General features: G+C 58.3%; 46 protein-coding genes and 1 tRNA gene (2 of these 47 cut by a window edge). 10 read left to right on the top strand and 37 right to left on the bottom strand.

What is annotated here, in order from left to right:
• On the top strand, window positions 1-939 hold the 3' portion of the coding sequence (locus VH599_20715; protein ID HEY7350745.1) for a S53 family peptidase. Its footprint begins 831 nt before the window's first position; 939 of the gene's 1770 nt are visible here — the last part of the coding sequence; its start codon lies off the left edge, out of view; the stop codon is at window positions 937-939.
• 120 nt (window positions 940-1059) lie between these two features.
• Here the strand turns inward: VH599_20715 and VH599_20720 are convergent, their stop codons facing one another.
• The 15 genes from VH599_20720 to VH599_20790 all read right to left on the bottom strand — a co-directional run bounded on the left by VH599_20720 (window position 1060) and on the right by VH599_20790 (window position 17734).
• Window positions 1060-1518, bottom strand: coding sequence for a response regulator (locus tag VH599_20720; protein HEY7350746.1), 459 nt, complete (start codon window positions 1516-1518; stop codon window positions 1060-1062).
• An 87-nt stretch (window positions 1519-1605) separates the two neighbouring features.
• The gene (gene treS / locus VH599_20725) at window positions 1606-3285 is read right to left on the bottom strand and encodes a maltose alpha-D-glucosyltransferase (protein ID HEY7350747.1); all 1680 of its coding nucleotides are present in this window, start codon (window positions 3283-3285) and stop codon (window positions 1606-1608) included.
• Window positions 3286-3360: 75 nt separating this feature from the next.
• On the bottom strand, window positions 3361-5013 hold the full coding sequence (locus VH599_20730) for a M28 family peptidase (protein ID HEY7350748.1): 1653 nt from the start codon (window positions 5011-5013) through the stop codon (window positions 3361-3363).
• A 266-nt stretch (window positions 5014-5279) separates the two neighbouring features.
• The gene (locus tag VH599_20735; GenBank protein HEY7350749.1) at window positions 5280-6863 is read right to left on the bottom strand and encodes a long-chain fatty acid--CoA ligase; all 1584 of its coding nucleotides are present in this window, start codon (window positions 6861-6863) and stop codon (window positions 5280-5282) included.
• A gap of 99 nt (window positions 6864-6962) precedes the next feature.
• On the bottom strand, window positions 6963-7556 hold the full coding sequence (locus tag VH599_20740; GenBank protein ID HEY7350750.1) for a nucleotidyltransferase family protein: 594 nt from the start codon (window positions 7554-7556) through the stop codon (window positions 6963-6965).
• A gap of 2 nt (window positions 7557-7558) precedes the next feature.
• Window positions 7559-8500 (bottom strand): XdhC family protein, encoded by a 942-nt coding sequence (locus VH599_20745; protein ID HEY7350751.1) that lies wholly within the window; start codon window positions 8498-8500, stop codon window positions 7559-7561.
• A gap of 11 nt (window positions 8501-8511) precedes the next feature.
• Window positions 8512-8973, bottom strand: coding sequence for a carbon monoxide dehydrogenase subunit G (locus VH599_20750; GenBank protein ID HEY7350752.1), 462 nt, complete (start codon window positions 8971-8973; stop codon window positions 8512-8514).
• A gap of 3 nt (window positions 8974-8976) precedes the next feature.
• A complete protein-coding gene (locus VH599_20755) occupies window positions 8977-11343 on the bottom strand; it encodes an aerobic carbon-monoxide dehydrogenase large subunit (protein HEY7350753.1) in 2367 nt (788 codons plus the stop codon).
• A gap of 20 nt (window positions 11344-11363) precedes the next feature.
• Window positions 11364-11858, bottom strand: coding sequence for a (2Fe-2S)-binding protein (locus tag VH599_20760; protein HEY7350754.1), 495 nt, complete (start codon window positions 11856-11858; stop codon window positions 11364-11366).
• On the bottom strand, window positions 11858-12733 hold the full coding sequence (locus tag VH599_20765; GenBank protein HEY7350755.1) for a xanthine dehydrogenase family protein subunit M: 876 nt from the start codon (window positions 12731-12733) through the stop codon (window positions 11858-11860). The genes VH599_20760 and VH599_20765 overlap by 1 nt, the downstream gene beginning before the upstream one ends.
• A 173-nt stretch (window positions 12734-12906) precedes the next feature.
• A complete protein-coding gene (locus VH599_20770) occupies window positions 12907-13560 on the bottom strand; it encodes a response regulator transcription factor (GenBank protein HEY7350756.1) in 654 nt (217 codons plus the stop codon).
• The gene (locus VH599_20775; GenBank protein HEY7350757.1) at window positions 13520-14887 is read right to left on the bottom strand and encodes a GAF domain-containing sensor histidine kinase; all 1368 of its coding nucleotides are present in this window, start codon (window positions 14885-14887) and stop codon (window positions 13520-13522) included. Before VH599_20775 ends, VH599_20770 begins: the two co-directional genes overlap by 41 nt.
• Window positions 14888-14978: 91 nt before the next feature.
• The gene (locus tag VH599_20780; GenBank protein ID HEY7350758.1) at window positions 14979-15251 is read right to left on the bottom strand and encodes a hypothetical protein; all 273 of its coding nucleotides are present in this window, start codon (window positions 15249-15251) and stop codon (window positions 14979-14981) included.
• Window positions 15252-15506: 255 nt separating this feature from the next.
• Entirely contained in the window at window positions 15507-17162 is a 1656-nt protein-coding gene (gene pgi, locus VH599_20785) for a glucose-6-phosphate isomerase (GenBank protein HEY7350759.1), read from the bottom strand.
• Between the two features lie 122 nt (window positions 17163-17284).
• Window positions 17285-17734 (bottom strand): MaoC family dehydratase, encoded by a 450-nt coding sequence (locus tag VH599_20790; protein ID HEY7350760.1) that lies wholly within the window; start codon window positions 17732-17734, stop codon window positions 17285-17287.
• A 268-nt stretch (window positions 17735-18002) separates the two neighbouring features.
• Between VH599_20790 and VH599_20795 the strand changes: the two genes are divergently transcribed.
• Window positions 18003-18434, top strand: coding sequence for a hypothetical protein (locus VH599_20795; protein HEY7350761.1), 432 nt, complete (start codon window positions 18003-18005; stop codon window positions 18432-18434).
• Between the two features lie 76 nt (window positions 18435-18510).
• On the opposite strand, the gene VH599_20800 is transcribed toward VH599_20795, so the two are convergent.
• A complete protein-coding gene (locus VH599_20800; protein HEY7350762.1) occupies window positions 18511-19008 on the bottom strand; it encodes a hypothetical protein in 498 nt (165 codons plus the stop codon).
• Window positions 19009-19300: 292 nt separating this feature from the next.
• Between VH599_20800 and VH599_20805 the strand changes: the two genes are divergently transcribed.
• The 5 genes from VH599_20805 to VH599_20825 all read left to right on the top strand — a co-directional run bounded on the left by VH599_20805 (window position 19301) and on the right by VH599_20825 (window position 24826).
• Window positions 19301-20626: a hypothetical protein gene (locus VH599_20805; GenBank protein HEY7350763.1), complete on the top strand. Its 1326-nt coding sequence runs from the start codon at window positions 19301-19303 to the stop codon at window positions 20624-20626.
• Window positions 20627-21095: 469 nt separating this feature from the next.
• On the top strand, window positions 21096-22490 hold the full coding sequence (locus tag VH599_20810; GenBank protein ID HEY7350764.1) for a serine hydrolase domain-containing protein: 1395 nt from the start codon (window positions 21096-21098) through the stop codon (window positions 22488-22490).
• A 41-nt stretch (window positions 22491-22531) separates the two neighbouring features.
• Window positions 22532-23242 (top strand): cyanophycinase, encoded by a 711-nt coding sequence (locus tag VH599_20815; GenBank protein ID HEY7350765.1) that lies wholly within the window; start codon window positions 22532-22534, stop codon window positions 23240-23242.
• Window positions 23243-23348: 106 nt separating this feature from the next.
• Window positions 23349-24410 carry a phosphotransferase family protein gene (locus tag VH599_20820; GenBank protein HEY7350766.1) on the top strand — a complete coding sequence of 354 codons (1062 nt, stop codon included), beginning with the start codon at window positions 23349-23351 and terminating at the stop codon, window positions 24408-24410.
• Between the two features lie 339 nt (window positions 24411-24749).
• Window positions 24750-24826, top strand: a tRNA-Gly gene (locus tag VH599_20825).
• Here the strand turns inward: VH599_20825 and VH599_20830 are convergent.
• The 17 genes from VH599_20830 to VH599_20910 form a co-directional block, all read right to left on the bottom strand.
• On the bottom strand, window positions 24805-25677 hold the full coding sequence (locus VH599_20830; GenBank protein HEY7350767.1) for an HD domain-containing protein: 873 nt from the start codon (window positions 25675-25677) through the stop codon (window positions 24805-24807). The two genes, VH599_20825 and VH599_20830, sit on opposite strands and share 22 nt — an antisense overlap.
• Window positions 25661-26230 (bottom strand): hypothetical protein, encoded by a 570-nt coding sequence (locus VH599_20835; protein HEY7350768.1) that lies wholly within the window; start codon window positions 26228-26230, stop codon window positions 25661-25663. Before VH599_20835 ends, VH599_20830 begins: the two co-directional genes overlap by 17 nt.
• Before the next feature lie 2 nt (window positions 26231-26232).
• On the bottom strand, window positions 26233-27108 hold the full coding sequence (locus VH599_20840; protein HEY7350769.1) for an arginase family protein: 876 nt from the start codon (window positions 27106-27108) through the stop codon (window positions 26233-26235).
• Between the two features lie 253 nt (window positions 27109-27361).
• Window positions 27362-28864 (bottom strand): amidohydrolase family protein, encoded by a 1503-nt coding sequence (locus tag VH599_20845; protein ID HEY7350770.1) that lies wholly within the window; start codon window positions 28862-28864, stop codon window positions 27362-27364.
• 74 nt (window positions 28865-28938) lie between these two features.
• On the bottom strand, window positions 28939-31008 hold the full coding sequence (locus VH599_20850) for a S9 family peptidase (GenBank protein HEY7350771.1): 2070 nt from the start codon (window positions 31006-31008) through the stop codon (window positions 28939-28941).
• Between the two features lie 44 nt (window positions 31009-31052).
• Window positions 31053-32069, bottom strand: coding sequence for an ABC transporter permease (locus VH599_20855; GenBank protein ID HEY7350772.1), 1017 nt, complete (start codon window positions 32067-32069; stop codon window positions 31053-31055).
• 18 nt (window positions 32070-32087) lie between these two features.
• Window positions 32088-33074, bottom strand: coding sequence for an ABC transporter permease (locus VH599_20860; GenBank protein HEY7350773.1), 987 nt, complete (start codon window positions 33072-33074; stop codon window positions 32088-32090).
• Window positions 33075-33170: 96 nt separating this feature from the next.
• Window positions 33171-34844, bottom strand: coding sequence for a peptide ABC transporter substrate-binding protein (locus VH599_20865; protein HEY7350774.1), 1674 nt, complete (start codon window positions 34842-34844; stop codon window positions 33171-33173).
• Between the two features lie 67 nt (window positions 34845-34911).
• Window positions 34912-36408, bottom strand: a complete 1497-nt coding sequence (locus VH599_20870; GenBank protein ID HEY7350775.1) for a serine hydrolase — start codon at window positions 36406-36408, stop codon at window positions 34912-34914.
• The gene (locus VH599_20875) at window positions 36405-37910 is read right to left on the bottom strand and encodes a serine hydrolase (GenBank protein ID HEY7350776.1); all 1506 of its coding nucleotides are present in this window, start codon (window positions 37908-37910) and stop codon (window positions 36405-36407) included. Before VH599_20875 ends, VH599_20870 begins: the two co-directional genes overlap by 4 nt.
• Window positions 37911-38078: 168 nt before the next feature.
• Window positions 38079-41165 carry a LuxR C-terminal-related transcriptional regulator gene (locus VH599_20880; GenBank protein HEY7350777.1) on the bottom strand — a complete coding sequence of 1029 codons (3087 nt, stop codon included), beginning with the start codon at window positions 41163-41165 and terminating at the stop codon, window positions 38079-38081.
• 643 nt (window positions 41166-41808) lie between these two features.
• Window positions 41809-42426 carry a DinB family protein gene (locus tag VH599_20885; GenBank protein HEY7350778.1) on the bottom strand — a complete coding sequence of 206 codons (618 nt, stop codon included), beginning with the start codon at window positions 42424-42426 and terminating at the stop codon, window positions 41809-41811.
• Window positions 42427-42550: 124 nt separating this feature from the next.
• Window positions 42551-42910: a DsrE family protein gene (locus VH599_20890; GenBank protein ID HEY7350779.1), complete on the bottom strand. Its 360-nt coding sequence runs from the start codon at window positions 42908-42910 to the stop codon at window positions 42551-42553.
• A gap of 58 nt (window positions 42911-42968) precedes the next feature.
• Window positions 42969-43211: a sulfurtransferase TusA family protein gene (locus tag VH599_20895; protein HEY7350780.1), complete on the bottom strand. Its 243-nt coding sequence runs from the start codon at window positions 43209-43211 to the stop codon at window positions 42969-42971.
• A gap of 197 nt (window positions 43212-43408) precedes the next feature.
• Window positions 43409-46798 (bottom strand): AAA family ATPase, encoded by a 3390-nt coding sequence (locus tag VH599_20900; protein HEY7350781.1) that lies wholly within the window; start codon window positions 46796-46798, stop codon window positions 43409-43411.
• A gap of 260 nt (window positions 46799-47058) precedes the next feature.
• Window positions 47059-48138: an ABC transporter permease gene (locus tag VH599_20905; protein ID HEY7350782.1), complete on the bottom strand. Its 1080-nt coding sequence runs from the start codon at window positions 48136-48138 to the stop codon at window positions 47059-47061.
• Window positions 48139-48169: 31 nt separating this feature from the next.
• Complete coding sequence (locus VH599_20910) at window positions 48170-49150, bottom strand: ABC transporter ATP-binding protein (GenBank protein ID HEY7350783.1); 981 nt, start codon at window positions 49148-49150, stop codon at window positions 48170-48172.
• A 297-nt stretch (window positions 49151-49447) separates the two neighbouring features.
• Here VH599_20910 and VH599_20915 point away from each other — a divergent pair, with 297 nt between their 5' ends.
• The 3 genes from VH599_20915 (at window position 49448) to VH599_20925 (ending at window position 52542) form a co-directional block, all read left to right on the top strand.
• Window positions 49448-50782 (top strand): sensor histidine kinase, encoded by a 1335-nt coding sequence (locus VH599_20915; protein HEY7350784.1) that lies wholly within the window; start codon window positions 49448-49450, stop codon window positions 50780-50782.
• A complete protein-coding gene (locus VH599_20920) occupies window positions 50779-51477 on the top strand; it encodes a response regulator transcription factor (protein HEY7350785.1) in 699 nt (232 codons plus the stop codon). Before VH599_20915 ends, VH599_20920 begins: the two co-directional genes overlap by 4 nt.
• Before the next feature lie 471 nt (window positions 51478-51948).
• Entirely contained in the window at window positions 51949-52542 is a 594-nt protein-coding gene (locus VH599_20925) for a hypothetical protein (protein HEY7350786.1), read from the top strand.
• A gap of 498 nt (window positions 52543-53040) precedes the next feature.
• On the opposite strand, the gene VH599_20930 is transcribed toward VH599_20925, so the two are convergent.
• The 4 genes from VH599_20930 to VH599_20945 all read right to left on the bottom strand — a co-directional run.
• A complete protein-coding gene (locus VH599_20930; GenBank protein ID HEY7350787.1) occupies window positions 53041-54366 on the bottom strand; it encodes a hypothetical protein in 1326 nt (441 codons plus the stop codon).
• Between the two features lie 53 nt (window positions 54367-54419).
• A complete protein-coding gene (locus tag VH599_20935) occupies window positions 54420-55316 on the bottom strand; it encodes a carbohydrate ABC transporter permease (protein HEY7350788.1) in 897 nt (298 codons plus the stop codon).
• A gap of 17 nt (window positions 55317-55333) precedes the next feature.
• The gene (locus VH599_20940; GenBank protein ID HEY7350789.1) at window positions 55334-56284 is read right to left on the bottom strand and encodes a sugar ABC transporter permease; all 951 of its coding nucleotides are present in this window, start codon (window positions 56282-56284) and stop codon (window positions 55334-55336) included.
• A gap of 116 nt (window positions 56285-56400) precedes the next feature.
• A protein-coding gene (locus tag VH599_20945; protein HEY7350790.1) for an ABC transporter substrate-binding protein crosses the window boundary here: on the bottom strand, window positions 56401-57671 show its 3' portion. The gene runs 91 nt beyond the window's last position; only the last 1271 of its 1362 coding nucleotides appear in the window; its start codon lies off the right edge, out of view — the gene reads right to left on this strand; its stop codon occupies window positions 56401-56403.

Here is a 57671-nt window from a genome sequence, read left to right on the forward strand (position 1 = left end):
CACGATGTCGCCAATTACGCCGCCTGCAACGACGTGAACCTGCAAGTGCGCAATGTGGATGTAGATGGTCGAGTACCGGCTGGCCCCGGAGCGGGAGAGGGGGCGCTGGACCTTGAATTGATCGCCGGACTGGCGCCCCAGGCGCAGTTGATTGACTATCAATCCCCCCAACCCGACGACAAGAGCTTTCTGGATGTCTTGAATCGGATCGCCGTAGACGATGAGGTGCAGGTAGCCAGTATCAGCTATGGCATAGGAGAGGGGCAGGTCACGCCCGCTTATATGGCCCAGTATGGGCAAACCCTGCAACTGATGGCGGTGGAGGGGATCAGCGTCTTCATTTCCAGTGGGGATTGCGCCGCCTTTACCGATGGCGTGTTTGGTCAGCTTGTGGTGAGCTTCCCAGCGAGCGCGCCCTGGGCCATTGGCGTGGGAGGCACCAGCCTGAAGGGCGGGGAGCGCGCCTGGGAAGCGGGAAGCCCGGATAAATCGAAGTGCGGGAATACGTGGGGGACTGGCGGAGGCGTCAGCCAGAATAAAAACTTCCCTCTGCCACCCTGGCAGGCGGGGCAGGGAGTCCAGAACTCGTTCTCGAACGGCAATCGCCAGGTGCCAGATGTCGCCGCCGCTGCTGATGGCATTGCCATCTATTATCAGGGGTTCTGGCTGGGAGTGGGAGGCACCAGCGCGGCAGCCCCCATCTGGGCTGCTGGGGCGCTGCTGGTCGATCAGGCGCTGCGCAAGCAAGGGAAGCCCAATCTAGGGGGGCCGCCGACCATCTACCAGCTTGCCAATCATCCAGGGAAGTTTCATCCCTTCCACGACATCAAAAACGGAACGAACCTCTATTATAAAACCGGACCAGGATGGGATTATCCCACAGGCTGGGGAACGCCGAACTTCCTTGAGATCGCCCGCGCGCTGGGAGGGCTTTCCTGAGCAGATTCGCCTGGAAGGCGGCCACCTGTAGCGCCGCCTTCCAGGCAGCCAGCCGTTGAGCCGCCTTCCAGGCGGCGCTGCAAGTCGGGGCCGCAAGCATTCATCATGCTGTGGCCCTATTCACTGCTCAGGAACGGGAGCCTCCTTCTCTTCAGCCAGCGCCTGAAAGCGGCGCTGGCGCTCCGCATGGGTGATCTGCACCGCTCGCTGGACCGCTTCGACAAGCTTGCGTGGGGTGACGGGTTTGACCAGATACTGATCAGCGCCAGACGCGAGGCCCACAAACCGATTTTTCTCCTGGGCCAGCGCCGTGAGCATGATGAGCGGCGTTTCCGCCGAATCGGGATCACCGCGCAGGGCTTTCGCCAATTGATAGCCATCTAACCCTGGCATAATAACGTCTATAATCACACAGTCTGGATGCCCCTCGAAGAACCGCTCAAGTCCCTCCACGCCGTTCCTCGCACGTATCACAGTAAACCGTCCGAGCAACTCCAGGCCATCGGTGAGTAATTGAAGAAGATTGGGGTCATCATCAACGATGAGTACCGTATAGTTCTTGCCGCCCGCAGAGGTCATGTGCTGGCCCTTTCCTTTCTCCAGCCCTGTCTGGCTGGAGGAAAGCTTGACAAGCGCCTAAAACCTACGATTGATGGGAGAAGCCCTTCAAGGAGCGCCGCCAGATACCACTGCCTGGTCCTGTAGGTGGCATCCGTCATGAGCCACCCTGAACCAATAAAATCCATGCGGGCCAAGCGAGAGAAAATATGGCTCCTCACGCACAGGAGGGAACTGTGTTTCCCCGATCAGTTCGATGAGCGACATCCCACGAAAACGCTGGAGGTCTAATTCAACCGGCTGCGAGAAGCGCGAAAGATTCGCCACAACCAGTACGGTTTGCTCGCCGTCGCTGCGCAGGTACGCCAGCACCTTCTTGTTCTCCGGGCGCAAAAACTCGATAGAGCCGCGCCCAAAGACAGGATAGCGTTTGCGGATGCGAATCATGCGCCTGGTCCAATTGAGCAGCGACGACGGGCTGCGCTGTTGGGCTTCAACATTTACAGCCTGATAGCCAAACACCGGGTCCATAATCAGTGGGCTATACAGCGCCGCTGTATCGGCGCGCGAGAAACCAGCGTTGCGATCACCGCTCCACTGCATGGGTGTGCGCACGCCATTGCGGTCGCCCAGGTAGATGTTATCCCCCATGCCCAGCTCATCGCCATAATAGATAATGGGGCTGCCGGGGAAGGTAAAGAGCAGACTGGTCATCAACTCAATTTGCCTGCGCCCATTGCCCAGCAAAGGCGCAAGGCGGCGACGAATCCCCAGGTTTATCTTCATACGAGGGTCTGTAGCGAACTCATGATACATATAGTCGCGTTCGGCGTCCGTCACCATCTCCAGCGTCAACTCATCATGATTACGTAGGAATAATCCCCACTGGCACACTGCCGGAATCCCAGGCGTCTGCTCGATAATATCAACAATAGGCAGGCGATTTTCGCTGCGCAGGCTCATAAAAAGGCGCGGCATCACCGGAAAATTAAAGGCCATATGGCATTCATCGCCGTCACCAAAATACGCCCGCACGTCCTGGGGCCACTGATTCGCCTCGCAAAGCAAGATGCTGCCCGGATGGGATTTTTCAACAGCCCGGCGCACCTCGCGCAGATAGGCATGTGTTTCAGACAGGTTTTCGCAATTGGTACCCTCGCGCTCATACAGGTAGGGTACAGCGTCCATCCGAAAACCATCCACACCCATATCCAGCCAGAAACGAATCACCCTCGTCATCGCCCGATGCACCTGGGGATTAGCATAGTTCAGGTCTGGCTGGTGGCTGAAGAAACGATGCCAATAATAGGCTCCTGCTTCCATATCCCAGGACCAGTTGGAGCGTTCCGTGTCAGTAAAGATGATGCGCGCGTCGGCATATTTCTGGTAGGTCTGGCTCCAGACGTAATAGTCACGATAGCGGGAATGCGGCGAACGGCGCGAATCCTGAAACCAGGGATGCTGGTCAGAGGTATGGTTCATGACCAGATCGGTAATGACGCGCATGCCCCGATGGTGCGCCGCTTTGAGAAAGGCGCGGAAATCAGCCAGCGTCCCATAGGAAGGGTGAATGTTGTAATAATCCGAAATGTCGTAGCCGTCATCTCGCAGCGGCGAAGGATAAAATGGCAGAACCCAGACGCAATCCACGCCCAGGTCTTGAAGGTAATCAAGCTTCTCCGTTAACCCGCGAAAATCCCCGGTCCCGTCCCCGTTACTATCGTAAAATGCTTTCACATGGAGTTCGTAGAAAACGGCATCCTTATACCACAAATCATCCGCACTCATACTCGTATCCATTTCTCTTCACTAAAGCAGCCATCCCCTTTGTTTCCGTATCCAGCTTTTCCCCAGGCGCACCCATCACGGGTTGCCTGGCCCCGGCGTCGGTATGATCACACCCGGATTGGGCGGCGCATAGCCATTCGATGGGCCAAAATCCTCAAAGCGATTATGAAACTCTGGCAAGCGCCTGCCCACCTCTACCGTTTTTGTAAGAACCATCCGCTTGCCCGCGCTGTCCTGAATTGTCAATTGCACCGTGTAGGTGCCGGGGCTGGCCCAGGAGTGCCGGGCTTGCTGGCCGCTGCCGGTTGAGCCATCGCCAAAATCCCAATGATAGCTCAGCGCGCCACCGGCTGGCGAGTAGCTTCCGGGGGCAGAAAGCGTCAAGGCTTTGCCCGGCTGGATATTGTTTGGCAGATCGCTGATCGTTCCCACCGGACCCTTTGGAGCTGGCTCCAGCCCCATCACATCCGGCTGAATCAACATCCAGAGCGTGACAACAGCGGGCAGCGCCAGCGAGAGAACCGTTCCCAGCGATTTTGCCCCGGAGCCACCTGTATATTGATTCATCAGCGCCACCCTATCCTCTGGTTGATCGAACGGATAGGACGATGGCGGCGCATTCCTATCATAATACGTGAAATTGCCCGACATCGTAATACAATTGATGCCCGCAAAAGTAAAAGGCACTTCATCACTGCCGCCCACGTTATCATCCATAAGCTGAATGGTCTGGTTATCGGCAAGCTGCGCGGGCGTGAAGATGCCCTGGGTCTGATTCGGCAGATAGGCCATCGAAGGGCGCATCGCGCGCATAATGCTGAAGGCGTTGCTGATGGCCTGCCTGGTGAAATCCTGCCAGGCCAGGAACTGGTCGTGATGTGCGCCATCGCCAAGCGTTTGCTTATACAGATCGCTTGGGCCTACCGGACTGGTCACGGTGATAAACGGCAGGAATAGCTGGTCAGCGCGGCCAAAAGCGCGGGCAGGATACGCCACGCCATTCTGCTCCTCATCAAACATCGCCACAACAGCGCCGCGATCACCAGCTATCGTCTGATTGACATAGTGAAACGACCCCAGGATGCCCTGCTCTTCGGCGTCAAATAACACAAACTTGAGCGTGCGCGCAGGCCAGCTATGGCTGCTGCGCCAGTGGTTCGCCAGCGCCTTTGCCAACCCCAGCATAATCATGCAGCCGCTGGCGTCATCATAGGCGGACTCCGTAGAGTTGGCAAAGCCGTCGTAATGGCAGCCGATCATCACTATTTGTTCTGGATGTGTCGCGCCAGCCACTGTCACCTCTACATTGACCGCCGGAACAACGGCTGGCCTTCCGTCGTACCCCTGGATGGAAAAAGGGTCTTTAGCAACTGTTGGCCCAAAGCCATCCAGTTGCTTCAGGATTTCCGCCGTCCAGGCGTTGGCAAAGTCATCATGTCCTGGCTTTTTATTCCCCTGCCCGGCCTCACGCGCCTGATACCCTATCGCCAGGCGCACAAGCTGACTATAGATATAATCGCAATCCACCGCCAGCGAAGGCGGAAACCCGGCAATCTGCTGGCTCAGCGGCGCGCAGCTTTGCCCGGTAGGGGGCAGCGGACCAGGAAGGGTAGGTGTTGTGGTTGTCTGGTTCGGCGTACTCTGCGTGCAACTGCCCAGCGCCAGACACAAACAGAACGCCAGGCCCCAACGTCGGCGTGATTTGAGCGAGGTCTTAGACAAGAACATAAGCATCCTTTTCCAAGCACATGAGACACATTGGAGGATTACGTGCGCTCTCTCAAGATATGATTATTTTTTTCAATGCTACCTGACAGCCTCAAGAATATGAACAGGAGAACACATGCAGCGCCGCCTAGAAGGGACACGCGAGCGACCAACGGGAGCGAGGACCTCTCGCTCGACGAGGCATAGCCGAGGCAAGCGGCCCTCCCCGAAGGGGCGCGGCGCTGCATGTGACCACTGCTGCGCCGTCAAAGTTTTGTGGGCGATTCTTAGCGGCTCTTCGCGCGTAGAATCTTGCGGTCAATTTTGCCGATGGGATTGCGCGGCAGCGCCGGGATGAACTCGACAAAGGACGGGGTTTTATAGTTTGCCAGATACTGCCGACTGAAATCCATCACTTCTTCGGCTGTGGCCTGTTTGCCGTCCTGCAACACGACGTAAGCCAGCACCTCTTCGCCCAGGCGCTCTGATGGCACGCCGATCACCGCGCATTCCAGCACCGCCGGATGGCGCATCAAGACCTCTTCTACATCACGCGGATAAATATTGAGGCCGCCGCGAATGATCAGGTCTTTCTTGCGTTCGACAATATAGATGTAGCCCTCTTCATCCAGCTTTGCCATATCGCCGGTGTGCAGCCAGCCGCCGCGCAGTGCCTGCGCCGTCTCATCCGGCATATTGTAATATTCTTGCATGAGATTGGGGCCGCGCACCAGCAGTTCGCCCACCTCGCCAACCGGGAGATCGTTGTCGTTATCATCCACCACGCGCACCTCCACCCCCTGCAACGGCTTGCCAACGGAGCCAGGCTTACGCACCATATCAACCGCGTGGCCGGAAACCGCCGTTGTCGCCTCGGAAAGACCGTAGCCCTCGCGGATAGGACAGTTGAAACGTTTCTCGAAGCCCTCCAGCACGCTCACCGGCAGCGGCGCCGAGCCACTGACCACAAACTCCAGGCTGCTGGTATCGTACTTCTCCGCATCGGAGAAATTGAGCATGGCGACAAACATAGCTGGCACACCGGCGAATCCAGCAACGCGATGCTTCTCAATCAGTTGAAATACCTGCTCAAGCTCGAAGCGAGCCACCATCACAGTTTTCGTGCCGCTCAGATACGCGACGTTCGAGACGGTAATGCCAAACGCATGCGCCAGGGGCAGTACCGCCAGCGACGCCCTCCCCCTGGTAATTTCCGTATCATCCCCAGCACCAGCAATGGCGTTGGAGATCAGGTTGCGATGGCTGAGCAGCACCCCCTTGGGGCGTCCTGTCGTGCCGGAGGTATAGAGAATGACCGCCCGTTCTTCCGGCTTGATCTCCACCGCTGGGAGGGTATCCGGTTGATTGGCAACCAGCGCGTCATAGCCATGTACTTGATAGTCAGCGCCATCAGAAGCAGGCGCATCGCCCTGCTGGCCCACGACAATCACATGGCGCATGGAGGTCGCCTCTTTCACCCCCTCCTGCACAATATGCAAGACCCAGGTGCTGGTGAGAATGGCTACCGCCTGGGAATTGGCGGCAATATAGGCCACCTCCGGCGGCTTCAGCAGGGGCAGAACCGGAATAGTGATCGCGCCGATGCGCGCCAGTGCCTGATAGCCGATCAGCACCTGCGGGTTATTCTGCATCATCACCATCACCCGATCCCCCTTCTTCACCCCCAGGCCCATCAAGGCATGGGCCAGTTTATTCGCCTCGCGGTCCACCTCCAGGTTGGTATACTCGCATTCACTGCCAGGGAACTCATAGACCAGCGAGATATATTCGCCAAAACGCTCACGGTTATAGCGGGCCAGGTCAGCCAGGGTTTCAGGAAGAGGGGGAATGTCCGTGTTTGCGCTGCTCATGCGGTCCTCCATGTAGGAAGCTTGAGGAAAGTTGAGGTGGTCGTATCAGAATGCTACCATTGATGACCTTGTGGCGCAAGAGGGAGGCGCGCCAGGTTTCTATTCGCTGTCGGCCAATTTGGTGTAATCTGCCCAGGTATCCACGTCGCCGGGCAGCGGGCGGCCCATCTCAACAGAGCGCACCCAGTCAGGGCGCTGATCGACCAGTTTCCAGGCAGCTTTGTCGCCATGCAGCGCCGCCAGATCAGGGAAAAGCTGGCGATCAAACAGGAGGGGATGCCCAGGCGCGCCCTGATACGAGGCGATGACGATACGCCCCCGTTCAGCGCGCCAGGCAGCGGCCACGCGCCCGATAGCCTCAACGTCAACGCCTGGCTGGTCGCTGAGCAAGATCATCACACCCTCAGCCCGCTGGTCGGCTGCTGCCAAACCTGCCCGATAAGAAGCGGCGCAGCCCTCGCTGAACTCGGTGTTCAGCACAGGCCGCGCGCGCCCCAGGGTCACACTCGCCAGAACGGTATCGCTGGCGTGGCCCAGGATGACCAGCACTTCATCAAGCGCCGGGCTGGCTTCGGCTTGAGCAATCGTCCAGCTCAGCAGCGTCGTCCCGCGATAGGACAAAAGCTGTTTGGGCTGGCCCAAACGTTTCGAGGAACCCGCCGCCAGCACCAGCGCGGTCAGAAAGCTATCCATCCCTACGACGCCTCGAACTTCGCCTGGCAGCCAGCGCAGCAGAAATAGTACATCTGCCCGTTGCGCTCGGTCTTGTAGGTTGCCGTAGCGATGTCCACCGTCATGCCGCAGATCGGGTCTATGGCTTCGGCGCGCGGAGCGGGAAGCTCATCCTGGGAGAGTCCTATTCGTTGGCGGCGAATATCCAGCAGCGCAGCCATGACGCTAAAAGCGATCTCCCCTGGCTGGAGCGCCCTGCCGGGCAGCCCTTGAGGTCGTTTCAGCCTCAATAGCTGCTCGGCAGAGACGCCTTGCTCCTCTAAGAACGCCTGGATGGCGGCCATGCGTTTCTTACTGGCAACCAGGCCAACATAGCTGGCCGGACTCTCCAGCGCGGCCTGGATGGCTGCCTCGTCGTAGGCGCCAAATGTCGCCACAACCACATAATTCCGGGCTGTTAGCTGCGGCTTGAGCGCCTCCAGGCTTTCCACGAGGCGATCAACCCCAGGGAAAGCCTGCATATCGGCATCAGGATCGCACGCCCAAACCTCAAAGTCGAGGAGGCTCCCCAGGCGGGCCAGCGTCCGGGCCACCGGAGAAGAGCCAACAACGACCAGTTCGACTTTGGGCAGAAAAGGCTCAACAAAGATTTGCAGTTCCCCCTGCCCTGCGCAGGTCATCGTCACCGGAATGATCCCCGATTTGCGCGTGACATCCAGTTCGGCGTCCGGGCCTAATACCACCAGTCGCGGCAAGCCATCTGCCAGAGCGGCCAGGCTCTGGCGAACTACGGTGGGCTGCGCGCAATGGCCGCCCACCCAGCCCTCGATCTTCGCATCCGACGTAATAATCGCTCGCGCGCCCGGTGTGCCTGAAGTTGGTTGATTGGCGGCTACCACCGTCGCCAGCGCGAATGGACGGCGCTCGGCGCGCAGCCTCTGGACTTCATCAAGGATGTCACGCATTGGTCTTACCCTCAAGAGCTTGCCGTGGACGCAGGGGTTTCCACCTTCTGGCGCACGCAATCAAAGAACCTGGCCGTCAGCTTCCGCGCAGTACCCTCCATCAAGCGAGCGCCTACGCTGGCTATCGTCCCGCTGACGTTGACATCCGCATGCCAATCCATGTGGGTGGCGTCCTCGGATTCAGCGGTCAGGTCCATAGCCCCTGTCAAATCCACCGCGCTGCCAGCGGCGACACCGTGACCCTTCACCACCGCATGCTCTGGCTCACGAAGCTCGGTGAGCGTCACATCCAGAGTGAAGGTAGCTTTCACCGCGCCGATCCCCACGCCGACCTTTGGCTTGAAGTGGTCTGGCGCCAGCACTTCCATGGACTGAAAGCCTGGAGCGCAGTTTGCCACCTGATGGGGATCGGTGAAGAACGCATAAATGGCCTTGATGGGCGCGTTGATTGATAGTTGACCCTCAAAGTGCATCGGCTATACCTCCGCCAGTCCATGCTCTTCAAGAATCTTATGGACTTTCCAGGGGGTGATTGGGATGTCCAGGTGCGTTACCCCCAGGTGGCTCAGCGCATCCACGACGGCGTTAGCAATCGCGGGCGGCGCGCCCACGGTGGCCGACTCGCCTACGCCCTTGGCCCCAAACGGATGATGGGGCGACGGCGTGCAGGTCTTGTCGGTCTCCCAGGCGGGCGTCTCCATTGACGTTGGCAGCAGATAATCCATGAACGTACCCTGCTGGATGTTGCCGTTCTCGTCGTAGGTAATGGCCTCTAACAGAGCCGGGGCCATACCCATCGTCAGGCCGCCGTGAATCTGCCCCTCAACAATCATCGGGTTGATGATGTTGCCGCAGTCGTCCACCGCCAGGAAGCGCCGAATCTTGACTTCGCCCGTTCCGCGATCAATATCCACAATACAGATGTACGCGCCGAAGGGGAAGGTCAGATTGGGCGGATCATAGTAATCAACCGCCTCCAGGCCAGCTTCCATCCCCTGCGGGTGGTTGGTGTAGGCGGCGAACGCCACGTCGGCCATCGTCTTGGAGCGTGTTGGAGCGCCTTTCACCTGGAACTGATAGTTGCCCCACTCGATGTCATCCGGGCTGGCCTCCAACAGATGCGCGGCGATAGCCTTAGCCTTCTCACGAATCTTGCGCGCAGCCATCGCAGTAGCGGCTCCGGCGGTAGGTGTGCTGCGGCTGGCGTAGGTACCCAGGCCATAGGGAGCCGTGTCGGTATCGCCGTGTTCGACGACGATATTATCAACGGGCAACCCTAACTCTTCGGCCACAATTTGAGCAAAGGTTGTCTCGTGGCCCTGTCCCTGGCTCTGAACGCCAATGCGAACGATAGCGGAGCCGGTGGGATGAACACGGATTTCAGCACTGTCGAACATCTTGATGCCCAGGATGTCGAAGGTATTCGATGGCCCAGCGCCGACAATTTCCGTGAAGGTGCAGATGCCGATGCCCATCAACTCGCCCCTGGCGCGCTTCTCGGCCTGCTCGCGGCGCAGGTCCGCATAGCCAATCTTCTCCATCGCCAGCTTGAGCGCCCCCGCATAGTTCCCGCTGTCATATTCCCAGCCGGTGGGGGACTTGTAGGGGAACTTCTCAGGAGGAATGAAGTTTTTCATGCGCAGCGCCGCCGGGTCCACCTTCAACTCCTGCGCCATCCTATCCACGATGCGCTCGATGGCATGCACCGCTTCGGTGACACGGAACGAGCAGCGATAGGCTACGCCACCTGGCGGCTTATTCGTGTAGACCCCATCTACCTCGACGTGCGCCGCCTCCATCGCATACGAGCCGGTACACACGTTAAACAGCCCGGCGGGGAACTTGGACGGGTTGGCCGCCGCATCAGCCGACCCATGATCGGCCAGCGTCTTGACACGCAGCGCCGTGATGGTGCCGTCACGCTTGCCAGCCAGTTCCACATCCATATGATAATCGCGGGCAAAGCTATCCGCTTGCAGATTCTCGGAGCGATCTTCGATCCACTTCACCGGATGGCCCGTCAGCACCGAAGCCGCCGTAGCGATCACGTAGCCTGGATACACCGGCACTTTGCCGCCAAAGCCGCCGCCAATGTCGGGCGAGATGATGCGAATCTTATGCTCAGGAATCTGGCCCACTGCCGAGGCAGCCGTCACCAGCGAGAACACGGTGCGGATGGCATGCGGCGCCTGGGTCGTCATCCAGACGGTCAGCTTGCCGCTCACCCTATCAAACGAGGCCACGCAGCCGCACGTCTCGATGGAGGAGACGTGGATGCGCGGGAGATACATATGCTCTTTGACGACCACCTCGGCCTCGTTGAAGAGTTGATCGGTGCGCGCCTTGTCGCCGCTCTCCCAATGCCAGATATGGTTGGTATTTTTGTCAGCGTGGTCCGGGCGAACCAGCGGCGAAGACGGGTCCAGGGCTTTGTAGGGGTCCACTACCGGCGGCAGCGGCTCGTAGTCCACTTCGACCAGCGCCACCCCATCGGCGGCAATATACCGCTCGGTGGCGATGACCGCCGCCACTTCCTGCGCCTGATAGACCACGCGATCTATCGGCAGCACCATCTGCGTATCGCTCATCAGCGTTGGCATCCAGGCCAGCTTATACGCATCCAGGTCTTTGCCGGTAATGACCGCCAGCACGCCAGGCAGCGCCAGCGCCTTGCTGGCGTCAATGCTCGTTATCTTTGCGTGGGCATAGGGGCTGCGCACGATGTCCATATAAAGCATGCCAGGCAGCTTGAGATCATCAACATAATTGCCCTTGCCGCGAATGAACCGGGGGTCTTCTTTGCGTTTGACGCTACGCCCGTAGCCTCCTACGTCAGTTGCCATTGCGTTTATACCTCCGCTTGCTATGCCGTTGGCGCGCCTGTCGCTGCGGGTTCGCGCATCTTCTTGCCAGCCGAATCAATTGCTTTGACGATGTTGACATAGCCGGTGCAGCGGCAGAGATTGCCCGAAATAGCCCGGCGTATCTCAGCTTCCGAGGGGTTGGGATTCTGCTCCAACAGCGCCTTGCCAACCAGCATCATGCCTGGAGTGCAGAAGCCGCACTGCAAGCCATGCTCCTCGAAAAAGCCTTGCTGGATGGGATGCAACTGGCCGTTTTGTTCCAAACCCTCCACCGTCTGAATCTCGGCCCCATTGACCTGAACCGCCAGCAAGGTGCAGGATTTGGCCGGAGTCCCATTGATCAACACGGTGCAGGCGCCGCAGCTTGTGGTATCACAGCCGATATGCGTACCCGTCAGGTTGGCAACTTCACGAATGAAATGGACCAGCAGCAGGCGCGGCTCAACTTCCGCCTGATGCGCTTCGCCATTGATCGTTAGTGTGACGTGGGTCATCAATTTGCTCCTCCCGTAGCACGCTGGGCCGCCTTGCGCAGCGCCCGCGCGGTGAGCGCCCGGACCACAGCCCGCTTGTACTCGGCAGGGCCGCGCAAGTCCGATGTCGGTTCGGCGGCGTCTCCCGCAAGTCGCGCGGCCTCGCGGATGGTCTGGTCGTCCAGACGCTTGCCGATCAAAAATTGTTGAGCAGCGCCCGCCCGCAGCGACCTGGGGCCGACATTGGTAAGCGCCAGTCCGGCTTGCGCGCAGACATCCCCATTCATCGTGACCTGCGCAGCCACAGCGGCAACAGCGTAATCACCCACTTTGCGCTCAAACTTCACATAGGCCGAGCCGCTGTGTGGGGCTGGCTGCGGGACATGAATCTCTACCAGCACTTCATCGGGGGCCAGGCTCGTCTCGAACGTATCCACCAGAAAATCATCAACTGAAATGCGGCGCTGGCCTCTGGGGCCGATTGCCACCATCTGCGCGCGCAGGGCCAGCATCATTGCCGGGTGATCGTTCGCCGGGTCAGCATGGGCGAGGTTGCCGCCAAGGGTGGCAAAGTTGCGCACCACTGGGTCGGCCACCACCTCACTTGCCTCGACAATGCCCGGATAACGCTGTCGGACCAGCGGTGAATGCTCCAGGGTGGCCTCACGCACCATAGCCCCAATGACCAGAGCGCCGTCGCGTTCTTCCAGAGTGGTCAGGCCAGGCACCTTTTGCAGATCGATCAGGTGGTTGGGGGAAGCCAGGCGCAGCTTCATCAATGGGATGAGACTCTGGCCTCCGGCCATCAGCTTGCTTTCTGCCCCATGTTGTTGCAGCAGGCTGAGAGCCTCAGACATGCTTGTAGGAGCATAATACTGAAACGGGGGTGGGATCACGGGTTGTCACCTCCTTTGGTGTAGAGCGTCGAACCAACACACAACCATAACCGGATGCGACGATTTGGGCTTCTTTGCCTGGGGATATGCTTACACTAGCATACGCGAATACGATACAGAAAGGGACATCTGGCTCAGATTTTGAGCCGATGGGCGCACGCGCACGCGCCAGATTAGACGAGTCCGCGTCGTACCGCTTCGGCGGCAGCCTGGGCGCGGGTCATCACCCCCAGTTGATCGAAGATATGCTGAACCTTGCGCTTGATGCTGGCTTTGCTCCAGCCGAGTTCTCTGGCGATCTCTTCATTGCTGGCCCCCGCCGCCACGCGCTGAAGCACCTGAATATCCTGATCGCTCAGACCGATTTCCTGCTGAATGTGCTGGTAGCGGACCTGGGCAAACTGGCGCAGCATCCGCTCCAGGAGTTCCGGGCTGATCAGCCGCTCCCCGCGATGAACGGCCCGAATGGTCCAGACCAGCGTTTCATCAGAGACGCTTTTCAGCAGGTATGCCTGCGCCTCGGCCTGCAACGCGCCTATCAGATACTCGTCGTCGTCATAGCTGGTAAGAATAATGATGCGAATCTGCGGGTACTCTCGATGAATCTGGCGAGCCATCTCAATGCCCGTAATGCCCGGCAGCCGAATATCGAGCAGCACGATGTCGGGCGTATCCTGCTTCAGTGCAGCGAACGCTTGCTGCGCGTGGCCTGCTTCCGCGATGATCTGCAAATCGGCGTGGTTGGAGAGCAAACTGCGCAGCCCCTGGCGAACGACTGGATGATCGTCAACGATGAGGATGCGAATCGGCTGCCTGGATGTGTCCATTCTGATGGTCCTTATTGAGAGATACAACGGCCTGATAATGATGGCTCAGTGGAACATCCAGCAGCACCCTGGTCCCTCCCTGCGGCACAGCCTCAATAGTAAGAGCGCCTCCCAGGTTTTGCGCGCGCTCGTTCATGCCCACCAGGCCAAGGTGCCCCTCGCGCCGGGCCATGACCAGGGACAGATCAAAGCCCTGCCCATCATCCCCAACCTCCAGGTGAATGCTTTCCGGCAAAAAGGTCAGATGGACCCAGGTTTTTGTCGCCTGCGCGTGGGCAGCAGCGTTCTGAAGGGCTTCTTGCATGACCCGATAAAGACCAATCTCTGTCTCAGGGTCCAGGCGGCGCGGCTGGCCTATAATCTGCGCCTGGCAGGGTAATCCGGTAAACACTTGATAACGTTCCGCATAGCGCAGAATGGCCGGAGGCAGGCCCAGCGCGTCAAGCGTGGGAGGGCGTAAATCAAGGATAATGCGTTTAATCTCGCCATCCACCTGCCCCAACACAGCCCGCACGCGCCGCAACGCCGATTCAACTCGCGCGGGATTACCGCTTGCCAGCCGTTCTCGCGCCGATTTTACCTCCAGAATAGCCCCGATGATAAGCTGGTTCACCCCATCGTGCATATTGTGGGCGATGCGGGCGCGCTCGCGCTCCTGAATCGTCACCGTCTGCGCCAGCAAGAGCCGGAGTTGATGGGCCTGCTGCGCCAGCGCCTCGTGGGCCTGGGCCAACTGCTCCGTTCGCTCGGTAACTTTCTGCTCCAGATCGGCTTTGGCCGCCTTGAGTTCTTCGTAAAGCTGCGCGTTGCGAATAGCGATGGCAACCTGCGCGGCATAGGTCATCAGTAGTTGTTCATGCTCGTCAGTATAGGCGTCCGGGCGATTGGCAACGCCAATCATCCCCATTGGCGTACCCTGCACCCGCAGAGGAACGCCCAGGAACGCCTGGACTGGTGGATGCCCTTTAGGCTGGCCGATGCGCGCGGGATCAGCCATTGCGTCGGAGCTGCGCACAGGCCGATTCTCCAGCACAGCGCGCGCAAAGATGCTTGGGCGCAGTGGGATCAGGTGGAAGCGTTCATAGAAACGCTCGCTGGCCTGGAACCCCTGAATGGCAACGACATCCATCGCCCTGCCATCGGCAGTATTGAGTCCGATAAAGCCAAACTGCGAGTCAGTCAGTTCCAGGCAATAGCGCAGCGCCGTATCGAGAACTTGCTGGAGGTCGTGCAGTTCGGCAATCTCCAGCGCCAGTTGATACAGCGCCTGTAATTGTTCGCGGCGCTCTTCGGCTTGCAGATACAGGATTTCTGAGGAGATAGGCATCAGCGCCTCCTTCCATCCCAGGTAGTCATCATTCTACCACAGGGAAGAGAGAGGCAGAGTCGCGCCTATCCGCTGACCGCATGGAACACCGCTAGCGAAAGAGATAGGCAGGGTCGTCGGCGGGAACGACTTCAGGCGGAATTGACTCAACAGGCTGGCAGATAAAGCGATCCTGCTGCGGGTGATAGGTCACGCCAATGACAGCTACCCCTCCCAATTCTCCCCTGTAGTGCCCCCCCAGCCGGACGGTGATATGATATTCTGTTGGACTCTCCTCTTCCACTTTCATCGCCCAGACACCTACACCGCTGCTATCGAGACAGTAATCAACAGCAGCATCTTCAAACTCGCGCACTGTGGGCATACATCCCCGCCTTTCTTCGTGAACCCTTTCGAGAGCAAACAGCACAGGCGTTCTTTATTACCGAAATGGGGCTGCGTCTCTCTGCTCAGCAGGCAATCTAGATAGCCAGGCGTCTGTATGGACGCCTGATAGTACATAGATGTGCCGCAATTTGCATGCCAGACTATCTCGTACCAGACCCTGCTGCATACCTGCGGGTGCTATTTGCAGCGCCGCCTTCCGGGCGGCTAAGCGGCAAGCTGCCCGGAAGTTCTCCTACCCCTGTGATCCGCGCAGCTTGCGATACCTGTGGATGAGCGCGTTGGTCGAACTATCGTGCTTCAGTTCTGGCTCATGGGCGCTTGAAAGCTCTGGAATGATGCGCTGGGCCAGTACTTTTCCAAGCTCGACGCCCCACTGGTCGAACGAATTGATATGCCAGATGGTTCCCTGTGTGAAGACCTTGTGTTCATAGAGCGCGATGAGCTTGCCGAGCGTTTCGGGCGTTAGCCGCTCAGCCAGAATGGTATTGGTCGGGCGATTACCCTCAAACGTGCGATGCGGCACCTGGAAGTCTGGCACGCCATCAGCCTTCACTTCCTCGGCGGTTTTGCCGAAAGCCAGCGCCTCGGTCTGCGCAAAGAGATTCGCCATCAGCAGATCATGGTGATTGCCCAACGGGTTCAAGGTCTGGCAGAAGCCAATGAAATCGCAGGGGATCAGTTTGGTCCCCTGGTGGATCAGTTGATAGTAAGCGTGCTGCCCGTTGGTCCCTGGCTGCCCCCAGATAATCGGCCCGGTCTGGTAATCCACCCGCCTGCCCTCCAGGTCCACATGTTTGCCGTCGCTTTCCATATCAAGCTGCTGAAGATAGGAGGGTAGGCGGCCCAGGTAGTGGTCATAGGGCAAGATGGCAACGGTTTCAGCGCCGAAGAAGTCGTTATACCAGATGCCGATCAGCCCAAGAAGCGCGGGCAGATTGCGCTCGAACGGCGCGGTGCGAAAATGCTCGTCCAGCGCGTGAAAGCCCGCCAGCATCTGCGAGAATTGTTCAGGGCCGATGGCGATCATCAGCGAAAGGCCAATCGCCGAATCATAGGAATAGCGCCCGCCTACCCAGTCCCAGAAGACGAACATGTTTTGCGGGTCAATGCCAAACTTCGCTACCTCTTCCGTGTTGGTGGAGACCGCGACAAAGTGTTTCGCCACCGCTTGCTCATCGCCAAGAGTGCGCAAGCTCCACTCGCGGGCGGTGCGCGCGTTGGTCATGGTTTCCAGCGTGGTGAACGTCTTGGAGGAGACGATAAAAAGCGTTTCTTCCGGGTTCAAGTCTCTGGTGGCCTCTACAAAATCGGTCCCATCAATATTGGAGACAAAGCGGAAGGTCATAGAGCGGTCACTATAATATTTCAGCGCCTCATAGGCCATGACCGGACCAAGATCGGAGCCGCCAATGCCGATATTAATCACATTGCGGATGCGCTTGCCGGTGTAGCCCTTCCACTCCCCGCTGCGAACGCGATTGGAGAAATGGGCCATCTTCTCCAGTACTTCATGCACCCTGGGTACCACGTTTTCGCCATCTACCATGATTGACTGGCCCTTTGGCGCGCGCAACGCCACATGCAAGACGGCGCGCTGCTCGGTGCTGTTGATCTTTTCGCCGCTGAACATGGCGTTGATACGCGCCCGCAGGCCGCATTCCTCTGCAAGCTGTAAGAACAGCCCTATCGTTTCATCAGTGATGCGATTCTTCGAGTAATCGAGATAGAGACCCACCGCCTCCGCTGTGAACCGCTCGCCGCGCCGGGGGTCTTGGGCAAAGAGCGCGCGCAGATGCGTGTCGCGGATGCGCTGGTAATGCGCCTCCAGCGCCTTCCACGCCGGGCGCTGGGTGAGTGGTGTTGCTGGTGCCGGGCCAGTCTTCATCATAGATTATGCCTCCCGAATGCAACGAACTTAGCCGGAACGCGAGCAGTATGCGCCATCAAAGTCGCATCTGGCGCGGCGGTTGTCAAGCAGCGGGACCAGCGTGCGCCAGCCCATGCCCAGTGTTATGCTGGTCTTCGCCCGACGAAGTGTACCCCCACAAGCGTCATGACGACTTCATCATGTTGATTGAACAGCTCGCATTTGGAGCGCAGAATCCCCATCTGTGGCCTGCTCTTTGATGGCGTACATTCAAGCACCGTGAAGCAGGCGCGCAGCATATCGCCCGGGCGAACGGGGCGGGGCCAGCGTACCTCATCCACGCCCGGTGATCCTATGCTTATCGTCTCGCGGAGCAGCCCATCAACCAGCAAGCGCATAAAGAGTCCGGTGGTGTGCCATCCGCTCGCCACCAATCCGCCGAAAATAGAATCCCTGGCTTGTTCCGGGTCCAGATGAAAAGGCTGCGGATCAAACTGTTTGGCAAAGGTGATAATTTCCTCTGCCGTTACCTGGGCAGCGCCGAGGACGATGATCTCTCCAACATGAAAATCCTCGAAATAGCGTATGCTCATCTCTCTTCATCCCCAACTTCGTGAGCCATGCGGGCGTGGTATCAAGCGTCGGCCTATACCATACTATACGATCAACCAGAACCACAGCGACAATGCGAAGATAGCCGCAGACACGGTACGGCCATTTCGACCTCAACGGCGATTAAACTCGCCGGGTGGTTGAACACCGATTATGGCGCTTGACAACCTGGCTAAGAGGGCGCTAGTATGCAAGAAAGCACTCTCTAAGCGCGAGTAGGCGCTCTCAGCGTCAGAAAGGCAGGTCGGCTTGAACCACGACCCGGAGCAATGGAGAAAATACCAGGAAGCCATTCAGCATGCCAGCCAGCATCGGCCCGAAGCCCTCAGCCCTGAGCAGTGGCAAATGGTCCAGACGGCGCTCCAACAGATGCAGCAAACCGGGGCCACCCAATTCACCTATAGAGTGACGCGGCTCCCCGATGGAACTGTTGTGCAACAGGGAGATCAACCTGCTGGCAATCCTTCTGGCTGGCCTGGCGAGAAAGCGCCTCCCACAACCGTTCTGCCAGGCCAGCAGCCGACCCCTTCAGCAATTCCCCAGGGCTACCTTGATCCACTCTATCAGAGTGCCGTCGCGGAATTACAGCGATGGATGGCTCAGTACGAACGCTACCGGACGCAAGGCAGCTTCGCCCGGCTGGAACCGATCTTTCAGATGATTAAGCACATTACTGGATAGCCGAGAGCCGCCAGGACTTGCATCCAATAACCGGCATGTGTCCTGGCGCTCTCCCTTTCTTCCGCCAGCTACGCTTCTAGCTCTCGACCAGAGACGGTTTCTTCTGCCTGCCTATGCTCCCTCCGATGGCTCCCACCGCCATGCCCACCAGCAAGGAGAGCAATAAGGCGACCAGCAGCCCCAACACAATCCCTCCAAGCAGCATACCCTCTGTGAGATGAACAGTTACCCCCTCTCGCTGGAGCGCCAGGTTCAAGCTGCCGAGGGTGCTTTGCAGTTGCGCCTGGTCCAGCACGATAAAAAGAAAGGTGGTTGCCAGGCTAAACAGCGAACTCACCAGGGCCGTCATCACACCAGCGAACGCCCCGCTCTGTGCGCTGCCAGTCTGCCGGGCCGCCCGCACACCAGCGAGGCCATAGGCTGCCAGGGGGAGGAGCAACGAGAGCGCCGACAGCAGAGGAGCGACAGGCCCAATCGGATTTAGCCAGTGGAGTACGATAAAAAGAAGTCCCAGAATGCTTCCGAGGCGTAGACCTTCTCGAAGTGGCGCTCGGTTAGTGGATGTCGTGAGCAAATCTCTCAAACCCGCTTTCGTGAGAGTGGCGCTTCTTACACTCAGGAGGCGAAAACGGCTTCCGAGCAGGGGAGAGGCGCTGTTCTTGGACAAGCCTTCTGCAATGACTGTGCCAGCGCCAGCGAGGCGTGATGCTCTGTTCCGTTGGCTGGTGAATATGTGGTGAATATATGAAAAAGGCGCGCACCTGAGTGCCTGCGTGATGGCATCCAGAGTATGGAAATCTGAGGGGTTGTCGTGTATGCTCGCAGTGAAAAATCGTTCTAAAAAATTGCTCTCAGGAGAACCGTCTATGCAGTCATCAATCCCGTCGCCTGAAAGCTATGGCGAGTTGATTCGCGCGGCGCAAAACGCCCCCGAACAATTGGAGCATCTGTATCAAGCGGCGCGACGAGCGCATCGCGCCGGGCAATTCGCTCAGGACATAAACGCGCTGTATCAGGAATCATCGGAGAATGTGTTGTATGCCGCCTGGCACTATCGTTTGCAGCAAAGCACGCAAGAAGAGTGGTTTTCACGGATAGGAAGTAACTGGCGACTGGCGATCTTGATGAGCGTGCTATTGGGCCTGATCCTATGGGGGTTATCCGATCCCAGCCTGGTAATCAACGCGATCCCCTATCTGGCGTTTATAGGAGCGCCCATCATCGCGCTGTTTCTCACCAGCTTTTTCTTCATCATCACCCGTCACAATACGGCCCGGTTGGCGACGGCGCTGCTGGGATTGGTAGGATTCACCGTCTATGTTCTGGTGATGGTGTCGCGCCTGGACGCAGCGAATGACTATCTGCCGTTGGCGTTTCTTCATCTTGTTTTGTTGGCCTGGGGTACGATTGCCATCTACCTGGCAGGCTGGCGCTTCCCCACGCGAGACACCTTTGCGTTTTTATTGAAATCGCTGGAAATGCTCGGTACAGCAGGCGTGTACATCATCGTTGGCGGTATCTTCGTCGGCCTGACCTATGTGATGTTCGAGGCCATTGGCGTTGACCTCAGCAGCCCCATACAGCGCCTGCTTATTCTAGGCGGCGGGGGATTGATCCCGCTGGTCGCTGTGCTAAGCGTCTACGATCCCAAGGGTGGCCTGACACAGCAGGAGTTTCGGCGGGGATTCGCCCGCATTTTGATGATTGGCCTGCACGCCATCTTACCGCTGTCGCTGTTGATCCTGATACTCTTCCTGCTGGCGCTGCCGTTCAATTTTTTCCAGGCGTATGATAACCGCGAGACCTTGATTGTGTTCAATGTGCTGCTCTTTGGCATCCTGGGACTCTTGATTGGCGCTATCCCGCTCACCGCCGGGGAGTTTTCATTGACCTACCAGAAATGGCTGCGTCTTGAAGTAGGGGCGCTGGCCGGGCTGGTGATCGTCGTCAGCCTCTACGCGCTCTCAGCCATTCTCTACCGGACCGCGCAGGATCAACTCACTATGAACCGGCTGACGGTAATCGGCTGGAACAGCATTAACATTGTCCTGCTCGGTCTTTTGCTGTATTGGATCATCCGCCCAGGAAACCGCTCGTGGGGAGAAGCGGCGCAAAAGGTCTTCCGGCCAGGGGCGTATGCGTACCTGGCCTGGGGTGGTTTCCTGATACTCGCCTTGCCGATATTGTTTTAATCCCCCATCGCGGGCAAGACCCACCAAACGGTACAGCACGCCCATCAATGCGCCAGCCGCCGTGAAGCTTCACGGCGGCTGGCATGTTCTACTGATTACATCAAATCTCCTCGAATACTTGCAGATACCACTTGTAGCGCCGCCGTCCCGGCGGCTAGCCACCTGTAGCGCCGCCTCCCTTCGGGAAGGGCCGCTTGCCTCGGCTATGCCTCGGCACTCTCGCTCCCGTTGGTCGCTCGCGCGTCCCTTCCCGGCGGCTCAACGCTGTGCCAGGGCGAGCGTTCGCCCTCCGGGCCACGGCGCCAGCAGGCCAACGCTGGCCGCCGGGACGGCGGCGCTACAAGTGGCCCCGCTTTTTGGCAGAACCGTTCTACTGAGTATATCTTGCTCAGAACTAGCTCATGCGATAGTATGGGCAGTGTTGATACTGATGGGCAAGTGAAACATTCTTCTTAGAGGAGCGAACGCTATGAACGAATCGGCCACTGAGAGCGAGCAAGACCCAACCTTTCGGCAATTGATGGATTACACGGCAGAGACCATGCAGCGCCTGCACGTCCCTGGTGTCGCTATAGGTATTCTCTACGAAGGCAAGGAATATGTCGGCGGCCTGGGCGTGACGAATGTGGACCATCCGCTGCCGGTTGACGCTGATACGCTCTTCCAGATTGGTTCGACCACCAAAACAATGACCGCGACGGCTGCTATGCGGCTGGTTGAGCAGGGGAAGCTCGCTCTGGATACGCCTATCCGCGAATATCTGCCCGATCTGCGCCTGGCGGATGAAGATGTCACAGCACGGGCGACGCTGCGCCACATTTTCACGCATACCGGCGGCTGGGTGGGCGATTATTTTGACGACGTGGGCATGGGCGATGACGCGCTGGCAAAAATTGTCGCAAAGATGGAAAAGACGCCTCAACTCACCCCGCTTGGTGAAATCTGGTCCTACTGCAATTCCGGCTTCTATCTGGCGGGCCGGGTGATTGAGGTCGTGACGGGCAAGGTCTATGAAGAGGCTGTGCGGGAACTGGTGTTGGAGCCGCTGGGCTTGAAGCATTCCTTCTTTTTTGCCAACGAGGTGATTACCCATCGGTTTGCGGTGGGTCATGAAGTGCGCGATGAAAAGCCAGTTGTAGCGCGTCCCTGGGCGTTGCCGCGCAGCGCGAATGCGGCGGGCGGCGTGAGTTCAACGGTCAAGGACCAGCTTCGTTATGCCCGCTTCCACCTGGGCGATGGCACAGCGCCAGATGGGACGCACCTGCTTACGCGGGAATCAATGCGGCTGATGCAGTCGCCGCTGGCGCAGGCGGGGAACCTGGCTGATGAGGTGGGCGTGACCTGGATGCGCAAGAAGGTGGGCGGAGCGCAGATCATCAGGCATGGAGGCGCGACCAATGGGCAGCTATCGGCATTTTCGATGATCCCTGAGCGTGCTTTTGCCATTACCATCTTGACGAACGCTGATCGCGGCGGAGAATTGAACGATGAAGTGGTGAAATGGGCGCACCAGCACTATCTGGGGCTAAGCGACCCTGAGCCGGTTCCGCTCGATCTCCCAAAGGAAACGCTTGCGCCTTACCTGGGGCGCTACTCTGCGGCGATGGATGACATAGAGCTTAGCCTGGTGGATGGCGCTCTGGTGATGAAAGTGACAGAGCAAAACCCGTTTTCCGAAAAAGACGCCACGCCTCCACCCCCTATCCCACCGATACGTCTGGCGTTCTGGAACGAGGACCGCGTAATCGCCCTGGACGCGCCATTAAAGAATGACCAGGGCGAGTTCTTGCGCACCCCTGACGGCAGCATCGCCTGGCTGCGCTTTGGGGGGCGCATCCATAAACGCGAAGGTCAGTCGGCGTAAACCGTCAGGATACGAAGCCAGGTTACGAAGAAAGAAGAAATATGGCAGGCTATCTCCTTCTGGAAGGCGGCGCGGAATTTGGCGGCCAGATGGCGGCTGCGGACCAGCAAGCTATCGCGCTGGCTGGCGGCCCCCAGGCGCGCGTCAGCATCTTGCCTACGGCTGCCGCGCCCGATCACAACAACCAGCGGGCGGGCGCCAATGGGGTACGCTGGTTTCGAGGGCTGGGAGCGCGCCAGGTAGAAGTCGTGCCGGTCATTGACGCAGCCTCAGCCGGTTCTCCGGCGCTGGCTGAGGCTCTTCGCCAGTCGCGGCTCATCTATCTCCTGGGCGGTTTCCCTGGGTATCTCGCTCGGATCCTGGCGGGCAGCGCCTGTCTCCAGGCTATGCTGGATGCTTATGCTGCCGGGGCGGTGATCGCCGGAAGCAGCGCGGGCGCGATGGTCTTGTGTCAGCACTATTTCGACCCGAAACAAGAGCAGGCATCCCCTGGGCTGGGGCTGCTCCCTAACACCTGTGTGCTGCCGCACCACAATACTTTTGGCAAAAACTGGGCAGCGCGGCTGGAACAGGCGCTGCCCGAAGCCGTCTTGCTGGGCATTGACGAACGAACGGGAATGCTGGATGATGGAGAGGGGGGCAGAAAAGCCGGATGGCGCGTCTATGGGCAAGGGGCTGTGACCATCTATCGCCGAGGAAAGCCGACGGCGTATCCGGCTGGCACAGGCTTCACGGATTCATTTGCCCCATAAGCATTGCCGGAGCGAGGCATATCATGAGTTTCGCCTACCGCCAACGCTGCTGGCGAGATAGGACTACTATGGGATTAACAGGTGGGGATTAACAAAGGAGTGTGCTATGCCTCTCGAAGAAACCATTCCCGTTCGCGCCGATGAAGCCTTCAATATTCAGGCTGTCGAAACTTACCTGCGCAGCCATCTCACGGAGATTGGCGCCGGGGCGCTGGTGGTGCGGCAGTTCCCGGCGGGGGCTTCCAACTTAACCTACCTGTTGCAGATAGGGGCGTGGGAAGGCGTGCTGCGCCGCCCGCCGCTGGGTCCGGTACCGCCAAGAGCGCATGACATGGGGCGAGAATGTCGGCTGCTCCAGCGAACCAATCCCGTCTTCCCCCTGGCCCCTAAACCCTATTTCTTCTGCGACGATCTCAGCGTCATCGGCGCGCCCTTCTACGTCATGGAGCGGCGGCGCGGCGTCGTCCTGAATGATCGATTTCCGCCAGAGGTCCAACCCACAGAAGCGCGGTGCGCAGGCATCTCTCAGGCGGTGGTAAAGACTCTGGCGCAGATTCACACGATTGACTGGCAGGCGGCTGGGCTGGGCGATCTGGGGTATCCCGAAGGGTTTCTCGCCCGCCAGGTACGACGCTGGATTGAAGCCTACTCACGCGCCCAGACAGATGATATTCCCCTGGTCGAGCCGCTTACACGCTGGCTTGCCGATCACATTCCAGCAGAGCAGGCGCCTGCCCTCATTCACAATGACTTCAAGCTCAACAACATGCTGCTCAGCGGCGACGACCTGACCACGCCAACAGCGGTGCTGGATTGGGAAATGGCGACGATTGGCGACCCGCTGCTTGATCTGGCGATCACGCTCAGCTATTGGGTCAGCTCGCATGACCCCGAAGACCTGCGAACCATGCTGCCAACCGTCACTAACCTGCCAGGGTTTATCAGCCGCGAGGATTTCATGGAGCGTTACGCGCACAAGACGGGCCGAGACCTGTCAGCCATGCCCTTTTATCTGACCTTTGCCTATTTCCGCATGGTCGTCATTATCCAGCAGATCTATGCCCGCTGGAAACGGGGCCAGACGCAAGATCAACGCTTCGCCGCCTTTGGGGATCGCGTGCGCGCGGTGGTGGCGCACGCCGCCCAGCGCGCCGGACTGGTGTCCTGACAGGGGCGCGCTCCCGCTCATTTCAGAAATATTTCTAGGGTTCCACCACCTATCAGGGGGCGCCACTTGCAGCGCCGCCTCCCTTCGGGAAGGGCCGCTTGCCTCGGCTGGGCCTCGGCAGTCTCGCTCCCGTTGGTCGCTCGCGCGTCCCTTCCAGGCGGCCACCGCTGCGCCCTGGCGAGCGTGCGCCCTCCAGGCCATCGGACCAGCAGGCCAACGCTGGCCGCCTGGGAGGCGGCGCTACAAGTGACATGTCTCGCTTGCCAACACCTCATGGTTGGTAGAACCTATTTCTAGAAGCGACGTGCGCGCACGACACTTGCGTGTTACAATAGTCAGGCGGGTGTAGCTCAGGTGGGCAGAGCGCTTCTTTTCCAAAGAAGAGGTCGTAGGTTCAATTCCTGCCGCCCGCTCCATCATTGGCCTTTGCCCACAGCGCCACTTCCTGCCGTCTTTCCTGCAACAGATGCCTGGCTTTGGCTTTGCCTGGCTCGGTGACAAAATACCCATCTACTTCCTTCTCAAGCTGGTCGAGATACGCGGGCGGAGTCACGCCTTTTCTCACTGTGTCCTGCCAGAAGTTTTCATGGGTCAACGACCAGAGATGGTCTACGTCGCACACCAGCTTGATTTCCAAAGGAAGCTCGCCACGTTTCGCCAGTTCCCAGGGCTTATCATGGTACAGCACCGCCTGGGCAATCCACCCCTTTTGCGTCTCCGTTAAAGGCGGTGTAAACGAATACGTCTCTAAGAGCTTCACGGCCAGGTCTCTGCCTACCAGAGCATGCTTTTCTTTTGGCCCCTGCGCTGTTTTGGTCAACGTTACTCCCGTTGTACTCAGGCTGGCGGCAATCTCGGCTTCACTCAACTGGCTCCAGCCCACATCATGCAGGATAAACGCGACGTAGACGATCTGCTCATCCAACGGCGTTGCAGCCGTCTGGATCAACTCGCGCACAAATGGCAGGCATGTTGCTATATGTACGTCGGTGGTGCGGGTATGCAGGTAGGGCAGGACAAACGTAAAGAAATCTCGGTAGCGCCCATCAACCCGGCTCAGATAGTCCTCGTTCCAGGGGATATAGACCAGGAAGTGTAGCTGGTCTGCGCCAAGGCTGCTGCGCTCAGGCAGCTTCAATTCCAGATCACCAGGGACGAGCGCCTCGATTCCCGCAGACAGTTCAACTCTTCTGAACGAAGGGGCAGGCGATTGGCCGGCTGCCACAGAAGCAGGAGCGATTCGATCAGGATCATTGGTGTTCGCCATGCCGTTGTTCCCTCTCTTCCTGGCTATAAATGCCCAGCGCGTGACCGCAGGCGCGATGAAAATGAAACTCAGCACGAGTAATGCCAGGCTCCATCGTCCACCATACATGATAGCCCTGTCTGCGCTGGCTCCCATCTGGCCCTGGTTCCAGCACGAGGACGCCGCCACACGCGTCACACGTAAAGGCGCGCAGTTCCGGCGCTGCACCTGTGGGCCAGGAGCCGACAATCTCACGAAAGCGGCTGATCGCCTCTTGCGTAAAGGGGTACACGTTGCTCGCCGATGGGCGCGCACCTGGCGCCTCAGACCTATGGTCTATGGGCGTCTTGCCCGCCTGGAAAAGCGATTCGCAGCGTTCATTGCAAAGATGAACAGGGATATGATACTCGTCGGTCTGTAACCAGTGATACCAGGCTTCATTGATTGACGCCTGGCAGAGCGCGCAGCGAAAACCGCGATACTCTGGAAAGGCGCTGGGATGCCAGGCACGCACAATGGCAAGAAGCCTTTGTTGTTCTTGTTCCCTCGGAGAGAGGGCGGGACTGGTCTCCATTGTTATTGCAAGCCCTCCATAATCGCCGACGCAAGGTCGAGGCCAAACCGCACGCCGCGTCCCGCACTGTCAGCGGCGGGATTGTACACCGCCAGCGAAAAGACTCGCACCGGAACGGCTCGCGCCGCTGCTCTGGCCGCCTCGATCAGTTGCTCGCGTGGCGCCCAGGAAGGCGCGGGCGTCATACCCCCAGGCGACTCCTCTGGTCCGGCCACATCCAGGTCCATATGCAGATACCACGATGCCGCTTCCCCGGCGCGTGGCCGCAAGGCGCGCTGGACACGCTCCGCCGCGTCAGCCCCCAGCAGCGCCTCTGCTCGCAAGTGCAGGATCGGATGCCGTTGAAGCGCGTCTTCTTCGGCTGGATCAAGATCGCTGGTCCCGATGAGGGCAGCAGCCTCCGGGCGCAGCGGTGGCTCCAATCCCGCTGCCAGCCGCCAGTCGTCCAAGTCCCAGCCCAGCGCCACCGCGTAAGGCATCCCTCCCCAGAAGCCGCTCGTCGTAGTTGCCCGCGTATTGAGATCGCCATGAGCGTCGAACCAGACCACCCCAGGCGTTCCTGCCACCTGAGCCATGCCGCCAATTGGTCCCAGGGCGTGCGTACAGTCGCCCTCCAGCATCACCACCAGACTATCGGGCTGCTGGAGCGCCGTTTTCACGGCCTCGGCTGCCCGGCTGGCTAAGTAGCCGATATTCGTCACCGTATCGCGGGTTCGTTCGCTTCGGGGAAGTTCGATCCACACTGGCGTATGGACGCGATGCCCAAGCGCCTCCAGGCGTTGGGACAGCCCACGCTCTAAGAAGGCTTGCGGCCCAAGCGCACAGCCCCAGCGGGCGACATCTCCCTGGTAGGGGACACAAACAATCGTAATATCCATCGGACGCCTTTCTTGCCAGGCTGCTATGCTCCCAATTAGGATAACAGCTTACCAAAGAGCGCGACGCGCAAACAATATCCGCTTGAAGGACTGGCAGTAGCGTATCACTAAACGCTCGCAAATGCTACGAGCAACCATAGCCAGTGTAACGTTTGATTTTGCACCGCAGTGGTTGTGGCGCTGTTTTGCAGGTACATTCTGAAGAGGTATTCAGGCAATGTTTCTGATACAAGAATATCCATCGCTTTCCCGCTCATACGTGCTGGGGTGGCCGTTTGGGACCACGAACGGGTCTCCCTGGCAAGGCTTCTCGTACCAGCGATTGCTGTTTGATGACGAACTCGCCGTTGACCAGTACATTGTGCATGCCAACCGAGGTCAAACAGGGCTGCTCGTAAGTGGCCCGGTCCATAATAGTCTCTGGATCAAACACGATAATATCGGCGTCCGCACCCACCTGCACCCGCCCTTTGTATTTCATCTGTGGCGCCGCTTCTTCAAGAATCTGTGCCGGAACAAGCGAGGCGCGGCGCAGGGCTTCCATCAACGAGATGATCCCCTGCTCTCGGACATATTTCCCCAGCACACGAGCATAGGTTCCGCTGGCACGCGGGTGGCCCAGCGCGTTTTCAGGCAAAGGCCAGACATCACCCTCCAGTGGCGTACCATCAACACTAAATGGAAGGGCGTCGGTGGCAATCGCTGTGTCGGGAAAGGTCAGGGCATGTTCTAGCAACACACGTTCTTCTGGCTTGTTCTCGTCCAGAAAGTAGAAGATGCCCAGGTCTGCTGGGTGTTGCGCTCGAACCTGGGCTAACTCTTCCGCGCTGGCAATCCAGCGACCAGTGCTGACATGAAAAATGTCGGTTGCCTCAATACCAAGTTGAGGGAGCGCCTCCGGGGCGGCAAAGTGGGCGCCCAGGACGGTACAACCCGCGCCATAGGGATACATTTCGGTGGTGATCTTGAGTCCTTGCCGTTGGGCGCGCCCAATGACATCTAGCACCTGATCCATATGCCGCAGCGACGTGCTATTGACATGGCAGACGTGCATATGCGCGCCCGTTGCTACCGCCGCAGCGACGACTTCGGCGACGCCCTCGTAAGAACTGCCCGGTTCCTTAAAATTGCCCCAGCGAACATGTGTAAAGGTGGGGACGTGATACCGAGCCGCCAGTTGTGCCAGCGCGTAATACTCTTCGCGGTTGGTCTGTGGCCCATAGCCCAGCAGGATACCGATGCCAATCGCCCCCTCCTGCACCCCTTGCTCGACCAGCGCGAGAACTTGTTGGGATCGCTCTGGCGTCGTTAGTTTGCCCCACTGCGGTCCACCTAAGTTCGCCAGCGCCACGCGATACGTGCCATCAAGCTGGACGTTTTCAAGCAGGCTCATACGAGCCAGCGCCCAACTCGCTGAAAAGCCGAAATTGAGCGGGCGACCCTCTCTGGCAGCCACCTCGTAGGCCAGGCCGATTGGGAGATTGCCAGCTTCTAATTCGAGCGCGGTGGTGACGCCATCAAAGGCTTGCATCCGCATCGAAGGGATCGTCTGCCCATGCATATGCAGATCGATGAAGCCAGGAGCAATCACCAGCCCGGCGGCATCAATAACTTCCTTGCCAGCCAGCCGCTCTGGTTCGATGGCGACAATCTTTCCATCTGTGATCCCAACGTGCGCCACCATATCTCGCCCGGTCTCCGGGTCCATGACTCGCCCATTGAGCAAGACCAGATCATACGCGCCCTGCTGTTCCATCTGCTGCCGCCTTTCTTTCTGGCCGATGCCGCATCAGCCGCTTTTTTGGCCGAAGCTCACATTGTCGTGAGTAGTCACGGCATCTGCGTTGACTCGCTCGTGACGGGCGCCTCTTCGTGAACAGTCAGGAGGGTGTTTTCCTTGTGCTTGACGTAGCGTTCGAACCAATCCAGCGTCAGCTTCCATTGGAAATAGCGATGGTGCGGACTGGCCGTAGCGGCGATGGCATGGCTGGCGTTGGGAAAGCGAATCAACTCAGCGATCTGGCGTCGCGCGAGCAGCGAAGCAAACATTTGCTCGCCCTGCTCGATGGGGCAGCGGTAATCGTTTTCCGACTGGAGCAAGAGCAGCGGCGTGGAGATGCGGTTCACATAGGTGATCGGTGAACGGGAACGGTAGAAATCTTCGTTTTCCCAGGGATGCCCATATTGCTTGCCAAACCAGAGCGCCCCCAGGTCGCTGGTCCCATAGAAACTCGCATGGTTTGAGACTCCATTGACCGAAACTGCGGCAGCAAATCTGTCTGTGTGTCCGAGCGCCCAATTGGTCATAAACCCACCATAAGAGATGCCGGTGATGCCCAGTCGCTCCGGGTCAGCCTCCCCTCTCGCCAGCACGGCATCCACGCCAGCCAGCAGATCGAGGTAGTCCTTCTCGCCCCAATCTGCCGCTTGCGTGAAGGCCAGACCATAGCCTTTGCTGCCACGCGGATTGATATAGAGCGAGGCATACCCAGCGCCTGCCAGCGCCTGGGCCTGGAAGTAGAAGCTGTGCCCCCACGCGCTGTATGGCCCTCCGTGAATATGGAGAATCAGCGGGTAGGGACGTTCAGCATGCAGTGGCCTGACAAGCCAGCCCTCGATTTCCCACCCGTCGGGGCCAGTGAAGCTGATGCGCTCGGTCGGCGCGATGCTCACTTCCGCGAGCAAAGTCTGGTTGACGCCAACCAGCGGTTGAAGCTCACCTCCGCTCCAGGGAAGAGTGAAAAGATCGTAGGGCTGCTCTGACATTGCCGCCACGCCCACGAACATCTGGCAAGCCTCCACACTCTGCAAGGCAACGATGTCCGCGGCGGTGGATGAAACGCGCCAGCAGTCGCCAGCCTCGACCGCGAGCGTGAAGATCGCATTTGCCCCATGATCGGCGCTCACAAAAGAGAGCCTTTGCCCATCCGGGGTCCAGACAGGTGTAGCGCCCGCCCCGAAGTAATAGTCGGGTTGTACCGCGGCCAACGAGCGATCAAGATGGCTCATGAGATCGCGCTGATCGCCGCCAGAACGCGAAACCAGCCAGATGTGCGCGTCTTCATAGCCGCTCCGGGCGTTCAAGGGGTGTTCCGCGAAGAACGCAATGGTTTCTCCGTTGGGCGACCAGGCCGGAAACATGGCGCTGAGATCGCCATCAGTAAGGCGTTGCAGTTCACCGCTCTCGACAGCGACCGTCCAGATGTCGCTTGCCAGGCTGGCATTGGCGTCGTCGGAGCGATTCGCCACAAACGCGATCAGCGCCCCATCGGGCGACCAGGCCGCCTGAGCCGCGTCAAAATCGCCCTGGGTGAGCTGGCGCGGTTCGGCTTGTGCATCGTCCAGGTTGAGCAAAAAGAGCTGAGCGCGGCGCTCGATGTAGCCGCGCCCGTCGAAACGTGTGAGGAGCGTGGTCTGGCGGCGCAGACGCGGAGCGTTTTTATCAACCTCGCTGTGTGCCTCGAACCAGGCTGTCTCCTGGGCAACCTTCTGCCGATCCGTGTCCGGCGTTGAGGTGTAGCAGAGGTGCTTGCTATCGGGCGACCAGAGCGGCGAAGTCGCGCCATCGGCCACGCTGGTGAGGCGTCGCGCCTCTCCGCCAGCCACTTCAATGAGGAAGAGTTGCGGCTTTCCCTCATGGCGCGTTGAGACAAAAGCCAGCCGCGAGCCATCAGGCGACCAGCGCGGCTGCATATCCTGGCTCTCTCCGCTCGTCAACTGGCGGCACTGTCCATGCTCCAATGAGGCCAACCAGATCGCCAAGTGAGCCTGATTCTTCCTCTCGTCATAGCTGCCCACCACGTAGGCAACCTGCGTGCCATCGGGCGAAGGCTGGGGATCAGCCACCGTCTTGAGTTGCCAGAAATCCTCCAGGGAAAGCGCGCGTTTTTCTTCAGCCATCGTATGCTCCTTTGAAAGGGAAAGATGAATTGCAAAAGCGCATATCAGGTGTTTTTCAGTCGAGGGTCAAAGGCTTTTTGTACGCCATCGCCCACATAGGAGAGCGCCAGTACGATGATCGTGAGTACCAGCGACGGCAACAAAACCCCCCAGGGATGCGTATCAATGAGGTTTGATCCCTGCACAATCATCAGGCCCAGGCTCGAACCAGGCGGCTGTACCCCCAATCCTAGCAGGCTAATGCCAGCTTCTCCCACAATGATCCCCCTCAGATCAAGCGTGGCAGTCAGCACAATGATGTTCAGCAGATGGGGGAGGATGTGGCGTCTGATGATCCGCCCATTGGGGGTTCCGCAGACACGCGCTGCTTCCACAAATGGCTGTTCCTTAATCTGGAGAGCTTGTCCTCGGACATAGCGTGCCATCAACGGCCACCCGGTAACTGCTAAGGCCAATGAGACGATCACCAGGCGCGCGTTCCCATTGGAGCCAATGAGCGGAATATTCCGCAAATGCGTATCGGCCCAGGGTCCGAAGATACTGGCAAGCAGGATCACAAATAGAAAGCTGGGAAAAGCAAAGATAAAATCAATGAAACGCGCCAGAACCTGGTCCACCCAGCCCCCATAGTAACCGGCCAGCACCCCGATAGTTACCCCCAATCCCAGCACGATCAACTCGACCATCATAGCGACAGTAAGCGAGACCAGTACCCCTTGCATCAGCCGCGCCAGCAAATCTCGTCCCAGGTCATCGGTTCCCAGCCAGTACTGCGCGGAGATAAATTCATCCTGGTTCTCCAGTTCCTGGTGATAAGGGTTGTGGTAAATGGTCGCGGGTACAACGCCATTCAGCGCGCTCTGATAGGGACTCCCGATGTGTTGATAGATGAGCGGGCCAAACAGCGCGACAAAAACGAAGAACAGCAGCAGGTACAGACTGATCATGGCGCGTTTATCGCGGCGGAACGGGCGCAATGGCTCCCGTGTGGCTGAATGTGCTGGCGGAGCGGGGAGTTCGGTTGAAGCTTGCTCTGCTGGTCTGGTAATTTCTGTACTCATGAAAATCTTCTCTCTCACCTAAGCGAATTTAATGCGTGGATCAACCAGAGAATAGAGGAGATCCGAGAGAAGGTTGCCCAGAACCACACCGAAAGCGAGCAGGATAGCCGTTGCCTGGATCACCGGGTAGTCATACGCCATAACCGAGCGAATCGTAATGTTTGCAATACCGGGAATGTTAAAGATAAACTCGATAAAGAAGGTTCCCGCAATCAGCAAACCCAAAGAGAGGCCCAGGAGAGTTACCAGCGGGATCAAAGCATTGCGCAGAGCATGCCGATAGATTACCACACGTTCTGATAACCCTTTGCCGCGAGCCGTGCGGATATAATCCTGATGGATAACCTCTAGAAGATTGGAGCGGGTAAAACGAGCAATGTAGGCGATGCCGCCTAAAGACAGGATCAGGATGGGGGCGATCTTGTATCGTAAATCGCCCCAGTCATAGTGCCAGGGCGCGCCCCAACCGGCAACCGGCCAGCCAATGTTGGTCTGCTGATCGACCCAGACCACGAGAACCTGCACGAACACGCACGTAATGAAGGTGGGTATGGTATAGGCTATCAGGAGCGCGCCCGTACTCAGGGTATCGCTCCAGGTACCCGCCCTGGTCGCTGCCAGGATGCCCAGCGGAATGCCAACCAGAAACTCAATCACAAGCGCCCAGAAGCCCAGTTCAACTGAGATTGGTACGCCCTCTTTGAGAATATCCCAGACAGGACGATTTGTCTGGGTGTAAGAGGTTCCCAGGTTGAAGTGAAAGAGATTGAAGAGAAAGGTTTCATACTGTTGATACCAGGGCTGATCGAGGCCATACTTATGCCTGAGCAGAGCATACACGGTGGGATTAAATTGCTGCCCCAGGAGGATGCGAATAGGATCACCTGGAGCCATATACCCCAAAATGAAGGTGACAAAGGTTATTGCCAGAACAATCAAGATCAGGCCAACCAGCCGTTTTACAAGCATCTGGACCACAAAATGCCCCTTTTCTCCTTTCATCATCTTGAAACCCATGAGCAATCGCCAGCCGGTGAACTAGCGATTGCTCATAGACTCCCCAGGAGTTCAAGAGATGCGCCTCTGAGCTATCTTCCTGTTCTACACCGAGATGTAGACATCGCTCCAGGTCTTGGTAGGACCATTCGCCGCGAGATTCTGCACCTTCGGATTAATCAATACGTCAAGTCCCCCCTGAATCAGCGGAACCCAGCCCACGTCATTGACGATTTTCTGCTCGGCGTCATTGTATTGTTGCGTGCGCTGCTCAGCGTTGCTATTCGTCGCTGCCGTCTCCAACTGTTGCTGAACCGCCTGTTGATCAGGGGTTTGCCCATAGTTTCCATCGTTGAGCGATCCCTCTGTGCCGAAGAAGGTATTCAGCCAGAAGAACGGATCGGCGAGATACGAGTATCCCAGGAACCAGATCTGTAGGGGGCCGTCGTGGCCTTTGGTAGCAGGCAGGTCTCGCGACACAAAGGTAGCGGGATCCTCTACCTTTAGTTGCACCGTAATACCGAGGGCCGCTTGCCATTGTTGCACAATCGCCTCGGCCACATTCTGGAAATCCTGACCAAGGTTGGGGAAGGTAAAGGTGATGGCAGATAACGTGCTGGGTGTGTATCCTGCCTCTTCCAATCCCTCATTCAACAGCTGCTTCGCCCTTGTCGGGTCACCCGCAGTACCGCTTACACCAGCTGGTCCCGTTAATTTCTGATTATAGCCTGGCATACCCTGCGGTAAGAGATGGTTGGTCGGCACATACGCGCCGTGCAAGACGTTACTGGCTAGAATATCCTTGTTGATCGCCAGAGCAAAAGCCTGGCGAATCTTGAGGTTGTCGAAAGGCTTCGCCAGGAAATTCATCGCCAGGAAATCAATATTCAGAACAGCGGCATGGTGGTAGTCGCTGCGCGATTTGGCTCCAGCGAGATTGGCAAGTGGAATCCCGGCATAGTCAATCTGACCTGCCAGATACTCTTTATACACGGTGGCTGGATCACTCGCTGGCAAGAATTCGAGCTTCTGCAAGCGGGCTTTGGCCCCGTAGTAATGAGAATTGGGAACCAGAACCATCCCCTGGCTGTGGCTGTAGCTGTCCACTTTGAAAACTCCAGCGCCAGCACCCTCCCCCAGGTGATCCGTCCAGGAGGCGCCATATTTGTCAATCAGCGCCTTATTGACCACATGCGTATTGTTTCCTGCCAGTTCTTGCAGGAAATAGGGGGCAGGAGTACTCAAAACGATGGTAATGGTCTGGGGATCCTTCACAATCAGACTATCGCCAATCAGGGTTGGAATCTGGCCGGTAAGCATGAGGAGAAAATCTTTGATTGCCGACAGAAACGAGGCGGTAGGAGAGGCCGTCGCTGGCGATAAGGTCCGGTTGATACTATAGGCGACATCCGTCGCTGTCAGGGGTGTGCCATCGCTAAAGGTCAGGTTGGGACGAAGCGTAAACGTATAGGACAGCCCATCCGAGGACGCCTGGTAAGAAGACGCCAGGTCGAGTACCACTGAGTTGTCACTGTTGAGTCGCACCAGGCCAGAAAAGATCAAGCTGACAGCCGTGTAATCTGTCGTTGCGGCGCTCACAGCAGGATCGAGCGACGAGAAATCCGCCGCTCCAATTGGGTACCGTAACACCTGCTTGTCAGGAGGCGCTGCGTTGCCCTGGGGGTTAGGGGTTGGGCTGCCACAAGCAGCCATCAACAGAACGAGCAGGCACATGAAGATGGAAAACAAGATTGGACGAGTGCGTGTCTGTTCTTGCATACGAATAGCTCCTTAAATACTGACACGTCCATGTATCAGGTTGCGCAACGAAACACACCAGTGAGTTTCATTTTGTTGATAAGTCTGGCACGCGAGTGAAGACCTGCGCTTTCACCGTCGGCTCCAGCTTGACAGCCAGGCTATCTATCTCTCCTTTCTCGGCAGTAGCAAACGACACTTTTGCTTTGAACTCAAAGCGTTCGAGGTTCAACTCGAAGATGTCGTAGTGGACGTGAGTCAGGGATGAGGGAATATCGTTATAGGTGCATTGTAAGCGATCTTCGACCTGACTGATAGTCACAACACCATAGCCGGGATGCTCATAACGCCCGCAATAGGCGTCAAGCGCGTGCGAGGGTTGGGTATCGGGAATCGCAGGCTCGGCTTTCTGCATTTCCGCGAGTTGCTTTTCCGCCTGGGCTTTGAGATCCGCGAACTCTTTCTGCAAGCGCCCGTTCCAATCCGTCTTTTCAGCGCCGAGCAAGCGATCACAGGCAGTGAAGGCGATGATATAAGGGACAAGGGTACCGCCGCGATTCGTGAAGACGGCCACCGCTGTGTTTTCGTCGGGCAAAAGGGCGACCTCGGCCATAAAGCCGTCAATCGAGCCGCCGTGCTGAACCATGCGATGGCCGCGATACGAGCCAATGAACCAGCCCTGCCCGTAGCACCAGTTGGCAATCTCTGGGTGTTTGCCCATTGGAATCGCTTCGCCCGCCGGGATGACCGTATGGGGAGTGTGGTTCTGAGCCAGGTGTTCGGCGGCCAGCAGTTGCGTCTCTCCGTGTTTGCCTTCGTTCAACTGAAAGCGCAGCCAGTATTCCATATCTTCCAGGTTGGTGTTGATGCCACCCGCCGGGCCAATAACCTGGAATTTGCGGTAAAAAGGGACTTCCTTAATCTCGTCCTTTTTCTCTTGATAGGGCAGCGCGTAATCGCTGGTTGCGAGCGAAGCCTCTACCGCAGTGTTGCTGCTGGTCATGCCCAGCGGCTTAAAGATGCGCTCTGCAACAAACTCCTCCCAGGTCTGGCCTGTGACACACTCAACCAGATAGCCCGCCGTCGCGTACATCAGGTTCTGGTACTGGTAGCGCGCGCGAAAATCGGCGTTAGGTTCGAGATAGGCTAAACGCTCGACGATCTCTTTGCGCGTGAAGTTCGAGCCGTACCAGAGAAATTCGTGGCGGGGCAGCCCGCTGCGATGGCACAAGAGATCGCGCACCATCATACGCTCGGTCGCAAAGGGATCGTGCAGCGTAAAGGTGGGCAGATAGTGCCGGACCGGTTTATCCCACTCCAGCTTGCCCTCTTCCACCAACATGGCGATGGCCGCCGCTGTGAAGGCTTTGCCAGAGGAGCCAATCGGGAAAAGCGTGTGCGGCGTCACCTCCAGGTTCTCTGCCACGCTGCGCTTGCCAAAGCCCCGCGAGAAGAGCACCTCGCCGTCTTTGATAATAAGCACGGCAGCCCCTGGAACCTTCCCATCCTCCATTGCGCTGTATACATCGTCCTCAAAACCCTTGAGTTGCGGGGTAATAGCTGCCGTGTGTACCTGTTGACTCATTCATTTTCCCTCTCTGCTGGTTCTGCTTTGCTTGCAACGCGCGTGAAGACGATGGGTTTCACCGCTGGCTCCAGATTGGCTGCCAGGCTCTCGATGGTTCCCGTTTCTCCGGTGGTAAATGACACCTTCGCCTTGTATTGAGCGAGCTTAATGAGCATCTCGAAGAGATCGTAGTGGATATGGGTCAATGGGGCGGTCACATCGTTATAGGCGAAGTGCAACTGACCATCGTTGAGTGTAACCGTTACGGCACCATAGCCGGGATGCGCGTACTCGCCGGTATACGCCTCCAATGGGTGAGAGGGCGGGGCGTCGGGTACGCGCTCGACCTTGCCGAGTGCCGCCAGTTGCTGCTCCCCCAGCGTTTTCGCTTTGCCAAACTCTTCTTTCCAGCGCCCATTCCAATCGGATACTTCTGCCCCCAGCAGGTAATCACAGGCATAGAAGGCGGCGACATAGGGGGCGACTGTGCCGCCAAGATTCGTGAAAACGGCCACTGCTGCCTGGTCGTCGGGCAAGAGCGCAACCTCGGCGGAGAAGCCATCAATCCCTCCACTATGCTGGAGCATCCGATGCCCACGGAAGGCACTGATTACCCAGCCCATGCCATAGCTGGACGTTGAGAACTCCTGAAAATTGAGGACCGGCGACGCAGGGATGAGCATCTGAGGGGTATGATTCTGGACGAGGTGCTCGGCGGCCAGCAGTTGTGTCTCTCCGTGTTTGCCGTTGTTCAGCTGGAACAGCAACCAATGCTTGATGTCTTCCAGGGTGCTGTTTATGCCGCCCGCCGGACCCATAGCCTGCAATCGATCATAGAAGGGAACCTCTTTGACTTCATCCTCTTCCTCAGCATAAGGCAGCGCGTAATCGTCGGTCTGCTGCGAGTCATGGACGGAGGTATTTGTGCTATCCATGCCCAGCGGCTTAAAGATGCGCTTTGCAACAAACTCCTCCCAGGTCTGGCCTGTGACACACTCAACCAGATAGCCTGCTGTCGCGTACATCAGGTTCTGGTACTGGAACATCACGCGAAAGTCTATATTGGGTTCGAGGTACTGTAAGCGTTCGACAGCTTCTTTGCGCGTAAAAAGCGCCTTGTACCACATGATCTCATGGCAGGGCAGGCCGCTGCGATGGGTCAGCAGATCACGCGGGGTCATGCGCTCGGTCGCAAAGGGATCGTGCAGCGTAAAGGTGGGCAGATAGTGCCGGACCGGTTTATCCCACTCCAGCTTGCCCTCTTCCACCAACATGGCGATGGCCGCCGCTGTGAAGGCTTTGCCAGAGGAACCAATCGGGAAAAGCGTGTGCGGCGTCACCTCCAGGTTCTCTGCCACGCTGCGCTTGCCAAAGCCCCGCGAAAGGACTACTTCACCATCCTTGAGGATCAGCAGGGCCAGGCCAGGCACTTTCCACTCATCCAGAACCTTGCCAACCTGGTGTTCCAGGTCTTGCAGGTGGGTGCTTGTCGTCACTATGGGGGCTGGGCGCGCTTTCACGGATTCCTCCCTGAAAAGTAAATGTCTGCTCTCTTGCGAGACAGTGTACCTGAGCATCTGAGAGGAACCATCTACCAAAGGATACACCAGGGGGTGGCTTTTTAGGCAGACGAAGGGGTACCTCCTGGAATGGATGATGAGATTGCCGCTCAGTGGGGGGGAACGGAATTAGAGGAGACCCAGTGTGTGCGCGTAGGCAACAGCCTGGACCCGGTTGGTCACTCCCAGCTTCGCGTAGATCGTGTTGATATGGGATTTGACGGTTCCAGTGACCACTACCAACTCTTCAGCAATCTCCCGGTTTTTGCGCCCAGAAGCCATCAGCCGCAGCACTTCACGCTCGCGCCAACTCAAGGGATCAAACAGTGGCTGGACCTGCGTTGGGGACGTTGGCAGGGAAGATGTCTCCGGGTGCGCAAACACCTTGAGTAAATTGGAGAGATAGACCCGGCTGAGCTTCTGTCCTGTCGTCTTCTGTGTTCGGTACTGCTCTAGCAGTTGCCGCAAAAGCCTGGACATCGGCTCTCCCTCGCCCAAAAACAGGCGGATGTACCGTCCTGGCTCGGCGAGAGACACCGCTCGACCCAGCGCCGCGAGAGCGCCTGCATTGTCACCCTGAAGTTGGAGCGCCAGGGCTTGCAGAGCCAGGGCCTCCAGCAGCGATCTCACCCTTCCTGCTGCCTCGGCGGCGGCGCGCAAACGCTCCAACAGCGCGCGAGCGCGCTGCACAGCGGATTCATCAGCGCCGACACGACCGACCGCAATGAGTACGCGCGCCAGCGTCAATTGTTCAAACTCGCTACGTGTGTTATTCGGGTCTTCGAGGAAATCAGCGCGCCCACGCATCCAGATCAGGGCTTCTTCCATACGACCCGCTGCCAGAGAGAGTCTGGCGCGGCCTGCGGCCACAGCAGCAAGAGACTCAACGTGTCCTGCTTTCTGGCAGATAATCTCGGTTTGTTGCAACCACAAATCTGCTGCTTCTCTATTTCCTTGCGCTTGCGAGACCAGGGCGAGGAGGAGCGCGCTATTGCTCAGGATATTTCCGCTCTGTATTTGCAGCCCTCTATCCCAGGCTTGCAGCAAATGCTGCCGGGCTGCATCTAAATTATTCCACTCCCAGAACAAATAGCTCAGGCCAACATGAGCCGCCCCTGTCGCCAAAAGAGAGGGGACATCCTGCTCTGGAGCAAGGGTGAGTACCTGTTGGTAAATCTTCGCCGCCTGGGAAGTGGAGCCTTGTGCCATAAACAGCTCAGCCTGGAGCGCCAGGCCGTATGGGTACAGGAGTGCGTGGCCCGTGACCTGGAGGCGGCTGCTCGCCTCCATGATGGCTTTTGTTCCAGCACTCACACTCCCCCCTCTGGAATAGGCAATCCCCAGAATCAGCAAGACCAGACTACGTGGATATAGGCTTTCTGTCGGCAGATGCTGAAGCGCCTGCCGACAGGTGGCGATGGCGCTGGCAACGTCATTAGACGAAAGCGCATAGATGGCACGCAGCGCGGCGATCTCCCCTTGCAAAGCGACAGCGGTTGCCAGAGGCAGCGTTTCCTGTCTCACCTGTAGCGCCTGCTCGGCAGCATCTACCCAGGAGAAAAATAGAGCGACTTCGGAGGTGATAAACGAGAGCCAAGCAGCAGTAATGCAGAGGCGGGGGCTGGCGCGGACCACCGCATTGGGCAATGCGGCCAGCCAATGCTGCAAGGTGGTGATTTCTCCAATCCTGATAAAACCCTCTGCTGCCTGCTCGATCAGCCCTGCTGCACGCTCGAAATCTCGTGCTTCCAGGGAATGCCTGATGGCGTCTTTGGGGCAGCCGCGCGCCTCAAACCACTGGCTGGCGCGTGCGTGGAGGATGGGGACCAATTCTGGCTGGGTGCGCTCAAGCTGATGGCGGAGCGCCTCGGCAAAGAGTTGGTGGTAACGATACCAGCCACCTTGCTCAGCCTGTGGGAAGAGGAACAGGTTCGCTCGCTCCAGATACTCCAGCACGCTCTGTGCATCCTCCTGGTCAGCTACAGCACAGCACAGCGAGCTATTTAAGCTCTCAAGAATGGATGTATGCAGCAGGAAAGACCGAATGTATGCGGGCTGGGGTTCAAGTATCTCTTCAAGCAGGTAGGCCAGGACGTACTGATGGTTTCCAGCAAAGCTCGCCACAAAACGGGCAAGGTTATCCTCTTCTTGCAGAGCAACCGCAGCCAGTTGCAAGCCTGCAATCCAGCCCTCCGTTCGCTGGCGCAGGATAGTAATCTCTGCTGGCCCCAACGCGCGTTCCACCGCAGAGGTGAACCATGTCTCGACCTCCTCATGAGTAAAACGGAGCGCAGCGGCACTGAGTTCGATGAGCTTTCCAGAGGCGCGTAATCGCGCGAGGGGAAAAGGCGGCTCATGGCGGCTGGCGATCATCAGATGGACGTGTGCGGGGAGGTGATCAAGCGCCATCTTAAGCGCGGCGTGGATCGCCTCATGCTCGATGACATGATAATTATCAAGGATGATGGTCACTGCTGTGGGCAGAGTGGCGAGTTCGTTGAGCAACACCATCATAGCTTCGGTTAGTGAATCCTGCGAAGCAAGGGAGCATGTGTTGCGGATTGTACTGCCCAGCACTGGATGTGGCTTCTGGAGCGCCCCAATCAGGTAGGCAAGAAAACGGCGTGGGTCATTATCCTCTTCATCCAGGGAAAGCCAGGCTACTGAACGCCCACGAGCGATAGCCCATTCACCTAAGAGAGTCGTTTTGCCAAATCCAGCGGGGGCGCAGACCAGTGTAAGCGACCTCACAGCGCCTTGTTGTAATACCTGTAGCAAGCGTGGACGTGTGACCAGGTGGGGGGGAGGGGATGGAATCGCTCTCTTCGTCGTGAGCAAGACCATCGGTTGTTCCAGGATCGGGAGATCATCCCCGGTGTTCCGACCATCTGCTGGCAAGGTGCGGGGCAGAGTGAGTTTTTTGAGGGCTTCAGCCAGGCGTTGCGATGAAAGTTCCTCTGCTTTTCCAAGGTACACCTTGCCCAGCTTCCCATGCTGAGCGCGGTAGGCATACCAGTACCAGCAGCCATGCCGTAACTCGCGCCGGGCCGTCAATGCGCCAGAGGCAGTATGATAGGCAAAGGACTGGCTCTCACAAGCGTTCAGCCAGGTATACCAGGCATCCGTTCCTACGGTAATTTCAGGCAGTTCGCTCCCAGAAGCATCAAGCGGGATGAATTGATCGTTAACCACTCGCGCAATCAGATGGCGTGCCATGAGTCTATCCTCCTGATGTTCCCATAGAGATGCCTTCCTCTTCAGGTTAAGAGATCGCTGAAGTATGAAAACAGTGAGAAGGACTGGGTAATAGTTTTACCCAAAGAATTACCCACCTCTCAACAGAAAATACCCATGCTAGCAGCATACCTGAGAGAGACGGGTACGTCAATGTGCTATTCCAGCTCCAGGACGAAGTACAGTTCCACCATCTATCGGGGGTTGCCACTTGTAGCGCCGCCCCCCTTCGGGAAGGGCCGCTTGCCTCGGCTGGGCCTCGGCAGTCTCGCTCCCGGTGGTCGCTCGCGCGTCCCTCCTGGCGGCTCAACGCTGGCCCGTTGGTGCGGTGGCCCGCAGGGCAACGCTCGCCCTGGCGCAACGGTGGCCGCCTGGAAGGCGGCGCTACAAGTACCATGCCTCGCTTGCCAACACCTCATGTTTGCTAGAACCACGAAGTACTCCTCTGGCCGTGCATTCCAGACCTCGACCAGAGCGACCAGGCAGCAGAGGTTGTGAATTCGCTGCTGAGCCGACACGCGCCCTCCTGAGCTGCTTTATTATTCAGTCTCCTACAACCTGCGAGGGCAAGAAATGGGGTTCCTTACCGCTCTTGCGCGAGACGCGCGCTTCGCAAGCGGAGCAATTAGCGTTTTCCAGGTGTTGTATGCTCGCGGCTGCTGGCGCTGAAGTGCTGCTGATGTCGCCAGAAGCGTTTCAGCAGGTCCGCTTCAGCCAGATGATCTCTGACATGGCCCAGGCCGGGCATCAGGCAGCGCCAGACGGACGGGTGTTCTGTAACCCAGGGTACTTCAGCTTGCATCGCAGGCGTCAGATATTCTGGATGCGTCTGATAGTGCGCCAGCACATCTGGCATCTCATCCAGGGTCTGCTCATCGAGGGCCGACAGCCAGGTAAGTAGCCGCACATGGACCGCATCCCCATAGGCGATCACATCGCCTTTCGTCACCTGGTGGGCAAGCTGATCGGCTTCTAACTGAGTCATCCCGACACCGATGCCAGGCGTGGTCAACGCGCCTTTGCCTGCCCACTGCGGGTCGCTGATGACCTCCGGCACTCCGCAGATCAGGGTGTGCAGCGCCCAGTCCTGGGTTCTGGCAACGTGCCAAAGATCAAAGCCAAGCAGATTCGTCTCTGGCACGATGCGCGTGGTCCACTCCTCAAGGGAGAGATCATCGGCGACGGCATGGAAGATCGCGTTGACGCTGGCACATTGGCGCAGCAACAACTCTGGCGATTGCATGGCGATTGGCTCCTTGTGGCAGAGATGCTCCCAAGGAGCATCTCTGCTGGCTGTCCTTGTTGTCTGGTCATCGGTTGAAGTTCTCTCAGGCAGAGAGATTATCTGCGTCCGGCGCAGCGCCTCCTCAGAAACTGAGGGACTGTGCTCCGTTGACCAGCGCCTCGACGGCAGTGGCCGCGCCGATGATCTGCGCCCCTTCTACCAGATGCTCTTGCGTAATCTGGCGTGGCTTCGCGCACGCGCCACAGACCCAGATTTTCCCACCTCTGGTTGTAAATTGCTGAATCAAGTCCTTGAGCGGCTGGAAATCCTGAGCCTGCACCCCTTCAGCATAGCCCTGGGTGGCGACGCGCACGCCCTCCAGGGTCAGCAGCAGCGTGGCCTCTTGCCTGGAAGAGAGCGCGGTATTACCGACCACCAGGGCCAGCGACGCCCGCTCAGCGTCTTCTTTCCCACAAGTGTTGTGAACCATAACGTGTCCCATTGGTATCCTCCTGTGCTCTTGCTGGTGTTCTGAGAGCCACAACGACCCCCAACTCCTCTTACTTATGGCGAATGAGATAACGGTCGCCCGCGTGCAGGACCAGGCTATGGCCGGTCAGTCGGCACCAGGCGGTCAGATCAACCGTCACGCTGGGATCAGTCGCCCGAATCTCCAGGGTCTGGTTGGATGCCAGACGACGCATGCAATCGGCGATGGCGTCCAGGGCGCCACTGGCACAGCCGCGATCCCCAGCATCATAGAAGGCATCTGCTTGCAAGCTGGAGTCGGCGCGTTCGTTCATTTGAGGTGCATTTCCTTTCCTGGCTGTTTGAGCAGGGTTGCCTGAACCCTCAGCACAATCAATTTACCTGGAGGATAACCTTTCCATCTCCCAAAATTCTTACTTTGGTCTTACTTTGCCCTTCTTTTGTAAAACTCCATAGAAAAAGGCCGGAACAGGTGTTCCGGCCTGCAAAATAGAGCGTCTGTGACGAGGGGTCAGACGACACCCAATCTCTCGAAAATCTGCTGTGCTTCCTCCTGAGCTTTCCGGGCTAGTTGGGCATCGCCAGCGGCCCTCCAGGTGAGATGAATGCTTGCAATAGCGGTTAAGCAGCGCGCGGTCTCATACTCGTTTCCGGCAGAGCGGAAACTGGACAGGGCGTTTGCAAAATCGTTTAAGGCGTCCTGATGTTTTCCCTGGGCCGCCGCCAGTTCGCCATGCGCTTGATGCGCCATCGCCACCCACATGTGGCTGGCATACTTTGCTGCTGCCTGGTCTAGTTGGAGGCAAAAGCGCAGCGCCTCCTCCAGATTGCCCTGTGCTATGCGCAGGCTGATCGCCGCCGGAAGCAACAGCGAATAACAGGTGGAGCAATTCCCATGACGCTCGCTCATCGTCAGCCCCAGGTTCAGAGCCTGGTCGGCAGCCAGAAGGTCGCCCGCAGCCAGGCGGTTGTGCACGAGCGAGGCGTTCACACGGGTGAGGCAATGGGCGCGCAACAGCGCCCGTTTCGCAGCGTCCAGCCCCTCATAGAGCGTTACCAGTCCTTCGTCTATCCTGCCACTCCCCGTGAGGAGCGCCCCCAACCGCTGGCAAGCTATCGCCTCGCCAAAGGCGGCGCCGATCTGGCGGAAGAGCTGGATAGAATTGCGCAGCGCCGCCTCTGCGCTGGCCCAATGGCCTGATTGAAACTCAAGCGTTCCATCAAAACAGTGACACAGCGCGACCGCCCGCGCCGCGCCCATACGTTGAGCTTGTGTGAGCATCGTCTGTACGGCTTGCTTTATTTCTTTATAGCCCTGATCGCCATACAAATGATATTCCCATAGGCACAGGTGAATATCAAAAGCCTCGGTGACATCCAGTTCGGGGCCAGTCAAGCGAGCGCGCTGCTGCTCAAAGTCGAGACCGCGCTGCCATTCGCCCAGGGAATGACAGACTAACGCCAGCATTTCATAGGCGCGAGCGAGGGAAATTGGCTTCTTGAGGTGTTCCGCAATAGCCAGGCTTTTCTGCGCGGCCACCAGCGCCTGCTGAAACTCGCCTCGATGCCAGTAGAAGACGGCAAAGTGATAGAGGGCAAAGGCATACTCGTCAGCGTCCTCGTGTTCATCAACCATTGCTATCGCCGCCTGTAAGTGGTTTTCCGCCTCTGCTATCTTTCCCGCGTTGAGCAGCAACACCGCCGCCATCTGATGCATACGTGCCTGGTCGCGGCCTGGCGGCTGCCAATCCGTCGTCGGCAGTGAGGTCAGCGCCTGCTCAAGACGGGTAACGGCGTGGGAGGTATCCCCCAGGATAAGGCCCCACCAGCCGAGCGCCTTCAGAACGTTCCAACGATGGGCCGGGTCATGTACTCCTAACTCGTCCATGAGCGCCAGCGCACGCTCGAAGCAGCTTACCGCGACCTCGAACGCGTAGAGGTCTGCTGCTTTCATCCCTGCCTGAAGGAGATATGGGATGGCATGATCACGACAGGCGCTGCGCTCATAGTGAAAGGCCAACGCTTCTACAGAGGGGAACAGCCCCTCAGACCGGGTTGCATACGCTGCTTCGATGGCCTCAGCGGTGCGTGTATGCAGCAGCACCCGCCGTTCGCGGGTAAGCGCATCATAGAGAGCACGACGTGTCAACGGATGGTGGAAGGAGTACCCGTCTACCGTCTCCTCAAGCAAGTGGCTATCAAGCGCGGCATCCAGGGCATCAAGCAACTCCCCTTCGGAGAGAGGAACCAGGCGGCGCAGGAGATCAAACTGAAATTCTCGTCCGACCACCGCAGCCGTCTTGAGCGCCGTTTCGATTGACGCCCCCAAACGGCTGATGCGCTCGCGCAGTAACCCTGCGAGTCCGCTCGGCACGGGGAGTTCTACGCCTGACTTCAGCCGCCACTGCCCTACACCTTCCTCCACCTGTCCCGACTTGAGCAGCATGCGGGTAATTTCCTCAACAAAGAACGGGTTTCCCTCGGTGATGGCAAACATGGCCTCCAGCAGAGACAGAGAAATCTGTCCGCCAAGAAGAAAAGCGATCATACTTGCCACACTGCTCTTTACCAGTGGCGCCAGGTTGAGCGTCTCGCTAAGATGTTCGTGATAAAGGGCGTTCAAGAGGGCGCCGAAGGGAGTTGTTACCTGAGCGCCTGTATCGCTTCGATAGGTCGCTAGCAGCATCACCGGAGCAGCCCGCGTTTGACGCGCCAGATAATGAAAGAGGTGAAGGCTCGCCTCATCAGCAGCATGGAGATCATCAATCAGCAGCACAACCGGACCTTGCGCTGCCAGTTTCATCAGGAACGTCAAGGCAGCCTGAAAGAGCGCCCACTGTTCTTGTTGGGGATCACTCACCCCCAACCGTTGAAAGTGCGTAATGGGATGCTCGCCAGGCCGATGATGGTGCTCAAGGAGATAACGGTCAAAGGCTTCAATGAACGGGTGGTAGGGCATCTGTCCTTCTTGTTCATAAGCCCGGCTGAAGAGTGTGGTGACGCCTGAGGAGGCGATGGTGCGCAGCGCCTCCAGAGCCAGGCGTGTCTTGCCTACCCCGGAGTCTCCTGCCAGGAGCAGCACCTGCTCGCGCGGCTTTGTGGCCGAGCGCAATCGTGTCAGGAGCAGATCGAGTTCGCTCTGGCGCCCGACCAACGGCAGCGCGTGTTCCCCTTCAGGTACGACGGATACAGGAGCTATCCAACCAGTATGGACGGGGAGGGGGGATGAGGCAAGCTCGCCACTGACAATGCGTGCGTAGAGTGCTGTTGTCTGTGGATCAGGCGACACTGCTAGTTCGGCGGAGAGGGCCTCCACACAGGTTTGATATTGGCGGAGCGCCTCATGGCGACGACCTGCCAGGGCGTAGAGTCCCATCAACTCACGATGTACCACCTCGTCAGCCGGGTCGCGCGTCAGCAATGGGGTCAGCAAGGTGATGGCGTCGCTGTATTCACGCGCCTCGCGGGCATAGGCGGCCAGGCCCAGGCGTACTTCGCGGTGCTGACGGGAGAGCGCGGCGCGTGGTATCAGCGTCCACTCGGCATAGCGGTCCTCAGGGAGAAAATCACCTGTATAGAGGCGCAAAGCAGCGATCAGGTCAGCCCGATCCCTGGAGTGGGCCAACGACTCGAATACGGCTGCATCTATCCACACCCCATCTGCCAGGACAAACACGCCATCGTGAAAGGTAAACAGAGCCTCAGCCGTCCCAGCGCCAAGCGCAGTATCAAGCGTCTGGCGAAGGGCATGGACCGTGCGGTACAGGTTGTTGGCGCCAGCAAGGGGATCCCCCTCCGGCCAGAGTAACTCGATGGCCTGCTCTTTCAAGAGCCGCTGCTCGGCTGCCAGCCGCTGAAGCAGTGTCGCTGCCTTCCGCCGTGTCCAGGCAGAGGCGGGCACACTTCGCTCCCCATGCGTTACCTCGAAGCGACCGAGGAGGAAAATGCAAGGAGAAGGTGATGCCACTTGAGGTGATCCTCCGGCAGGAAGCTGCACCAACCGTCATTTACGCCAGCAAAGACTGATAAGGGTAGTCATTCCACCATCAAGTATAGCATGGCGTGGAAACGCCCAGTGAGTGTTTCCAAATCGGCCTGTACTGCAAAGTCACACGTTACACCTGGCGACCCTGGCCTTGCCCCTGCTGAACTCCTCACCCATCATTGCCAGCGAAAGGCCCGCCAGGTGAGAAGCAGGGAGCCGATAATCCAGGCCGCCAGAATCAGCACACTGGTCTGGATGGCTGCCCAGCCTGCGCCGTTGTTGATGATCTGGCGCAGCGCGTCATCGAGATAGAAGAGCGGCATAGCGCGAATGACGCCTTGCAGGAAGCCTGTAATCTGGCTGACCGGGAAGTACGAGCCGCCCAGGAACATCATGGGGAAGCTGACCAGCAGAATAGCCGCGTTGGCCGCCTGCGATTTCTTGAAGAACCCTGCAACGGCAAAGCCAAAGGACAGCATCATCAACGCCCCCAACACAATGACCAATGCCAGTAAGCCAATATTACCGTAGATATGGACGTTGAAAATCCAGACCGCCAGGGCGATCAGCACAACCTCCTGAATAACGGAGAGCAGCAGACGGGCCAGCAATTGTGCGCCGATCATGGCAATCGGAGCCAGCGGAGTAGCCGCCAGGCGCTTCGTGATGCCCTGCTCGCGCCAGAAGACCAGTTGAACGGCAACGCTCAGATTGGCCCACATCAGCAGCATCCCCACCATGCCGGGGGCGACAAAATCAATGGTGCGCAGGCTTTTCACCGAAACACCCTGCTCATCCAGCGTCACCAGGCCAGGCTGATTGGCAGCAGCGCGATTGATGCCATCAACAATGGAACTCACCGCCAGTTTAGTAGAGGCGGCGGTGACGGGATCAGCCTGATTGTAAATGACCTTGAGATGCGCGCCGCCATGCAGCACCCCAGCGCCGAAGCCAGGAGCCATGATGATAACGGCGTCACGCTTGCCAGCGATCAGGGCTTGCTCTTCTCCAGCCTGGCTGCCTGTATACACCTGGAGTGAGTTGGTCTTCTGAAGCTCGCTGATGACCTGGGCTGAGGTGGGCGAATGGTCTTGATCGACCACGCCCAACTGGATGCGGGCCGCGCCGTTATCCCCGAACAAAAAGCCGAAAATCAGCACAGAGATGACCGACAAGCCCAGGCTGGAAATGATAACCGCACGCTGACGCAGCACCATCAGAAAGTTGGCGCGAAACAGCGAGAAAAAAGTAGCCATGATTGTTCCCCTTTTGACTATATGAATATCCCTACGCCTGCTCAGGACGAAGCTCGCGCCCGGTCAGATCGAGAAAAACGTCTTCCAGTGTGGGCGTGCGCACTTGCAGATCGGTCAGGGCAATACCTCGCTGCGTGGCATAATCCAGCAGCGCCAGCAGGGTTGGCTCCATCTGGCTGGTCTGAAGGGCAAAGCGCCCATTGGCCGCGCGCACTTTGCCCACGCCTGGCAGTTCGCCTAGTTCAGCGCCGAGAGCCGCGCCGTCCAGGTGGCAATCAATCGTCGCCCGCGCGCCCAGGCGTCCAATCAATCCGGCGGCGGTATCCAGCGCGATGATCTGGCCCTCGTCCATAATGGCGATCCGGTCACAGAGGGCTTGAGCCTCATCCATATAGTGAGTCGTAATGATGATCGTCTTCCCACGTTCGCGCAGGTTGAGAACGGTATCCCACAACATGCGGCGGCTCTGAGGGTCCAGGCCAGCGGTAGGCTCATCCAGAAACACGACCTGCGGGTCGTTCACCAGCGCCAGCGCCAGCGCCAGCCGTTGCCACTGGCCGCCCGAAAGATCGTCTGGAGCGGCTCTGGCTTTCTCTTCCAGTGCCACCAGGCGCAGCAGGTCTTTGGCCCGCTGCGCCCTGGGATAGAGCGAGCCGAAGAACTGAACGGTTTCCTGCACCGTCAATTCTGGAAAGAGCGAGGTTGCCTGCAATTGCACGCCAATGATGCGCTGCACAGCGCGCTTCTGGCGGCGGATGTCCAGGCCCGCGATCACCGCCGTACCCTCATCAGGCGCGCGGATACCTTCGATCATTTCCAGCGTAGTTGTTTTGCCTGCCCCATTTGGGCCAAGCAGCCCAAAGATTTCACCGCGCCGCACACCGAAAGAAACACCTCTGACAACGGCTTTCTGTTGATAACGCTTGACCAGATTGCGCACATCTACCATTAGTTCACCAACAGCCGATGTTTCGGCAGCCGATTCCGCTGCTGCTGCCGTTTCTTGCGACATCTCATGCCCCTTTCTGAAAACGGAGGGCGCAGCCCTTCGTGCTTTCTATAGCCGAGTATAGCTGCCCTCTCGTCCAGGCAGATGTGCGCCTGGTCATCATTCAGGTCATCTCTTTTTGGCAACCCTATTCCCTTCCCCCATGACTCGAGTCACGGGTCATGGTTCCGCGCCTATGACTCGCCGCTTCAGGCTCTATCTTTCTTCACATCTCAACCGCGCCGCCTTTGGGCTATAATAAGCGTGGATGAGGCAGGTACGTGTAGAACGCTTTCCCTCCTCTCAGTAAGGAGCTTGCTTATGTCCAGCCAGCCAGCCCATAGCGTTTCAGTCCCTTCTGATAAACTGATGAAACTGGTGAACATCACAGCATTTGGCACGCTTGTAATCGGGTACTTGCTCGCCATTCTGCTGGCAACTCCCCTGACGTTGGGCAACTTTCTCGCTTTCACCGCCTTACAGCTTCTCTACTGCGCCGCATTCTGGCTGCTGCTGCGGGGGTATAAAACCGATCTGCGTTTCTCGCTGCCCGTCTACGCGCTCATCCTCTCAGCTTTGACAGTGAGCAGTGGCCTGCTGAGCCGTACCGGCATAGATTGGGATTGGCTCATCTATATGGTGACGGCTTCTATCTTTTTCTCCTTGTTTTCCGCACGCCCGGCCATCACCGCTGCTCTGCTTCTTTACGGAGCGATCATTCTCAACCTGGCTTTCCTCGATGATTGGCGCTGGTCACTCAACCTGCTGGCAAGTCTGGCTAACCTGCTCGCCGCTCTTAGTTTCGTAAGCGGGTTCTCGCTGCTGATGAATCTGCTGCTGGCGCAAAAGGAACGCGCCGAGCGGCTGCTGCAAGAGGTGGAACTGTCCAGAGGCCAACTTGAAGCGGCGCACGCGCAACTGCGCAGCTACTCTACACAGGTGGAGGAATTGACCATTGCCCGCGAGCGCACCCGCGTTGCCCGCGAGATTCACGATACGCTGGGCCATTACCTGACGATCCTGAATGTACAGCTTGAGACTATCAGCAAGCTGGTGAAGCGCGATCCATCCCGTCTGGAGGCCGAAATCGCTGAAGCCCGCCATGTAGCCGCGCAATCCATGCAGGAAGTGCGCAACGCTGTGGCGACGCTCCGTCCGGCTGGAATAGCCACGCTCACTCTGGCCCAGGCACTGACCCAGTTGGGGAACGAGTTTAAGCACGCCGCGCCGGGGACAGCGTTAACGCTTGATCTTGAGGCTGAACTGCCGCCGCTCTCGCCGGATGTTCAGTTGACGCTCTATCGAGCAGCACAGGAAGCACTCACAAACGTGCGCAAGCACGCGCAGGCCAGCAAAGCACTGGTGCGCCTGCGCTATGAGGATGGCTGGCTGGAACTGCTGGCGCTGGATAATGGACGTGGCCCTCTCGCCGTTCCTGACAATGCTGGCGACGCTGAGCAGGGCAGCGCCGCGCAGAAATCAGGTGGATTTGGCTTGCCAGGTCTCTGTGAGCGCGTTGAACTCCTGGGCGGCCAGGTGACATACGGCCCGGCGACACCGGCTGGCTATCGGGTCACGGTCAGGATACAGGTATTATCAACGCAGAGCGCGAACACCTCGGCGCGCCTGGAGTCCATGCAAGGAGCGCGAGGATGAATCAACGGCTGCGTGTGCTGATTGTAGACGACCAGGCGCTGCTGCGCGAAGGCTTTCGCAAGCTCCTCGAATTAGAGCCAGATATAGAAGTGGTGGGTATGGCTGGCGATGGCGAGAGCGCGCTGGCCTTTGTCGAACGGTTGCACACCAGCCAGACACCGCCAGATGTCATCCTGATGGATATTCGCATGCCGCGCATGGATGGCATCGCGGCCATTCACGCCCTGAAGGCACGCTGGCCTGAAACCCATATCGTGATCCTGACAACCTTTGATGATGACGACCTGATCTATCAGGGTTTGCGCGCGGGCGCATTGGGTTATCTGCTCAAGGACAGCAGTTCCGAACAGCTCATCAACGCCATTCGCGCCGCCGCGCGTGGTGAGGTACTGCTCCAGCCACATATCGCGGGCAAAGTCTTTGCGGCGCTGGCCCAGCCAGCGGCGCCCAAGTCACCGCCCTCCGCCGCCACTTCGGCGGCGCTGGCTTATGTCGAAGACCTCACGGAACGCGAGCGCGAGATTCTCAAGCTGGTTGCCACAGGCGCGTCTAACCGCGAGATTGGCGAAGCTCTGTTTATCACCGAGGGTACGGTTAAAAACCATATGACAAATATTCTCTCGAAACTTGGGCTGAGAGATCGCACCCAGGCAGCCCTCTACGCGCGCGAGCATCTTCCGCCGCATTATTCCTAGCTTTGTGGTAACAGGAGCCTCCAAAGAACTCCTGGTATTGACGTTATCTCTCCAGGACTGTGCTACAGCTTCACTCCCTTCCGATTGACAGGTGAGCAAGAAAGGATCTGATTGCTAGACTGGAAAGAAACTAACAAAACTCTTGACAATGTACCCGGTTGCTGCTATACTTCCTCTAGATTAAAAGGCTGCTTTGTTCTCTTGAGATTATTGGAGAAAGGAGGAGCGCGCCAGGCAGGACCAAGACTTCAGGATAGTGAGACTTACACGGAAGGATATCGTTGATATGCGCCACAAGCACTCGGATAGGATTGCTGTACCTCTGCTACCCCTCGTTGCCCTGTTCGCCATAAGCATCGCCCTTCTCCCCCTGCATACAGCACACGCCGCCCCGCAACGCCCATATGACCTGTGTCTATACTACTATCACGACATCATCTAATACCCCAGCGTGCAGAAAGGAGGCAAGATGTGATTTTTATTCGACGCCGCTATCTTGTGATCGGATTAGCCGCCCTGCTCCTGGCACTGGCCGGGGGTACCACCTTTGCCGCGACAGGGCTAGTAGGAATTATCAATCCTACTCCCATCGTTACCCGCTATACTCCCCAACCTTCTGGGATGGGCGCAACGCAAACCACCGATGAGGGGATGGCAGTCACGCTGGTCCAGATCATCAAGAACGGGCCACGCTGGCTGTTCCATTTCAAGATCGAGAATACCGCGAAGACGGCTCTCACCATCCGAGGCACGAGCGATGTGCATCAATTCATCGTCAGTGGCAACAGACAGGCTGCGCCACCAAACAATATTGGGATAGCCCAACTCGGCTCGCCATCGGCCAGCGAGATCGCAATGAACTATTCCGACCTGGCGACCACGCTCCCCTCCGGTGGCGGCGCTGAAGGCTGGCTGGCAGTCGATACCACGAATCTGGACTTTACGCCAACAACAGTCCTCTATCGCTACAAGGCCGTCCCTACGACTGCGTGCGCTAACCTTCACGACCAATCAACCTGCTACCCGGATACTCTTTATCAGGCGCTTATCTGGTATCCTATCTGACGGAGAGCCAGCGCGGGCGCTGGGGCGAGTGTGACTGGAGGCTCAATCCTTCGGCGCACCGCTAGAGTACCGAATCTGCGTGTACCGCCAGGCTCCGTGCTGGCGAATCGGTGGGCTGCTGGAACATGGGGCTTCAGAGGGCAAGGTTTGTCCTGGCACACCGTTGCGCCGCCAGGGAGGGACGCGCGAGCGACCAACGGGAGCGAGAATGCCGAGGCAGAGCAGTGGCCCGCGACCGAGCGCAGCGAGGGAGAGTGCGGGAACCCAGTTCCCGCAAGGGCCGCTCCCCGCAGGGGGAGGCAAGCGGCAGAGACGCGCGAGCGACCAACGGGAGCGAGAATGGCCGCGCCCAGCGCGGTCAAGCGGCTCTGGCGAAGCCCTTCCCGAAGGGACGTCGGCGGTACCGGCAGCGTCGAGCACGATGTAGCGCCAAAACGATGCGGCCAGGCGCTTGAAGGAATGATCCTCTCAGCGCCTGGCCGCATCGCAAGGAAGGGGTCAGAGCAGGGGTATGGCGAGCAACTGGGCAGCAAACAAGATCAACGCCGCAGCACTCCATGCCTGGACGGCACAGGCATGTGGATACTCTGCCAGCGCCTCTGAACCGTTCAGATTCGGCGCATGCCCTCCCGAAGCAGGCAAAACACAATACAGTTCCACCGGGGCGCCAAAATGCTCGATAGCAGCTATGCCCCGCCGCGCAATCAGCCGAGCATCGTCGTATTTGCCCATGCGCCAGAGCGCCACAGCAGTGATAGCATTATCGAACGGCCAGACGCTGCCGCGATGATAAGACATGGGATCAAAAGCATAGGAGCGCGACGACAGCGTGCGCAGCCCCCAGGTGGTCAGCAGATCGTCACACAGCAACCGATTCGCCAGCGACTCAGCCGCCGTCGTATCGCGTATTCCGCCACACCAGAGGACATGCCCGGCGTTGGATGATACCAGCGGAACAGGCCGTTTCTCTCGCGTCAAAGCCATCGCCAGGCAATCTTCTTCAGGCAGCCAGAACTGCATCAGGCGCTCTTCAATCTGCGCAATGCGCGCAGACATCCTGGCTTGCAGCGCCTGCTCCACTCCTCGCGCCCGAAAGATGGCGAGCGCGCGGCGAAAGGCGGCAACCGCATACCCCTGCACCTCCACCCACGCGACGGGCGGCTCCGGCCAGCTTCCATCTTCCTGTATCAGCGAATCGCTGCTATCTTTCCAGACCTGATTACGCAGCCCCAGGCCGCGCGGCTGGCGCGGCTGCGCCTCGATCAATCCATCCCCATCAACATCGCCGTACTCCAATGCCCAATGCGCAGCGGCCAGCACATGCTCCCACAGGCTTGCTATAAGGTCGCGTCCCTCTGGCGCCTGTTCCCAGACCATGCCAACAGCCATGAGATAGAGGTAGGTACTATCTACCGCGCCATAGTAGCGGCCATCATATAACGGCCAGTGGCTCCCGGCATCAGCGCCCTGGAGACGGGCCGGGACTTCCGGCCAGCATTCATGAACGATCTTGCCCGGCTGCTCCTCATTCTCGTCACGCTCCTGCGTTCCCTGCGTCGCGGAGAGCTTGCGCAGATTGCTGACGGCAAGATTCGCCGCCCAGTGGCCCAGGGATTTGTCCCCAGGCCGCAGCCGCGCCGCCTCCAGAACTAGCATCACCGTCAAGAGCGTATCGCGCCCAAACAGCGCGTGGTAACGTCCTGCCGCGCTGCTGGCGCGCAAGCCAATCGGTGTCTGCAACTCATCCAACCAGGCCCGCCCGCGATGCAACCACTCCTCAAGGGGCTGATCGGCGTGGGGCGAGCGTGCCTCAAAAGTGGTCATCTTTCGCTACCCTTTGCTAACCTTGCCAGTACGGTTGGTTCTCACGATGAGAGCTATCGCCCGGCCAATCCAGAGGTCGAAATCCCCCTGATAAAATATCGCTGGAAGAAAAAGAAGACGAAGACCAGCGGAAGGAGATTGATTGCAGCGCCTGCCAGCAGCAGATTGTAGGCAATGTAGTTCTGGCGGCCAAAGAAGGCCAGCCCCACTGTCAACGTGTAGTTCTGCTGGTGGGACTGAACGATCAGCGGCCAGAGGAAATCGTTCCACGCGCCCTGGAAGGAGAGAATCGCCACTGCTGTCATCGCCGGACGCGCCAGCGGCAAAATGATTTGCCAGAAGATGCGCAAGCGCGAAGCGCCATCAATCATCGCCGACTCTTCTAATTCCCTTGGAAGGCTCTTGAGAAATTGGGTCATGAGAAAGACCATCGTTGGCTGGACCATTGCTGGAACAATCAGCGCGGCGAGATTATCGGTCAGTCCCAGCGAATTTGCCACCAGGAACTTGGGAATCAGGATAAGCTGCGAGGGAATCATGAGCACCGCCAGCGTCAGCGCAAAGAGGACGTTCTTGCCAAAGAACTCCATGCGGCCAAACGCATAGCCTGCCATCGAAGCCAGAAGGACGTTGAGCGCCGCTGTTCCCCCCGCGTAAATGAGCGAGTTCACAATATAGCGCGGGAACAGATTGGCTCCGCTAAAAATCTCCTGGTAATTGGCAAACGTGACCGGATGTGGAATCAGGCTGGGCGATAATATGTCTGCATAGGTCTTGAAGGACGAAATCAACGCGAACAGAAATGGCCCCAGCGAAAACAAGCTGTAGAAGATCAAGATCGCATACAGGAGAACATGCCAGGTCCGCTGCGGCGCTGGAGGCTTTTTATCTTCGCTGGCGAACGTTCGCGTCCTCGCTTGAGCAGCGGGCGGGCTGATGGTTGTCGCCATGTGGCGCCTGCTTTCTGCTAATACTGGATATTCGTATCAATAAAACGCCGCTGAAGGATGGTAAAGAGAAAAATCACCGCAAACAACACCACCGCCTCAGCGCAAGCAAGGCCCATCCTTGGGTTAGAGCCAGCAAACGCCGTATTGTAAATCTCCAGCACAGGGGTAAGCAAGCTCTTGAGCGGGCCGCCATCGGCCCCGCCCATGATATACGCCTGATCGAACATCTGGAAAGACCCAATCGTACCCAGCGCCGTGACCAGAAATGTTGTCGGGCGCAGCAGCGGTATCGTAATCTTGCGCAGAATGTCCCACGAACTGGCCCCATCCACTCGCGCGGCCTCATAGAGGTGGTCGGGAATATCCTGCAAGGCCGCCAGATAGAGCAGCATAAAGGTTGGCGCTGTCGTCCAGACATTCAGCAGCATGACCGAAGGGAGCGCGGTAGTTGGGTCGTAGAGCCAGGCCCGCCCTTGAATGCCCACCAGCGAGAGGAGATAATTGATGACGCCCTGCGAGTTATACAGCCAGATGAAGATCAACGAAATAGCAACCGAAGAAGTCAACGACGGAAGAAAAAATGACGTTCTGAAAATGCTGCGACCACGTACCTTCTGGTTGAGCAGCAGCGCCAGCGCCAGCGCCAGAATGGTCTGGAGGATGACCACCCCAACGGTGTAAAAGAGAATGTTCTTCAGGCTGATGAGAAAATCGCCGTTGTGCGTCAAATCGTACCAGATAAGCTGATAATTCTTCGTGCCGTAAAACTCTGGCTCGGTGAAGCCGAAGTCTACGAAAAAGAAACTGAGATAAAAAGCGTAGACGGTGGCAATCAGCGTAAACGTGGCGAGGATCAACAGATAAGGACTGAGAAACCCGTAAGCGGCAAGCGTCTCGCGCAGCTTGCGGCTCATGCCTTTCCCGCGCTCGCCTTTGACGGCTCCTGGCACACGCAATGCCCCCTGCATGTTCGGTCCTCCTTTGTAGGTTGGCGAGAGCAGCGGATTGCGCCGCTGCTCTCGCCAGCACATCAGGTTACTGCTCTCGCATAGACTGGTTGATACCGGGCTGTGGTATCAGCGAACTATGGACCAACGTTTTGCTGAATCCAGGTATTCACGTTCTGCGCCGCCGTATTGAAGGCATCCTGCACCGATGATCTGCCAAGCATGACGGCTAGCAGCGCGTTGGCAACCTCGGAATGGACCTTGCTGTCCGCCGCGCCATAGAAGTCAGCATGCCCGTAATCCGCGCCCTGCTGCAACACCGCCACGCCGGGGTTTTGCTGGAAGTAGGGGTCTTTCTCCAGCGATTTGACCGTCGGCAGCGCGAACCCATCGTGCAGCACGTCGCCCTGATGCCCGGCGCCTGTCAGGAACTGAATGAGCTTCCAGGCCGCATCAGGATGCGCCGTCCCGGAATACGCTGCCCAGGCGTTGGTATAGAGCAGGTTGCCGCGCTTGCCATTGGGAGCCGAGGGAACCGGCGCAATGCCATACTGGACATCGGGGAACGTCTGGCTCATGAAGGGGATCATCCAGCCGCCCTCAAAGGTCATTGCCACCTGCTGCTTGCCAAATGCATCACCATCCCAGCCCGCGCCAACATCACCAGGCTGCACGCCAGTCTTGTTCAGTTGGAACGACGTATAGAATGTCGCCGCGTCAATGCCCTGCTGGCTGGCGAATGCCGCCTGCTTTCCATCGTTGGACAGCATCTGGCCGCCATTGGCAAAGAGGAACGCGCCCCAGCGAGAAGTATCGGCTGGCAGCGCAATGCCATGCGTGTTGCCCTGGGTCAGCGTCTTGGCAGCGTTCTGCAAATCGCTCCACGTCCAGTTAGAAGGATCGCCCAGGCCCGCCTGCTGGAACATCGTCTTATTATAGAACAGGCCCAACGAGTTCCAGTCCTTGGCAATGCCGTAAACTGTGCCATCGGCGCAGTCAAACGGCTGCATCAGCGAGGCATAGAAATCAGAGGCGGAAACGTTATCCCGCGCCATATAAGGGCTGAGGTTCAACAGCTTGCCCGCTTTGATGTACTCCTGGGCCATACCGGGCTGGAGGTAGAAGACATCAGGCACGTTGTTACTGGCAACGTTCGCGCGCATCTTGGTTGGGTAATCACCGGGGATCACTTGCCAGGTAACTTTGATGTTCGAGTTCTGCTGCATGAACTGATTCAGCGCCTGCTGAACCAGCGCATCCTCCGCCGGGCTGGACGACCACCCTGCAACGGTCAGATTGATCTGTCCACTCTCAGAGTTGGCAGGCGAGGTATTGGTGTTTTTCGGGCAGGCATTCAGAGCATTGGCCGGACCTTTTCCGCCGCTGCCTGTACCCGAAGGCCCCCCAC

Source organism: Ktedonobacterales bacterium (assembly GCA_036557285.1).
Classification (GTDB): Bacteria; Chloroflexota; Ktedonobacteria; order Ktedonobacterales; family DATBGS01; genus DATBHW01.

What these genes read in the sequence shown, in the direction of transcription:
- VH599_20910 (HEY7350783.1), bottom strand. Translation starts at nt 49,150, where the DNA reads ATGTCGCAAGAAACGGCAGCAGCAGCGGAATCGGCTGCCGAAACATCG.
- VH599_20920 (HEY7350785.1), top strand. Translation starts at nt 50,779, where the DNA reads ATGAATCAACGGCTGCGTGTGCTGATTGTAGACGACCAGGCGCTGCTG.
- VH599_20720 (HEY7350746.1), bottom strand. Translation starts at nt 1,518, where the DNA reads ATGACCTCTGCGGGCGGCAAGAACTATACGGTACTCATCGTTGATGAT.
- VH599_20855 (HEY7350772.1), bottom strand. Translation starts at nt 32,069, where the DNA reads ATGAGTACAGAAATTACCAGACCAGCAGAGCAAGCTTCAACCGAACTC.
- VH599_20735 (HEY7350749.1), bottom strand. Translation starts at nt 6,863, where the DNA reads ATGAGCAGCGCAAACACGGACATTCCCCCTCTTCCTGAAACCCTGGCT.
- VH599_20880 (HEY7350777.1), bottom strand. Translation starts at nt 41,165, where the DNA reads ATGGCACGCCATCTGATTGCGCGAGTGGTTAACGATCAATTCATCCCG.
- VH599_20755 (HEY7350753.1), bottom strand. Translation starts at nt 11,343, where the DNA reads ATGGCAACTGACGTAGGAGGCTACGGGCGTAGCGTCAAACGCAAAGAA.
- VH599_20935 (HEY7350788.1), bottom strand. Translation starts at nt 55,316, where the DNA reads ATGGCGACAACCATCAGCCCGCCCGCTGCTCAAGCGAGGACGCGAACG.
- VH599_20890 (HEY7350779.1), bottom strand. Translation starts at nt 42,910, where the DNA reads ATGGGACACGTTATGGTTCACAACACTTGTGGGAAAGAAGACGCTGAG.
- VH599_20830 (HEY7350767.1), bottom strand. Translation starts at nt 25,677, where the DNA reads ATGGCGAACACCAATGATCCTGATCGAATCGCTCCTGCTTCTGTGGCA.
- VH599_20940 (HEY7350789.1), bottom strand. Translation starts at nt 56,284, where the DNA reads ATGCAGGGGGCATTGCGTGTGCCAGGAGCCGTCAAAGGCGAGCGCGGG.
- VH599_20930 (HEY7350787.1), bottom strand. Translation starts at nt 54,366, where the DNA reads ATGACCACTTTTGAGGCACGCTCGCCCCACGCCGATCAGCCCCTTGAG.
- VH599_20840 (HEY7350769.1), bottom strand. Translation starts at nt 27,108, where the DNA reads ATGGATATTACGATTGTTTGTGTCCCCTACCAGGGAGATGTCGCCCGC.
- VH599_20905 (HEY7350782.1), bottom strand. Translation starts at nt 48,138, where the DNA reads ATGGCTACTTTTTTCTCGCTGTTTCGCGCCAACTTTCTGATGGTGCTG.
- VH599_20865 (HEY7350774.1), bottom strand. Translation starts at nt 34,844, where the DNA reads ATGCAAGAACAGACACGCACTCGTCCAATCTTGTTTTCCATCTTCATG.
- VH599_20780 (HEY7350758.1), bottom strand. Translation starts at nt 15,251, where the DNA reads ATGCCCACAGTGCGCGAGTTTGAAGATGCTGCTGTTGATTACTGTCTC.
- VH599_20915 (HEY7350784.1), top strand. Translation starts at nt 49,448, where the DNA reads ATGTCCAGCCAGCCAGCCCATAGCGTTTCAGTCCCTTCTGATAAACTG.
- VH599_20790 (HEY7350760.1), bottom strand. Translation starts at nt 17,734, where the DNA reads ATGAGCATACGCTATTTCGAGGATTTTCATGTTGGAGAGATCATCGTC.
- VH599_20745 (HEY7350751.1), bottom strand. Translation starts at nt 8,500, where the DNA reads ATGCGTGACATCCTTGATGAAGTCCAGAGGCTGCGCGCCGAGCGCCGT.
- pgi (HEY7350759.1), bottom strand. Translation starts at nt 17,162, where the DNA reads ATGATGAAGACTGGCCCGGCACCAGCAACACCACTCACCCAGCGCCCG.
- treS (HEY7350747.1), bottom strand. Translation starts at nt 3,285, where the DNA reads ATGAGTGCGGATGATTTGTGGTATAAGGATGCCGTTTTCTACGAACTC.
- VH599_20810 (HEY7350764.1), top strand. Translation starts at nt 21,096, where the DNA reads ATGAACGAATCGGCCACTGAGAGCGAGCAAGACCCAACCTTTCGGCAA.
- VH599_20815 (HEY7350765.1), top strand. Translation starts at nt 22,532, where the DNA reads ATGGCAGGCTATCTCCTTCTGGAAGGCGGCGCGGAATTTGGCGGCCAG.
- VH599_20805 (HEY7350763.1), top strand. Translation starts at nt 19,301, where the DNA reads ATGCAGTCATCAATCCCGTCGCCTGAAAGCTATGGCGAGTTGATTCGC.
- VH599_20760 (HEY7350754.1), bottom strand. Translation starts at nt 11,858, where the DNA reads ATGACCCACGTCACACTAACGATCAATGGCGAAGCGCATCAGGCGGAA.
- VH599_20730 (HEY7350748.1), bottom strand. Translation starts at nt 5,013, where the DNA reads ATGTTCTTGTCTAAGACCTCGCTCAAATCACGCCGACGTTGGGGCCTG.
- VH599_20845 (HEY7350770.1), bottom strand. Translation starts at nt 28,864, where the DNA reads ATGGAACAGCAGGGCGCGTATGATCTGGTCTTGCTCAATGGGCGAGTC.
- VH599_20850 (HEY7350771.1), bottom strand. Translation starts at nt 31,008, where the DNA reads ATGGCTGAAGAAAAACGCGCGCTTTCCCTGGAGGATTTCTGGCAACTC.
- VH599_20895 (HEY7350780.1), bottom strand. Translation starts at nt 43,211, where the DNA reads ATGAACGAACGCGCCGACTCCAGCTTGCAAGCAGATGCCTTCTATGAT.
- VH599_20870 (HEY7350775.1), bottom strand. Translation starts at nt 36,408, where the DNA reads ATGAGTCAACAGGTACACACGGCAGCTATTACCCCGCAACTCAAGGGT.
- VH599_20740 (HEY7350750.1), bottom strand. Translation starts at nt 7,556, where the DNA reads ATGGATAGCTTTCTGACCGCGCTGGTGCTGGCGGCGGGTTCCTCGAAA.
- VH599_20835 (HEY7350768.1), bottom strand. Translation starts at nt 26,230, where the DNA reads ATGGAGACCAGTCCCGCCCTCTCTCCGAGGGAACAAGAACAACAAAGG.
- VH599_20775 (HEY7350757.1), bottom strand. Translation starts at nt 14,887, where the DNA reads ATGCCTATCTCCTCAGAAATCCTGTATCTGCAAGCCGAAGAGCGCCGC.
- VH599_20820 (HEY7350766.1), top strand. Translation starts at nt 23,349, where the DNA reads ATGCCTCTCGAAGAAACCATTCCCGTTCGCGCCGATGAAGCCTTCAAT.
- VH599_20885 (HEY7350778.1), bottom strand. Translation starts at nt 42,426, where the DNA reads ATGCAATCGCCAGAGTTGTTGCTGCGCCAATGTGCCAGCGTCAACGCG.
- VH599_20860 (HEY7350773.1), bottom strand. Translation starts at nt 33,074, where the DNA reads ATGATGAAAGGAGAAAAGGGGCATTTTGTGGTCCAGATGCTTGTAAAA.
- VH599_20750 (HEY7350752.1), bottom strand. Translation starts at nt 8,973, where the DNA reads ATGCACTTTGAGGGTCAACTATCAATCAACGCGCCCATCAAGGCCATT.
- VH599_20770 (HEY7350756.1), bottom strand. Translation starts at nt 13,560, where the DNA reads ATGGACACATCCAGGCAGCCGATTCGCATCCTCATCGTTGACGATCAT.